Origin of the sequence: Pseudomonas sp. B21-053 (assembly GCF_026016365.1) — a bacterium.
Taxonomy (GTDB): Bacteria; Pseudomonadota; Gammaproteobacteria; order Pseudomonadales; family Pseudomonadaceae; genus Aquipseudomonas; species Aquipseudomonas nunensis.
The window spans coordinates 1,433,192-1,489,707 of record NZ_CP087205.1 but is presented as its reverse complement, the minus strand read 5'-3'; the positions used below and the strand labels follow the sequence as shown (position 1 = coordinate 1,489,707).

Below are 56,516 nucleotides of genomic sequence, written 5' to 3'. Positions count from 1 at the left end.
TTTTATTCCACGCCAGGAGCGCGTGGCCTCTTCTCATTATTATTGGGGGGTCGTCGTCCAGCGTGACCGAGGGTCAACAGCGCCGGATGACGCTGCCGCGACATTAATGATCCGAGGGAAACAGCGTCAATTCGATAAACGCGACTCTGTGCGTTTATCGAACAACTTAGGTGAGGACTGCTTAGGCAAACAGTTGCGCGCTGAGGTCGCGGCTGGCGCTGAGTAAGCCAGGGAGGAAGCGTTGTTCCAGTTCGTTGCGGCTGACCCGCCCGGCGTGGGTGCTGACATTCAGCGCCGCCACCACTTGGCCGGACGCGTCGTACACCGGCACGGCGATCGAGCGCAGGCCTTGTTCCAGTTCCTGATCGACGATGCACCAGCCTTGTTGCCGCACCTCTTGCAGGCATTCGAGCAACGCCTCGGGGGTGTGCAGGGTGCGGCTGGTCTTGGCTTGAAACTCCGCATGATCGAGGTATTCGCCCAGCGTCGTGTCATCCAGGGCCGCGAGCAGGATCCGGCCCATGGACGTGCAATAGGCCGGCAGGCGCCCGCCCACCGACAGGTCCACTGAAATCAGGCGCTGGGTCGTTGCCGAACGGGCGATGTATAGAATGTCATCGCCTTCCAGGGTCGCCATGTTGCACGCCTCATGCAGTTGCTCGCTCATACGGTCGAGATACGGCTGAGCGGACACCGCCAATGGCGTCGACGACACGTAGGCATGACCCAGGGTCAGGACTTTGGGCAGCAACGAATAGGTGCGGCCGTCGGTGGTGGCGTAGCCGAGTTTGATCAGGGTGTGCAGGCAACGTCGCACGGCAGCGCGGGGAATTTCCGTGCGGTGGCTGATCTGGGCGATGGTCAGGTGGCGTTTGCGTTCCTGAAACGCTTGCACCACCGCCAGGCCACGGGCCAGCGAGGTCATGAAGTCCGGGTCGCCGGTCATGGCCTGGATTCGCTTGGCCGGCGAGGCCACGATCGGCGGCGCCACTGAAGCGAAGGAGTTGCGCAGTTGATCGTTCATATCAGGTCCTTTCCCTACAGATCAGTGGCTATTACAAGCGGCTCTCGACCGGGACACAAGCCACCGGCAGCGAGATTGGGCGATTATCGAACCATCGACCGATAATCGCAATCGACGGCCGAGTCGCGCAAGGCTGTTGTTCTTACTCATGAGTGGTGCAGACTTAGAGATAACTGTAACGGTTAGAACTTGTCCGACTTGTTGGCGCCAGAAACAGATCGCTGAAAAGTGGTGCCCCGGAATACTCTAATTACCCGTAAAAGTTACGAGTAACAAAATCATCACACACCAGGAACCACTTTTAACTCTTCGGAGATAGTGTTCTTCGAATCGACCGCTATAATGCACCTCAGTGGCCAGCCGGTTTTTTTACTTGCCGATTACGCCACCCGGAGCGCGATGTCCCATCGCCGCCGCCCGCAGCAAGCGCCTGACGCTCATTTGATATGCACCGCCAATGCGCGCGCTGAAACTGGATACTGAAGCTACGTCAGCTGTTTTTCTCTGGTGCCGTGGCCGCCTGCAACATGGAAGTGTTGATTATTGTGTCGTTAAAAAGTCGATGCCCTTTCAGGTATTGTCCTTTCGACGAACGTGGTCAATAAATTCGATGCAGCGCGTTTCACCAGAATTTATCTCAACTCAAACAGGTAGCACTGTGACGAAAGACGAACTGCGCGCGGAACTTGAGCGCCAGGAACAACGTTACAAGGAAGTTTACGGCGGGGAAGTCACCACCTACGCCGCCCAGCCCGAACCGGAGCGCAAGCCTTGGCGTAAACGCGCCACCGTTCAGGATCAGGCATTCAGCCAAGAACTGCAGAAGATGGAAAAGGAACTCAAAGCCGAAGAGCCTTGACCGGTCCGGCCTGAATTCTTCAAGGGTCTGCGTCTGCATCCGCTAAAAGCGCGGTGTATCGACCATGCCTTTCGCGCCCGCTACAAGCGGGCAGCGGCCACCTCACCCACCGGATGAGGCAAATGGCGCATGTCCGACCCTCTTCTCAGATATTTCACACAAGCGTTTTCGCCTCTCGTGTCCTCGAGAGAAACCCTTGCGGTCGATCACTTTTCAAAGAAAATCAACGAGTTGCAAAACCCAGTAAAAACCTGGGGCTTAGGGCTTTGCTACAAACTAATTCGTTGAAGAATGTTACCGATGAGCAGCTAGTGCATCGATTTCCAGTCTTTTCTGGCATAATCGCGCCCCCTTACGACCGGGTCAGAAAACCTTCATGATCGATTTATTCAGCGGACTAGATGCTTGGGTGCTTGTGAGCCTCTTGCTCGCCCTGGCCTTTGTCCTCGCCTTCGAGTTCATCAACGGCTTTCATGACACTGCAAACGCGGTGGCCACTGTTATCTACACCAAAGCCATGCCGCCTCATCTGGCGGTGTTCTTTTCCGGTGTGTTCAACTTTCTCGGCGTTCTGCTGGGCGGTGTGGGTGTGGCGTATGCCATCGTCCATTTGCTGCCGGTAGAGCTGCTGATCAATGTGAACACCGGACACGGACTGGCCATGGTGTTCTCGTTGCTCGCCGCCGCCATCACCTGGAACCTGGGCACCTGGTACTTCGGTATCCCTGCCTCCAGCTCCCACACGCTGATCGGTTCGATCCTCGGTGTCGGCCTGGCCAACGCCCTGATCAACGATATTCCGTTGGCAGATGGCGTGAACTGGCAGAAGGCGATCGATATCGGTGCCTCCCTGGTGTTCTCGCCAATGGCCGGCTTCATCGTGGCCGCACTGGTGTTGATCGGCCTTAAATGGTGGCGTCCGCTGTCGAAGATGCACAAGACGCCGGACCAGCGCCGCAAGCTCGACGACAAGAAGCACCCGCCGTTCTGGAATCGCCTGGTGCTGGTGATTTCGGCCATGGCTGTGAGCTTCGTGCACGGTTCCAACGATGGCCAGAAAGGCATCGGCCTGATCATGCTGGTGTTGATCGGTATCGTGCCGGCGCAGTTCGTTCTCGACCTGAGCAGCACTACTTACCAGATCGAACGCACCCGCGATGCGACCCTGCACTTGAGCCAGTTCTACAAGCGCAACGCCGACACCCTGGGTGAATTCCTGGCCCTGGGCAAAAGCGTTGAAGGCGATCTGCCGGAGAAATTCCGTTGCAACCCGCAACAGACTGAACCGACCATCAGCGCCCTGCTCGACACCCTCAAAGGTGTAGCCGACTACCATTCGCTGCCGGCAGAAAGCCGCATCGAAGTGCGTCGCTACCTGCTCTGCCTGGACGACACCGCGAAGAAAGTCAGCAAATTGCCAACCCTGGCCGCCCGTGAAAAGGCTGACCTGGACAAGCTGCGCAAAGACCTGACCACCACCACTGAATACGCCCCGTTCTGGGTGATTCTGGCGGTCGCCCTGGCCCTGGGCCTGGGCACCATGGTTGGCTGGAAACGTGTAGTGCTGACCATCGGCGAGAAGATCGGCAAGCAAGGCATGACTTACGCACAAGGCATGTCGGCGCAGATCACCACCGCCTGCATGATCGGCCTGGCCAACATCTTCAGCCTGCCGGTGTCCACCACCCACGTCCTGTCTTCGGGCGTGGCTGGCACCATGGTCGCCAACAAAAGCGGCCTGCAAGGTGGCACGGTCAAAACCATCCTGCTGGCCTGGGTCCTGACCCTGCCCGCCACCGTCGCCCTGTCGGCCGGCCTGTTCTGGCTGGCGTCGAAGGCGCTGGGTAGCTGATCCATCGTTGCAACGAAAAAGGCGCGTTCCGTAAGGTTCGCGCCTTTTTCATGTCTGCTAATTTCTACCAAACACCATGAATCCCTGTGGGAGCGAGCCTGCTCGCGAAGGCGGAGTGTCAGTCACCATCGATGTAGCCTGAAACACCGCCTTCGCGAGCAGGCTCGCTCCCACAAGGGGATTTTTGTCGTCGCCGTTTTTTTCGTGGGCAAAAAAAAGGGCAACCGAAGTTGCCCAAAATGCCTTGCGTGCTCATTGCTCTGGAAAGACCTACGGTTTGCGCTTATGCGAATCCTTCCAGATGAAATATCCAAACCCTGCAAAAAACAGAACCATGAGGCCGACTGTCAGCACTCCGGCGATCACCACGTTGTCGAAAAACATGACTGGCCTCCTGCACTTGCCCTGTTGCGATGGGGCTAAGTTAACCAATCGGGCAGGAGAGAAAATTGACCGGGATCAATGTCGCCCGAGACAGGGCGTAAAGGAGGGGAAATAACTGACCTGCATCAAACGATGCAGGGGGTTTCAACGCTTTTTCGGTTTGTTCTTCGGCTTTTTCTTCGCTTTACCCAACGGCATGGCTTGTTCGAAGGCCTGGCGCACTTCATTCAGGCGCTTGTCGTTGAGGTCATGAACGCGCTTGGCACGTTCGGCATTCAGGTCGATCAGTTTGTCGTCTTGGCTCATGGCGTTCAGTGCATCGCAGGAAAAAGGACGTTCAGTCGGGATTGCGCCAATAATGCGGTCTGGCGCCCGCGCTGACCAGTCACCGCGCAACGGGGTCTTAACAAAATATGTGCTCACGCCGGCTTTTCACCGCACAATCGGCGCTTTGCTACAGACAGCCTTTAAGGACCGACCGTGGAATTGCATCAGGATCTGCCGCCCTTGATGGCCCTGCGCGCCTTCGAGGCCGTGGCCCGCCACTTGAGTTTTATCAAGGCTGCCGACGAGTTATCGGTAACCCAAAGTGCGATCAGCCATCAGGTCCAGAAACTTGAGCAATTCCTCAACCAGCGACTGTTTATCCGGCGTACCCGGGCCATTGATCTGACGCCGGCCGGCGAAACCTACTACCGCAAGATCCAACCCGCACTGGAATCCATTGCCTCGGCCACCCGCGAACTGCGAGGCAATGAACACCAGGAAAGCAGCCTGCGCATCGGCCTGCTCGCCTCGTTCGCGACCTTATGGCTGGCACCGCGACTGGCCGGGTTCAACACGCGCCACCCGCACATTCATGTGGAATTGCTGCCTTCGGTGCAACTGGCCGACGTCAATGGCGGCGAAGTGGACCTCGCCATCCGTTACGGCAAGGGCGGCTGGCCCAAGGTCCGGGCCCGGCGCTTTATGGGAGAAACACTCACGCCGGTGTGCAGCCCCGCGTTCAAGGCCCAAGGTGTCGACAAAGGTCCGCTGCTGATGGCCAAGTCCCTGCAGCCCTTCGAGTGGATCGACTGGAGCGCGCAAAGCGGCATCGACCTCGCCCCCTACCCCAGCGTGATGCTCCACGATTACAACATCGTGGTCGAAGCCGCCGTGGCCGGCCAGGGTATCGCGATGGGTCGCAAGCGCTTGATCGAGCGCCGACTCAAGGAAGGCGCGCTGGTGGCAGCTTTCGACACCCCGTCATTCAGCAGCGAGATCGGCTATTGGCTGGTCACCCCGGATCGCCCGCCGAGCCATGCCGCCGAATGTTTCGGCGAATGGCTGGACGACATCGCCGACACATGAGCCATTTGAATACGTCGGATTAAATCTATCCGTTTGTCGCGCCCACGCGGCGCCAACATGCTGAGCCCTTCATTCAGGAGGATTCAACATGACCGACTCACTCACCCAACGCGTCCAGAAACTCGGCCTGGCCCTGCCCTCCCCGAGCCAGCCGGTTGCCAACTACGTCAGCCATGTAGTCAGCCAGAACCAGTTGTTCATTTCCGGGCAGATCCCGTTGCTCGACGGCAAGCCAGCGTTCATCGGCCGCCTGGGTGAGTCGATCAGCGACGAAGAAGGCACTAACGCCGCTGAACTTGCCACCCTCGGTCTGCTGGCGCAATTAAGCGACGTATTGGGCGATGACCTGAACAAACTGGTGCGCACCATCCGCCTCGGCGTGTTCATCGCCAGCGCCGGTGATTTCAAGAACCAGAGCGCGGTAGCCAACGGCGCGTCCAACCTGCTGGTCAACGCCCTCGGCGAGAAAGGTAAACACGTACGCACAGCGGTCGGCGTGTCCAGCCTGCCCGCTGGTGTGGCGGTGGAAGTTGACGCGATATTCGAGCTGCGTCCATGAACCGTGCCGAAGTGGAGCGTTTGCGGGCTGCCACTCCAGGTTGCGCCAGCGTGATTCACTTCAACCACGCGGGCGCTTCGTTGCCCAGCCAGGCGACCCTCGACGCCATCCTTGAGCAATTGCAGCGCGAAGCCCTCGGCGGCCCGATGGAGGCCGCCGATCAAACCATCCAGGCCCGCGCCCGAACAGCGGCGGCCAAACTGCTGAATAGCGTGCCCGAGGCCATTGCTTTCGCCAGCAGCGGCTCGGCGGCCTGGGGCATGGCGTTCAATGCGCTAGGACCGTGGCAGGCCGGCGACAGGATTCTGATCGGTCGCCACGAATGGGGCGGCAATCTGGCCTGCATCGCCCATGCTCTCGGCGCGGGAGCGCAACTGGAGGTGATCCCCTGCGACGAAACGGGCGCAGTATCCGTGACCGCCCTCCAGCAAATGATCGACTCAAAGGTCAAACTGATCGCCCTGACCTGGCTCCCCGCCAACAGTGGCCTGATCAACCCCGCCGAGGCGATTGGTGCGGTGGCGCGGGAGCACGGCATCGCTTATTTCATCGACGCCGGCCAGGCGCTGGGGCAATTGCCCTGCGATGTACAGGCGTTGAACTGCGATGTGCTCAAGGGTGCCGGACGCAAATTCCTCCGTGGGCCACGGGGCACGGCGCTGCTGTATATAAGGCCGGGATTTATGCAGCGGCTTAAACCCACGCAACTCGATGTACTTTCCGCCCCTTGGGACGGCGATGGCTTTGCCCTGCGTAGCGATGCGCGGCGCTTTGAAACCAGCGAAGTGTCCGTAGCGTTACTGGCCGGGCTGGCCAATGCGCTGGAGGAATGCAACGGCTTGGGTTTGGCACAGATTCGCCAGCGGATTGATTCGCTCAGCCGAAATTTGCGCGAACGCCTGATGACGATCCCCGGCCTGACGCTGCACAACCTCGGCCCGGCGGACCATCAATCCGGGCTGATCGCGTTTACGCTCAAGGGCTGGGGCAGTGTCGAGCTGAAGCAGCGGCTGGCACAACGCGGGATCAATATCGGCGCCAATGGCGTGGCGTATACGCCGCTGGACATGCAGGCTCGCGGATTGGAGAACGTTGCGCGGATTGCGCTGAGTTATTTGAATACTGAGGAGGAGATCGAGGTGTTGCTCGGGAGTTTGCGGGAACTGGCAGGCGTGGGCGGCGATTGAAAAGATCGCAGCCTTCGGCAGCTCCTACACGGGCGGGGTCGTTCTTTAGATCTGGATATCGACCCAGAGGCCCTGACGCGGTTCGTCTTCGATCAGCGGCACGACCGGCACGGTGTTGTCGGCATTGAGTTCGTCACCGGGGACCGCCAGGCGGACTTCCGGGTCTGCGTCGGCTTCATGGCGACGGCGATCCTGTTCCTGGCGGCGGCGTTGTTCCTCGCGCAGTTGCAGGGCGGCCTCTTCAGGGTCGCGCTTTTGCAGGTCGATCGTGCTTTCGCTGGAGCTTTCCTGCACAGGCACGACCGGCGGAATGTCCGGGCGCTGGCGGATCGGGTCCTGCTGAGAGGTGATCGGCACGGCACTCAAGGGGAGCATCGGTTGCAGCATAATTATTAGTCTCCTGTCATCAGGCTGTCGGCTGCTGCTGCGGCGACTTGAGCCATCGGTCGCAAAGTTGTGAACCAGTTGGCACCGTAGGAGCTGCCGAAGGCTGCGATCTTTTAATCGGACAACGCAGAACCGTGGTGTTCCCCAAGATCAAAAGATCGCAGGCTTCGCCAGCTCCTACGTGCGTCTACGCGCGTTATCCTTTGGCCTCAGAGCCTCATTCCGTTAAGATAGCCCGCTTTTTCAAGGTGGGAGTCAGGCAGCATGGCGCAGCAGTATCAACCGGGGCAACGCTGGATTAGTGACAGCGAAGCCGAGCTGGGTTTGGGCACCGTTCTGGCACAGGACGGCCGCTTGTTGACCGTGCTCTATCCGGCCACTGGCGACACTCGTCAGTACGCGCTACGGAATGCGCCCCTCACACGTGTGCGGTTTTCCCCGGGTGACTCGATCACTCACTTCGAAGGCTGGAAACTGACCGTACAGGAAGTCGACGATGTCGATGGCCTGCTGGTCTACCATGGCCTCAACGCGCAAAACGAAGTGGTGACCCTGCCGGAAACCCAACTCTCGAACTTCATTCAATTCCGTCTGGCCAGCGACCGTCTGTTCGCCGGGCAGATCGACCCGCTGGCCTGGTTCTCCCTGCGTTATCACACCCTGGAACACACCAGCCGTCAGCTGCAATCTTCCCTTTGGGGCCTGGGCGGCGTACGTGCACAGCCAATCGCTCACCAATTGCACATCGCCCGTGAAGTCGCTGACCGTATCGCGCCGCGGGTTTTGCTGGCGGACGAAGTGGGCCTGGGTAAAACCATCGAAGCCGGTCTGGTGATCCATCGCCAACTGCTGTCGGGTCGCGCCAACCGTGTACTGATCCTGGTTCCAGAGAACCTGCAGCATCAGTGGCTGGTGGAGATGCGCCGCCGCTTCAACCTGCAAGTTGCGCTGTTCGACGAAGAACGCTTTATCGAAAGCGATGCCGCCAACCCGTTCGAAGACACCCAGCTCGCACTGGTTGCGCTGGAATGGCTGGTGGACGACGAGAAGGCCCAGGATGCGCTGTTCGCCGCCGGTTGGGACTTGATGGTGGTCGACGAAGCCCACCACCTGGTCTGGCACGAAGAAAAGGCCAGCGCGGAATACTCGCTGGTCGAACAACTGGCCGAAGTCATTCCCGGCGTGTTGCTGCTGACCGCGACCCCGGAACAACTGGGTCAGGACAGCCACTTCGCGCGTCTGCGCCTGCTCGACCCGAACCGCTTCCATGACCTGCACGCCTTCCGCGCCGAGAGCGAAAACTATCGCCCGGTGGCCGAAGCCGTTCAGGAGTTGCTGGATAAAGGTCGCCTGTCACCAGAAGCGCACAAGACCATCCACGGTTTCCTCGGTAACGAAGGCGAAGCGCTGCTGACCGCCGTCAACGATGGCGACGTCGAAGCCAGCGCCCGTCTGGTGCGTGAGCTGCTCGACCGCCACGGCACCGGCCGCGTGCTGTTCCGCAACACCCGCGCCGCCGTGCAGGGTTTCCCGGAGCGCAAACTGCACCCGTACCCGCTGCCGTGCCCGGACGAATACCTCGAACTGCCGCTGGGCGATCACGCCGAGCTGTACCCGGAAGTCAGCTTCCAGGCCCAGCCGGATACCAACGAAGAAGAACGCTGGTGGAAATTCGACCCGCGAGTCGAGTGGCTGATCGATCAGCTGAAAATGCTCAAGCGCACCAAAGTGCTGGTGATCTGCGCCCACGCCGAAACCGCCATGGACCTGGAAGACGCCCTGCGCGTGCGTTCCGGCATCCCGGCCACGGTGTTCCACGAGGGCATGAACATCCTCGAACGTGACCGCGCCGCCGCGTACTTCGCCGATGAAGAGTTTGGCGCGCAAGTGCTGATCTGCTCGGAAATCGGCAGTGAAGGTCGTAACTTCCAGTTCTCGCACCACTTGGTGCTGTTCGATCTGCCGTCGCATCCGGACCTGCTGGAGCAGCGTATCGGTCGTCTCGACCGGATCGGCCAGAAACACATCATCGAGCTGCACGTGCCGTACCTGGAAACCAGCCCGCAAGAGCGCCTGTTCCAGTGGTATCACGAAGCGCTGAACGCGTTCCTCAACACCTGCCCGACCGGCAACGCCTTGCAGCATCAGTTCGGCTCGCGCCTGCTGCCGCTGCTGGAAAACGCTGACGATGGCGAGTGGCAAGCACTGATCGACGAGGCGCGCAGCGAGCGTGAACGTCTGGAAGCCGAGCTGCACACCGGTCGCGACCGTTTGCTGGAACTCAACTCCGGTGGTTCGGGCGAAGGCGATCAGTTGGTCGAGGACATCCTTGAGCAAGACGATCAGTTCGCCCTGCCGATCTACATGGAAACCCTGTTCGATGCGTTCGGCATCGACAGCGAAGACCATTCGGAAAACGCCCTGATCCTCAAGCCGAGCGAAAAAATGCTCGACGCCAGCTTCCCGCTGGGCGACGACGAAGGCGTGACCATCACTTACGACCGCAACCAGGCGCTGTCTCGCGAAGACATGCAGTTCATCACCTGGGAGCACCCGATGGTGCAGGGCGGCATGGACCTGGTGCTGTCCGGTTCGATGGGCAACACCGCCGTGGCGCTGATCAAGAACAAGGCGCTGAAACCTGGCACCGTGCTGCTGGAACTGCTCTACGTCAGCGAAGTGGTCGCCCCGCGTTCGCTGCAACTGGGCCGTTACCTGCCGCCGGCCGCCCTGCGCTGCCTGCTCGATGCCAATGGCAATGACTTGTCGGGCCGGGTGTCGTTCGAGACCCTGAACGATCAACTCGAAAGCGTGCCGCGTGCCAGCGCCAACAAGTTCATCCAGGCCCAGCGCGATCAGCTGACGCCACGGATCAACGCCGGCGAAGAGAAGATCGCCCCGCGTCACGCCGAGCGTGTGGCTGAGGCGCAACGTCGCCTGGCGGCCGACACCGACGAAGAACTGGCGCGCCTGACCGCGTTGCAAGCGGTCAACCCGACCGTGCGCGACAGCGAACTGGTGGCCCTGCGTAATCAACGCGAGCAAGGCCTGGCCATGCTCGACAAGGCTGCGCTGCGACTGGAAGCGATTCGGGTGTTGGTGGCGGGCTAATTGCCCTCCTCGACTCCGTAGAAACAAAAAAGGCCCGCAGCGATGCGGGCCTTTTTTGTTTCTGTAGGTTTGCGGTGTCACGGATGACGCCAAGATCGCAGCCTTCGGCAGCTCCTACATTGGAATGCGTTCCCCCGTAGGAGCTGCCGAAGGCTGCGATCTTTTGATCTTATGCCGTCACCACCTCGATCTGCGGTTCAACAACAGCCACCAACCCTTCCTTCATCCGCTTCGCATCCCGCACAAAACACCGCGACGCCATAAACAGAAACACCATGGTGAGAAACAGCGCCACCGGGATCAAATACATCGCGTCATGCAAGCCGACTGCCTTGAACGCCTCGGTCATCTCAGCGGCGCCCGCCGCCAGCATCGCCGTGTGGGCAAAGTGATCGGACAAACCGCCCACTACCACCGGCCCCAAACCACCGCCCAGCAAATACAACCCGGCAAAGAACAGCGCCATCGCCGTGGCCCGCAGGCGCGGTTCGACCACGTCCTGAATCGCCGTGTACACGCAGGTATAGAAGTTGTACGCGAACAACCAACCGAGGCTGAACACCGCGACAAACATCCCGATGTCGATGCGCCCGGCATGCAGCGCCCAAGCGGTGCACACGGTGGAGATGATCAAACTGAATGCAGCAAACAACAGGCGTCCATTGGCCACTCGCTGGTGAATCTTGTCCGCCACCCAACCGCCCAGCGTCAGGCCGAACAGCCCGGTCACGCCGACGATCACACCCGTCGCCACCGCCGCTTCATGCAACGGCATCAGGAAATAGCGTTGCAGCATCGGCACCAGGAAGGAGTTGCAGGCGTAGGTCGCGAAGTTGAAACACAGCCCCGCCATCACCAGCCACAGGAAAGTCGGCACCGCCAGCACCCGGCGAATCGGCCGGTCCACGCGTTCCTGGGAGACTTGCACACTTTCCGCCGCGCCGCGTTTCGGTTCCTTGATGAAGAACATGAAGATCGCCAGGATCAGCCCCGGCACCGCTGCGATAAAAAACGGCGCCCGCCAGCTGTCGAACGCCTTGACCATCGCGCCGATGGTGAAGAACGCCAGCAACAAGCCCAATGGCAGGCCCAGCATGAAAATGCCCATCGCACGCGCGCGGCGGTGGGCCGGGAACAGGTCGCCGATCAGCGAGTTGGCGGCGGGTGCATAACTGGCTTCACCGATACCGATGCCCATCCGCACAATCAGGAAACTCCAGAAACTCCCCACCAACCCGTTAACGGCGGTGAGCCCGCTCCAGACCGCCAGGCCCCAGCCCATCAACTTGGCCCGGGAACCGGTATCGGCCATGCGCCCCAGCGGCAAACCGGCAATCGCATAAACGATGGTGAAAGCCGTGCCGATGATCCCCAGCTGAAAGTCGCTGAGGTGCCATTCCATGCGGATTGGCTCAATGATGATGGCCGGGATGGTGCGATCGAAGAAATTGAACAGGTTGGCCAGGAACAGCAGGAACAGAATGCGCCAGGCATTCGCCGCTTGGGTCGAGTTCTGCATGGGTCCGTCTCTTTTATTGTTATGAAGGCGTCGCGGCCCCCGGAATCTGCAATCTAGTCAGGCGCGCCAGAACTGTCTGTAATTATTCGTAATGCTGATACCTGCCCATGGCAACCTCTCCCTCCAAACACCACAAAATCCTGTGGGAGCGGGCTTGCTCGCGAAGGCGTCGTGTCAGTCGATATCAATGTTGCCTGACACACCGCCTTCGCGAGCAAGCCCGCTCCCACAGGGGAATTGTGGTGTTTTCCATCGTCCGACCAAGCGTTGAAAAATACCTCGGCGCCCCCCTTCCCAAGTCCAAAGCGAAGCCTAGAATAGCGACCTGTTCTGCCCCACCGTTGCCCCCATCCCTCTTTGACTATCGCCCATGTCCGAAGCCAGTCCGTGTCTGAATTGCGGTGCCTGCTGTTCTCATTTTCGCGTGTCTTTTTTCTGGGGTGAATGCACCTCGGCGGGGGGAACGGTGCCCGACGAGCTGGTCGCGCCGATCAGCCCCAGCCGGGTCGCCATGCTCGGCACAGACTGCAAACCCACGCGCTGCATCGGGTTGGTGGGCGAAGTTGGCAGTCAGGTGCAGTGCTCGATTTATGATCAACGCTCCAGCACCTGCCGGGAGTTCGACGCCTCTTGGGCCAATGGCGAGGCGAACGTGGATTGCGATGCGGCGCGCGCCGCATTCGGGCTGCCGGCGCTGCAACCTGAGTTCGAAATACCTTATGAGCAGAGCGCTTGAGGCTTAGCGCCAATCGCTATTAGCTCCATACCGAAATCATTGGCGTCACCGTGCCATCACGGCTTGCGCTCTGTACATGACCTCTATACTCCAAAGCATTCGCCGGTGCTCAGGGCACCGGCCAGGATGACTCAGAGACGGGGCGTGCTATGGAGTGGCTTGGTTTGCAGTTCCTTACCGAGCTGCCGGAAGGCGGACAGGTCGTACTCAACTGCACCCACAACCCTTTTTTGGTGCTGCTGGCCTATGTGGTGGCGTGTGCGGCTGGCTTTGCCACGCTGGACATGACCGAACGGGTCGGCCATGTGGAAAAGGCCGGTACTCAGCGACTTTGGCGCTGGGTCGGCGCCGGGTGCCTGGCGGGCGGTATCTGGGCCATGCATTTCATCAGCATGCTGGCGTTCCAGGCTCCGGTTGAAATTCACTACCAATTGCCCGTCACCCTGCTTTCGCTGGTATTCGCCCTGACGGCCTCTTTTCTGGCGATGCACACCCTCAGCCATCCTCATGTGACGTTCTGGCAATACCTGCGCGCCGCCATCTGGATCGGCCTGGGCATCGCGACCATGCACTATGTGGGCATGGCCGCCATGCATTCGATTGCGACGGCCTACTACGACCCCACCCTGTTCGGACTGTCTATTGCCATCGCGATTGGCGCCAGCCTCGCCGCCCTGTTGATTTCCAGCCACCTGCGCAATGGCACCGGGCTGTTTCATCAAATGCGCAAATTGACCGCCAGCCTGGTGCTCGGGGCAGGCATCGTCAGCATGCATTTCACCGGGATGGCGGCGCTCACCCTGGTGCTGCCGATTGGCAGCCTGCCGATCCTGCCCAGTGAAAATAACCACCTGCAATTGGGGCTGACGGTCGCAGTCATGACGCTGTTGATCATCGGCAGCTGCATCAGCGCGGCACTGGCCGACAAGAAACTGCAAAACAAGGAACACGACCTGCGTCGGGTCAACACCCTGCTCAGTCAACTGGACCAGGCGCGCATGTCGCTGCAACAGGTCGCGCACTACGACGCCCTGACCAACCTGATCAACCGTCGTGGCTTCAATCAGATCTTCGCCGAGAAACTGATCGAGAAAACCAAAGAGGGCGGCATGCTGGCGGTGATGTTCCTCGACATCGACCACTTCAAACGCATCAACGACAGCTTGGGCCACGATGCCGGCGACGAGTTGCTCAAGGTGCTGGCAGCCCATATCAAAGGCGCGGTGCGCAGCCACGACGATGTGGTCGCGCGTTTCGGTGGCGACGAGTTCTGCATTCTCATCGGCCTGCACGACCGCGAAGAAGCCCGGCACATGGCCCAGCGCATCATGTTCAAAATGAAAGAGCCCATCGAGCTGTCGGGTCGGCGCATGGTGATGACCACCAGCATCGGCATCAGCCTGTTCCCCGAGGACGGCAAGACCTGCGAAGAGCTGCTGAAAAACGCCGACCTGGCGCTGTATCAGTCCAAGGGCAGCGGTCGCAACAGCCTGCATTTCTTCAGTGCGAACCTGCGCACCCGGGCCACGATGGAACTGCAACTGGAAGAAGAATTGCGCCACGCCCTGCGCGAAGACACCGGACTGAAGCTGTACTACCAACCGATCTATGAGCTGAAAAGCGGCCAGGTCACCAAGCTTGAAGCGCTGGTTCGCTGGCAACACCCGATTCATGGTTTGCTCACGCCGGACCGTTTTATCGCCATCGCCGAGGCCAACGGGCTGATCGCCGAACTGGACAATTGGGTGCTGTGCAAAGCCTGTGAAGACCTGGGCGAGTTGTCGCGTAATGGCTGTGAGGCGCTGAAAATCGCAGTGAACTGTTCACCGCTGAACCTGGCTCGGGAAGAACTGGCCGATGAAATCGAAGAAGTCCTGCGCGTCACTGGCGTTGCGCCCGAACGCCTGGAGCTGGAAGTCACGGAAAATGCGCTGATGGGCAACATCGCCAACACGCTGGTGCTGCTACGGCAGATCCGCGCCCTCGGCGTGTCGCTGTCGATCGATGATTTCGGTACCGGTTATTCATCCCTGGCCTACCTCAAGCGCCTGCCGCTGAACACGCTGAAGATTGATCGCTCGTTTATCCAGGACATCCCCAAGGCCACCGCGGACATGGAGATCGTCCAGGCCATTATCGTCATGGCGCATACCCTGCATTTGCAGGTGGTCACCGAAGGCGTCGAAACCCTCGAGCAATACGAGTTTCTCGAACGCCACGGCTGCGATTTCGTCCAGGGCTACCTGCTCAGCCGCCCGGTGCCGCTGGAGGAGCTGCGCCCGGTGCTGAACGAAATCAATCAGCGCAAACACGCGCACACGGTCAGTCCGTTAAGTCTGGCTCGCGGTATAACCGGACTAACGTTGACGGATCCTTTTCCAAAAAGCCCTGGGCCCCATGCAGGCGCATCAATTGTGCGGCCAATCCGCTGATCGGCGTGGCCGAGCCTTGTTCGCGAGAGAATTTCACTGCGGTGTCGAGATCCTTGAGCAGCGTGCGCACGTGCCATTTAACCGGTTCGAAGCGGCTCTCGGCCATTTGCGGGGCAAGAATCTGCAATGGTTTGGAGTCGGCGAAACCGCCGGCCAGCGCTTCGGCGATCAGGCTGGCATCGACGCCTGAACGTTCGGCCAGCGCCACCACTTCAGCGATCACCAAGGCATTGCAGGCGACGATCATTTGATTGCAGGCCTTGGTCACTTGGCCAGCGCCAACGGCGCCCATATGAGTGACCCGCTGCCCCAGATTCAGCAGAATCGGACGCACACGCTCAAGGTCCGCCGCTTCGCCACCGACCATGATCGCCAGGCTGCCCGCCTCGGCGCCGACCACCCCGCCCGACACCGGCGCATCCAGCCAGGCCATGCCGGATTGGCTGGCGAGTGCCGTGGCCATTTCCCGCGTGGCGGTGGGCTCCAGGCTGGAAAAATCCACCAGCAACTGGCCACTTTTCCCACCCTCGGCAACACCTGCGGGGCCAAACACCAACTCGCGCACCACCGCCGTGTCTGCCAGACACAGCATCACCACGTCCGCGTGCTGACACAGTTCGGCGGGCGTCGCGACCTGCCGCGCTCCCGCTTCGACCAAGGGCGCGCACTTGGCCGGATTACGGTTCCACACTGTCAGCGGATAGCCCGCAGCCAACAGGCGCTGGCACATCGGCAGGCCCATCAAGCCAATTCCGGCGAATCCGAGGGAAGGTAAAGCGGCCATCATTTTGCCTCCTTTTGATTAAAGATCGCCGAATACTGGCCGATCCATCATAAATCAGGAAGGGACTCCCCTGAGCGACGAACGGGCAAGCCCAATCGCTCGGGACATTTACGCGCGCAAAAAGACGCGAGAACCCATTCCGTGAAGTTCGATGACAGCGTGTCGTTGAACCAACCCGTCCAGGCACATGGCGCACCATGACTTCTAAAAATAATCCAGCCACTGCGGTATCCGATTTGACGTTGAGCCCAGCGGCCAACAGCCCTTCAGCGTCGAAGCCATTGATCCCGTCGCGCCCGCTGGCGACCCAGCAGTACCTGTATTTCACCGAAACCAATACCGACCGCATCCTCGACAACCTCGATGGTCTGCGCGACATGGTGTTCCCGCGCCCACCGCATCTGGAAGGCGACAGCGAACAGCACAACGAGCAGGAATTCCCGTCGGTGTGCCTGATCGGCCTGGGCCGCTGCGGTTCGAACATCGCGCTGGATGTCGCCGAACTGGTGTACAACGCGCGCAAGTTCTACCTCAACGAATTCAACAACGAAGATCGCCTGTCGCCGGACAAACGCTACGCCGAAAAAGGCTACAGCCCGGCGCAGTGGATTCGTAATAACCTGCGCCTGGGGCCGAACAAGGCCACCAAACCGGTGTTCCTGGTCGAGCCGCTGGTCATGCTCGGCGACCTGGACAAAGACATCGCCGGTCGCATCCGTTTCTCGCGCAAGGGCGAAAAAAGCGGCTTCCTGCGCGACTACAGCAAAATGAAAATCATGGACTTGTCGGAAGTCCACGCCGGTGGCGCGGGTAACGCGCCGATCCTCGGCCAGTACCTGGCCAAGATCATCCTGAACAAGGACACCCAGCGTTTCTCCAGCCCGGACTGGAAGATGATTCACTCGTACCTGATCGACAGCTGCGGGATCAAGGCCAACCAGTCGCGCCTGTATTTCTCGATTTTCAGCGCTGGCGGCGGCACCGGTTCGGGCATGGCCTCGGAATTCGGCCTGGCCCAGCAGCACTCGTACATGAACAAGACGTTCGACACCAAGCCGATGGACGAGCACGACAGCAAAAGCGGCCACGCCTTTGTCTTCGAGCCGATCTTCACCAGCGGCATTTGCGTGCTGCCGAACATTTCCGACCACCGCAGCGAAATGTCCGAGGCGCTGCACATCAACGCCGGTCGCCTGCTGTGCAAATACCTGTCGGAGGAATGGGACTTTTCGTACAACTTCGACAATGAAGACAGCAGCGAAGCGAGCGTCATGGGCCGTATCCGCCCATGGAACGCGATGATGCTGATCTCCAACGACATCATGCGTTACGCCGAAGAAAGCGATGACGGCAACATTCAGAACATTGATGTCAATGCGATGGAAAAGCACGCCAACCAATACATCTCGCAGCAGATCTTCAACATTCTGACGGCGCAGGCGGTTACGACTGACTACGACCAGAACTATTTCCGACGCGCCGGCATCGACATCGGCGAGACCATTCGCCTGGATGCCAACGACCTGTTCATGAGTCTGGCCGGCCCGGTGGCGATTGCCTACGCCGAGTCCGTGGTGCCGGAAACCCCGGCGCCGAGCAGCGACAAGTTCAAGGTGTTCGATAAAGAGCCGCAGCGCCTGAACATCGATGACCTGTTCTTCCGCTCCATCGACTTGCCGCACTTCAACAAAGTCACCCAGGCGATCGAAGGCATCAGCCTGTTGCCGATCGAGTCCAAGCGCTATCGCGCCTCGCTGGAGCAGTACAAGAATTCCGGCTATGACGCGGCCGCGTTGCACGACCTGCACTTCTTCAAGAACTGTTCGTCGGTGGTGTCGATCGTGTCGCTGCCGAAAGACTACAAGCTGTCCTACATGGACCTGAACCGCTTGAAGACCCACCTCAACAGCCTGTTCCCCAACACCACGCTCAAGCGTTACGCGTTGGTGATCGGCGCCTCGGCCAACCTGTCGCTGACCACGCTGATCGCCAAGAGCCCGTGCCTGTCGGACGACTTCCTGACGCTGATCGTGGCGTTCATCAAGCGCTGCTTCGCGAAGAATCCGTACCGCTTCGACGAAACCCTGGACAACTCGATCCTCGACTTCATCATTCATGAAGACTTCGACGAAGACCTGATCGACGACTTGCTCAACGAATTCGAAAACCCGGCGAAGATCCTCGACACCAACTGGTACGCGATCAAGCCGATGTACGAGAAGAAGTACCGCGAGCTGATCAACGACAAAGACAAGTTTGTGTCGATCAACGACATTCGTTTGTCACGGGATTGCGTGAAGAAAGCGATCAAGTACCTGCGTGAGATTTATCGTCATCGGATTGGCAAGACCAAGGTTATTTCCCTTAATAACCATACGGGCAAGACTTTTTAAGCCTGGCGCATTACCGAGTCGCCCCCTTCGCGAGCAAGCCCGCTCCCACATTCGACCGCATTCCTTCAGGGAGAACGCGGTCACCTGTGGGAGCGAGCCTGCTCGCGAAAGGGGCCTGACATTCACCGCATCCATCACTTCTTACTCACACTCAGAAACAATTAAGCAGCCCGCAGGCTGCTCACAAAACTGTTCCCGTTACGTGCACGTCACCCTCTTCAAGACCCTTCTGTGGCCTTTCTCTACGGCAACATGCCATCACGCTACTCGGCTACACACTTTTAGCCGATCAAGCTGCGCACCATTTTAGTGCCACTCGTCAGCTCGTCGCCCTTTCCTGGATCAGAATCCACGGCGAAACCACCACCGCCCACAACTCGGGATCACGCTCGAAAAGATCCAGCGCCCGCGTTTCAGAGAGCTTGGCGAGGGTGTCGGCGGCCAGCCAGGCAGCCACTTTCTCGCCTTCGTCCGTGGCCACGGCTTCGGCGGCGGCGATCAAATCCAGGCTTGGGTCGACCCACAATAGGGCACCCTTGGCGAAGAACGGTTCCAGTTCCTTCCAGGTAATAGATGCGGTCTCACCAAGCAGCTTGGCATAGAGGGTGCTAGGTTCTTGAGTCATGGGTCCTGTCCGGAAAAGAAATCGGCGTGAATGATAACGTCGGTGGTCTGGCAGAAAAACCCGGATGCAATTGAGTCACCGAACGAAAAGCGCAGGAAAGCCAAGGAATGCTGCTGAATCAAGCGATTAGCCAGCTAACAACCCGCCGCAATTCTGTATTTTTCTTTCAAAAAAGCGACACCCTTTGGTTTTGCCCCTCGGCGCCAGCTTCCCAGGCTGACAATCGGCGCTCTACACTGTACCGGTACAGTTGCCGGGGGCATTTTCCGGAGGATATCCAAGATATCTGACCCGGTTCTGCTGCTACGGCGCCAGGACTATAAAAACTACAACAGTAAGAGTGGAGCACTATGACTAAGGCTACTAAGCAGATTTCCAAACTGTTTGCCGCTATGGTTCTGGCCGGGGTTGCCAGCCATTCGTTCGCAGCTGACACCATCAAGATCGGCATCGCCGGCCCTAAAACCGGTCCTGTAGCCCAATACGGCGACATGCAGTTCAGTGGCGCCAAAATGGCCATCGAACAAATCAACGCCAAGGGCGGCGTCGACGGCAAGAAACTCGAAGCCGTTGAATACGACGATGCCTGCGATCCGAAACAAGCGGTTGCTGTAGCGAACAAAGTCGTCAACGACGGCGTCAAGTTCGTGGTCGGTCACCTGTGCTCCAGCTCCACCCAACCCGCTTCGGACATCTACGAAGACGAAGGCGTGATCATGATCACCCCGGCTGCCACCAGCCCGGACATCACCGCCCGTGGTTACAAAATGATCTTCCGTACTATCGGTCTCGACAGCGCCCAGGGCCCTGCCGCCGGTAACTACATCGCCGATCACGTCAAACCGAAAATCGTTGCTGTGCTGCACGACAAACAGCAATACGGTGAAGGCATCGCCACCGCTGTCAAGAAAACCCTCGAAGGCAAAAACGTAAAAGTTGCCGTATTCGAAGGTATCAACGCTGGCGACAAAGACTTCTCCTCGATGATCTCCAAGCTCAAGCAAGCCAACGTCGACTTCGTCTACTACGGCGGCTACCACCCGGAGCTGGGTCTGATCCTGCGTCAAGCCCAGGAAAAAGGCCTGAAAGCCAAGTTCATGGGTCCGGAAGGCGTGGGTAACGACTCCATTTCGCAGATCGCCAAAGACGCTTCCGAAGGTCTGCTGGTAACCCTGCCGAAATCTTTCGACCAGGATCCGGCCAACATCGCCCTGGCTGATGCGTTCAAAGCCAAGAAAGAAGATCCGAGCGGTCCGTTCGTGTTCCCGGCCTACTCGGCTGTTGAAGTCATCGCCGGTGGTATCACTGCCGCCAAGAGCGAAGACACTGCCAAAGTGGCTGCTGCTATCCACGCTGGCACCTTCAAGACCCCGACTGGCGACCTGAGCTTCGACGCCAAGGGTGACTTGAAAGACTTCAAATTCGTGGTTTACGAGTGGCACTTCGGCAAACCTAAAACTGAAGTTTCGCCTCAGTAAGGCGTTGCCTGACTGACTGCCAATAAAGCCCACGGCGTGCCGTGGGCTTTGTTTTACGAACGTATTGGGCCGCGCTGGCGTGATCCGCCAGTCTCCCCACCTGAAAATCTCAAAACCGTCATCAGCGGTTCGCTGGCAAACCTCGAATTCGAAGTGGATGCAGATCCACGGGGCTCGAGCGGGAAAATGACTCCACCAGTGAAATGCGTATCAGGTTTTTAGGAGCGCAGTAATGCCTGACATCTATCACTTCTTCCAGCAGCTGGTTAACGGCCTGACCGTTGGCAGCACGTATGCCTTGATCGCCATCGGCTATACGATGGTTTACGGCATCATTGGAATGATCAACTTCGCCCACGGCGAGGTGTACATGATCGGTTCCTACGTGGCGTTCATCGCCATCGCGGGCCTGGCCATGATGGGACTCGACAGTGTCCCGCTCTTGATGACCGCCGGTTTTATCGCGAGCATCGTCGTCTGCAGTGCCTACGGCTACAGCATCGAACGGATTGCCTATCGCCCCTTGCGCGGCAGCAACCGTCTGATTCCGCTGATTTCGGCCATCGGCATGTCGATCTTCCTGCAGAACACCGTTCTGCTGGCGCAGGACTCCAAGGACAAATCCATCCCCAACCTGATCCCCGGCAATCTCTCCTTCGGGCCAGGTGGCGCACATGAAGTGCTGATTTCCTACATGCAAATCGTGGTGTTCGTGGTGACCCTGATCGCCATGCTCGGCCTGACGCTGTTCATCTCCCGTTCCCGCCTGGGTCGCGCCTGCCGCGCCTGTGCCGAAGACATCAAGATGGCCAACCTGTTGGGGATCAATACCAACAACATCATCGCCCTGACCTTCGTCATCGGTGCTGCGCTGGCGGCCATCGCGGCCGTGCTGCTGAGCATGCAATACGGCGTGATCAACCCGAACGCCGGTTTCCTCGTTGGCCTCAAGGCCTTCACCGCCGCAGTACTGGGCGGTATCGGCAGCATCCCCGGCGCCATGCTCGGCGGGTTGGTGCTTGGGGTGGCGGAAGCCTTTGGTGCCGACATTTTCGGCGACCAATACAAGGACGTCGTGGCTTTCGGCTTGTTGGTTCTGGTGCTGTTGTTCCGGCCGACCGGCATTCTGGGCCGTCCGGAGGTTGAGAAGGTATGACTAAGAATCTTAAGCAAGCGCTCTTCAGCGCGCTGCTGGTCTGGGCGGTTGCGTACCCGGTACTCGGCCTGAAACTGACCATCGTCGGCATCAACCTGGAAGTTCACGGCACCAGCAACATGACCCTGGCGATCATCGCGATCTGCTCGGTCCTCATGTTCCTGCGCGTCATGTTCAATGATCCGATCAGCAAGGCCTGGAAATCCTCGCCGAGCATGCCGTTGATTCCCGCGAAGGCAAGCAACTTCCTGACCCTGCCGACCACCCAACGCTGGATCATCATCGCGTTGATCATCGGCGCCTTGGTGTGGCCGTTCTTCGGCTCGCGCGGCGCGGTGGACATCGCCACCCTGATCCTGATCTACGTGATGCTGGGCCTGGGCCTGAACATCGTGGTCGGTCTGGCGGGCCTGCTCGACCTAGGTTATGTCGGTTTCTATGCCGTCGGCGCCTACAGCTATGCACTGTTGTCGCATTATCTGGGCTGGAGTTTCTGGGTCTGCCTGCCGATTGCCGGCCTGATGTCCGCCACGTTCGGCTTCCTGCTCGGCTTCCCGGTCCTGCGCTTGCGCGGTGACTACCTGGCGATCGTGACCCTGGGCTTCGGTGAAATCATCCGTCTGTTCCTGCGTAACCTGACCGACATCACCGGCGGCCCGAACGGCATCAGCAACATCGAAAAGCCGACGTTCTTCGGCCTGACCTTCGAGCGTAAAGCCGCAGAAGGGATGCAGACGTTCCACGAGTACTTCGGCCTGGAATACAACTCGATCAACAAGGTGATTTTCCTGTACCTGGTTGCCCTGTTGCTGGCCCTCGGTGCGCTGTTCGTCATCAACCGCTTGCTGCGCATGCCGATCGGTCGTGCGTGGGAAGCGCTGCGTGAAGACGAAATTGCCTGCCGTGCGCTGGGCCTCAATCCGACCGTGATCAAGCTGTCGGCCTTCACCCTGGGCGCGAGCTTCGCCGGTTTCGCCGGTAGCTTCTTCGCCGCCCGCCAAGGCCTGGTAACACCGGAGTCCTTCACCTTCATCGAGTCGGCGATCATTCTCGCCATCGTGGTATTGGGAGGCATGGGCTCGCAACTGGGCGTGATCCTCGCGGCCGTGGTGATGATTCTGTTGCCGGAAATGATGCGTGAGTTCAGTGAATACCGCATGTTGATGTTCGGCGCCTTGATGGTGCTGATGATGATCTGGCGTCCTCAGGGTCTGCTGCCCATGCAACGTCCTCACATGGAGCTGCGCAAATGAGCCGCGAGATCCTTAAAGTCGAAAATCTGAGCATGCGCTTCGGCGGCTTGCTGGCGGTCAACGGCGTGGCCCTGACCGTGCACGAAAAACAGGTTGTGGCGCTGATCGGCCCTAACGGCGCCGGCAAGACCACCGTGTTCAACTGCCTGACCGGTTTCTACAAGCCGAGCGGCGGCAGCATCCTGCTTGATGGCCAGGCGATTGAAGGCCTGCCCGGCCACGAGATCGCCCGCAAAGGCGTGGTGCGCACCTTCCAGAACGTGCGGCTGTTCAAGGACATGACCGCGGTCGAGAACCTCTTGATCGCCCAGCACCGTCACTTGAACACCAACTTCCTGGCCGGTCTGTTCAAGACCCCGTCGTTTCGCAAAAGCGAGCGCGAAGCCATGGAGTTCGCCGAGTACTGGCTGGACAAGGTCAACCTCACGGCCTTCGCCAACCGTCCGGCAGGCACCCTCGCCTACGGTCAGCAACGTCGCCTGGAAATCGCCCGCTGCATGATGACCCGCCCGCGGATCCTCATGCTCGACGAACCGGCCGCCGGCCTGAACCCGAAGGAAACCGAAGACCTCAAGGCGCTGATCAGCGTGCTCCGCGAAGAGCACAACGTGACCGTGCTGCTGATCGAACACGACATGAAACTGGTCATGAGCATTTCCGACCACATCGTCGTGATCAACCAGGGCACGCCCCTGGCAGACGGCACGCCGGAACAGATCCGCGACAATCCTGAAGTGATCAAAGCCTACCTGGGGGAAGCGTAAATGCTGCAATTCGAAAACGTTTCCACCTTCTACGGCAAGATCCAGGCCCTGCACAGCGTCAACGTGGAAATCCGCCAGGGCGAAATCGTCACCCTGATCGGTGCCAACGGCGCGGGCAAATCCACCCTGCTGATGACGCTGTGCGGTTCGCCGCAGGCCCACAGCGGCAGCATCAAGTACATGGGTGAAGAACTCGTGGGGCAGTCCTCGGCGCAGATCATGCGCAAGAGCATCGCCGTGGTGCCGGAAGGTCGTCGGGTGTTTGCCCGTCTGACCGTGGAAGAAAACCTCGCCATGGGCGGCTTCTTCACCGACAAGGGCGACTATCAGGAACAGATGGACAAGGTTCTCGGACTTTTCCCACGCCTGAAAGAGCGTTTTGCCCAACGCGGCGGCACCATGTCCGGCGGCGAACAGCAAATGCTCGCCATCGGCCGTGCGCTGATGAGCAAGCCCAAGCTGTTGCTGCTCGACGAGCCTTCACTGGGTTTGGCACCGATCATCATCCAGCAGATCTTCGACATCATCGAACAGCTGCGCAAGGACGGTGTGACGGTGTTCCTGGTCGAGCAGAACGCCAACCAGGCGCTGAAAATTGCTGACCGCGCGTACGTTCTGGAGAACGGCCGCGTAGTGATGCAAGGCACCGGTGAAGCGCTGCTGACCGATCCGAAAGTGCGCGAGGCGTATCTGGGTGGTTGAGGTTTTGCGATAAACAAAAAACGGCCTTCGGGCCGTTTTTTTGTGCCTGACGCCCACTGAAGATCCCCTGCAGGAGCTGCCGAAGGCTGCGATCTTTTGATCTTTATTTTCTTCATGATCGCTGAAGATCAAAGTCAAAAGATCGCAGCCTTCGGCAGCTCCTACAGGGGGATTTCGTATTTCAATGTGTGAGGGTGTCAGCGCTGGAGTCGGTCGAGGGCTTCGCCACTGCGCTTGAACCAGCCAATCAAATAATCCGCCAGCACTTGGGTGCGCTTCGGCAACCCGCCCTGATAGGGATGCACCAGGTACATCGGCATGCGACGGGTCTGATAATCGCGCAGGAGCCAGCGCAATCGGCCGTCAGCCAATTCCGCTTGCAGCAGGTATGACGGCAACCGCGCGATGCCGGCGCCAGCCAGTGCCGCTTTCTTCAGCAGGCTGTAATGGTTGCTGGCGAACGGTCCCGAGACGCGAACCCGCAGCAATTCGTGTTGCTGGTGATAAAGCCATTCTTCGCGGCCGCTGTAATGACTGTTGAGCAGACAGCGGTGTTCGGCCAACGACTGCGGCGTCAGCGGTTCACCGTATTGCTCAAGGTAAGCCGGGCTGGCGCAGGTCATTTCGTTCCAGGCCAGCAGCGGTCGGGCCACCAGGCGCTCGTCGTTGCCCACTTCGGAGCGAACCGCCAGGTCAAAACCGTCACGGGACAGATCTCGATAGTTGTTGCTCAGGTCCAGCTCGATCTGCACTTCGGGGTATTTACTGGAGAACTCCAGCAACAAACCATCGAAGAAGGTTTTCCCCAGCGACACAGGAACGGTCATACGCACCGGGCCGGCCATGTCGTCCTTCAATCGCGCCAATGCCTGACGCGCTCGCTCCACTTGGACTACAAGCGCCTGGGCCTGCGGCAACAATGCCGCGCCCGCTGCCGTGAGACTCAAGCGGCGAGTGGTGCGTTGCAGCAGGACCACGGAGAACCGCGTCTCCAGAAGACTGATGCGCTTGGAGAGTTGGCCCTTGCTGCACCCCAATTGCTGGGCCGCCAGGGTAAAACTCCCGGCTTCGATCAACACCGCGAACGCCGCCAGGTCATCCATTTCGCTCATGGATTGTTTCCATTTGAAAACCAAAGGTTGCCTATTAGTGCGCTTATCCACAGAAAAAACCACTCTAGACTGATGCCTCGTTCAACCGCTTCGAGGAACAGCACGATGAAGATTCTTTTGATAGGCGCAGGCGGCACCATCGGTTCGGCGGTCGACACAGAGTTGTCGCAACGCCACGAAGTCATCCGCATTGGCCGCAACAGCGGTGATTTACACGTGGATATCAGCGACAGCGCCTCGATCCGCGCCTTGTTCGAAAAAACCGGCAAGTTCGACGCACTGGTCTGCGCCGCTGGCAACGTGACCTTCGCCCCGCTGGACGAAATGACCGCCGACAGCTTCGCGCTGGGCCTGAAAGACAAGCTGATGGGCCAGGTCAACCTGCTACTGATCGGCCGCGAATTCGCGAATGACGGTGCCTCGTTCACCTTCACTACCGGCGTGCTCAGCCACGACCCGATTCGCAGCGGTGCCTCGGCAGCGTTGGTTAACGGCGCGCTGGACAGCTTCGTCCGTGCTGCCGCCATCGAATTGCCCCGTGGCCTGCGGGTGAACTCGATCAGCCCGACTGTGTTGCTGGAAGCCATGGGCAGCTACGCGCCTTATTTCCGGGGCTATAAGCCAGTTCCTGCGGCGGATGTGGCGTTGGCCTACGCCAAAAGTGTCGAAGGCCTGCAGACCGGTCAGACTTTCCACGTCGGTTAAGGCCAACACCTCCGTAGGAGCTGCCGAAGGCTGCGATCTTTTGATTTGGCTTTTAAGATCAAGATCAAAAGATCGCAGCCTTCGGCAGCTCCTACGGGTGGGCGACGAACCGTAAGAAAATTCACGGGGTTGTGATGAACGGTCAGGCTGCGTAACGTGGCGGCACTTGTCTGGAGAACCAAAGATGCGTGTTGCCCGTTCCCTTGTCCTCGTTGCCCTGCTTCCGTTGTTCGCCGCATGCCAGTTGTTCGATGGCCCGCGAGAAAGTGCTTCTCACGTGGGCCAGACCCGCATGCAGGGCCAGTTGACGGCGGCGGACGGCAAGCTGATGTTCCAGCCATGCAATGAACAGCGCAGCCTGGTGGTCAACGACACCGGCGGTACCAGCGTGCTGCAAGAGGCCGCGAGCCTGGCCGATGATCAGGGCAAGTTGTTCGCCGACGTGCGTGGCCGGATCAACGGGAGCAGCCTTGATCTGGAACAGTTGTACCGCGTCGAGCGCTCGGGCACGGCGTGCGACGATCCCAATTTCAAACTGCTGATCCTGCGAGCTGCCGGCCATGGGCCGGAGTGGAACGTCAAGGTCAGCGGCAAAGGCATGGCCATCGACCGTGCCGGCGAGCCACCGCTGGCGGTGCCCTACGTTGAAGAACAATTGGGCGATGGCCGCTTCAATCTCAGCAGCGAAGCCAATGGCAAGCACATCGAACTGTGGGTCGCGCCCAATCGCTGCGTCGACAGCAGCACCGGCAGCATCCAGCACATGAGCGCCGAACTGCGGATCGACGGTCAGGTGCAGCGCGGCTGCGGGTATTTCGGCGGCTCGCGTAACGACTGATCGTTTTTGCCTCACGGGACCGGCGTTTGGGGCTTATAATCGCCGCCTTCAAACGCCTTGGCGCAGTTGTGCGCCCCGCGAACCGGATCCTGTCATGTTACGAATCACCGAACTCAAGCTGCCGATCGACCATCCCGAAGAAGACCTGCGCCCTGCCATCGTGCAGCGCCTGGGCATCGCCAGTGATGACCTGCTCGATTTCACCTTGTTCAAGCGCAGCTACGATGCGCGCAAGAAGTCCTCCGAACTTTGCTTCATCTACACCATCGACCTCACCGCCAAGGATGAGGCCGTGTTGCTGCACAAGTTCGCCGATGACCGTAACGTCAACGTGGCGCCGGATGTCAGCTACAAAGTGGTCGGCCAGGCGCCGGCCGATCTGCAGCAACGCCCGATCGTGGTCGGTTTCGGCCCGTGCGGGATCTTCGCCGGGCTGCTGCTCGCGCAGATGGGCTTTAAGCCGATCATCCTCGAACGCGGCACCGAAGTGCGCCAGCGCACCAAGGACACCTGGGGCCTGTGGCGTAAAAGCGTGCTCAACCCTGAATCCAACGTGCAGTTCGGTGAAGGCGGCGCGGGGACGTTCTCCGACGGCAAGCTCTACAGCCAGATCAAGGACCCGAAATTCATCGGTCGCAAAGTCCTGCATGAGTTCGTGAAGGCCGGCGCGCCGGAAGAAATTCTCTACGTCAGCAAACCGCACATCGGTACGTTCCGTCTGACCGGCGTCGTGGAAAACATGCGTGAGCAGATTCGCGCACTGGGCGGCGAAGTGCGCTTCCAGCAGCGCGTCACCGACGTGTTGATCGAAGACGGCCAACTGGTCGGCGTCGAGCTCAATGGCGGCGAGCAGATCCATTCGAAACACGTGATTCTGGCCCTCGGCCACAGCGCCCGGGACACTTTCCGCATGCTCCACGGCCGTGGTGTGTTCATGGAAGCCAAGCCGTTCTCTGTGGGTTTCCGCATCGAACACCCGCAGTCGCTGATCGACCGCGCGCGCCTGGGCAAATACGCTGGCCACCCGAAACTCGGGGCTGCCGACTACAAACTGGTGCACCACGCTAAAAACGGTCGTTCGGTCTACAGCTTCTGCATGTGCCCGGGCGGCACCGTGGTCGCCGCGACGTCCGAGCCGGGCCGTGTGGTCACCAACGGCATGAGCCAGTACTCGCGTAACGAGCGCAACGCCAACTCCGGGATCGTCGTCGGCATCACCCCGGAAGTCGATTATCCGGGCGGCCCGCTGGCCGGCATCGAATTGCAGGAACGCCTGGAATCCCACGCCTTTGTGCTCGGCGGCAGCAACTACGAAGCCCCGGCGCAACTGGTCGGCGACTTTATCGCCGGCAAGCCATCCACCGAGTTGGGCAGCGTCGAGCCTTCGTACAAACCGGGGGTTGCCCTGGGTGATCTGGCGCTGGCTCTGCCGGCGTTCGCCATCGAAGCGATTCGCGAAGCCTTGCCGGCGTTCGAGAAGCAGATTCGCGGTTACTCGCTGCACGATGCGGTGTTGACCGGGATCGAGACCCGCACCTCCTCGCCGTTGCGGATTACCCGTAACGAGTCGATGCAGAGCTTGAACGTGAAAGGCTTGTTCCCAGCCGGTGAAGGCGCGGGTTATGCGGGCGGGATCTTGTCGGCGGGTGTCGATGGGATTCGGATTGCCGAAGCCGTGGCTCGCGATATCCTCGGCCTCGAGGCATAACACCAATCCCCTGTGGGAGCGAGCCTGCTCGCGAAAGCGGTAGATCAGTCAACATCTCTGTTGAATGGAAAACCGTCTTCGCGAGCAGGCTCGCTCCCACATTGGTTTCTGGGGTGTGCCTGCGATCAACGCCATCACACAAATCCCCTGTAGGAGCGAGGCTTGCCCGCGAAGAAATTGACGCGGTCTTCCTGAAAGACCGCGTTATCGTTCTTCGCGGGCAAGCCTCGCTCCTACAGGGGCGGGGCGGTTTTAGATATTGGCGCGCAGCACGGTCGCTGGCAGCGGTTCGCCGCGTTCGACGCTGGCCGCCACGGCATCGATCAGCCCACTCAATTCATAGCCCTGGCCCTTGAGCCAATCCTGGTCGTAATAGGTGGTGGCGTAACGTTCGCCGCCGTCGCACAGGATCGCCACGATCGACCCCGACTCCCCCGCCGCAACCATTTGCTGGGCCGCGATCAACGCGCCGATCAGGTTGGTGCCGCTCGACCCGCCCACGCGCCGACCCAAACGCTGCGCCAGGTAATGCATGGCCGCCAGCGACAAGGCGTCCGGCACCTTGACCATCGCATCGATCACCTTGGGCAGGAACGACGCTTCCACCCGCGGCCGCCCAATCCCTTCGATCCGCGAACCGCAGTCCAGACGCAACGTCGCATCGCCGGTCTGGTAGTAGTCGAAAAACACCGAGCGCTCGGCATCGGCGCACAGCACGCGGGTGCAATGCTGGCGATAACGCACGTAACGGCCGAGGGTCGCGGTGGTGCCACCGGTGCCGGGGCTGGAGATCAGCCAGCTCGGCTCCGGGTGCTTTTCAAAGCGCATCTGCTGGAAAATCGACTCGGCGATGTTGTTGTTCGCCCGCCAGTCAGTGGCGCGCTCGGCGAAAGTGAACTGGTCGATAAAGTGGCCGTCGTGCTCGCGAGCAAGGCGCTCGGACTCGGCGTAGATCTGGGTCGGATCGTCGACCAAATGACTCTTGCCACCATAAAAAGCGATCTGCGCGATCTTCTCTTTAGAGGTAGTCGCCGGCATCACCGCAATAAACGGCAAGCCCAGCAAACGGGCGAAGTACGCTTCGGAAATCGCCGTCGAACCGCTGGACGCCTCGATCACCGGCGCGCCGGGCTTGAGCCAGCCGTTACACAGTGCGTAGAGGAACAGCGAACGAGCCAATCGATGTTTCAGGCTGCCGGTGGGATGGCTGGACTCATCCTTGAAATACAACTCGATGCCCGGCAAACCCGGCAGCGGCAAGGGAATCAGATGGGTGTCGGCGCTGCGCTGGAAGTCGGCTTCGATGATCCGGATGGCTTCGCGGGCCCACTGTCGGTTGTCGCTCATGGTGGTGATCTCGTTGAATCAGGCAAGAGTCGGCCTTGTTTCAAGGCTCAGCCCACAAGCTTAGGAAAATTCCTGCATCACGCACAGATACAGCTGAGGTCCAATACGCCCGGCAACTGCTAGGCTCAGTCCTCGTTGGGTGTCGCTGGCGTTCGCGCCGCAATGCCATATAACAAAAAAGAATATAACTTTTGTTTTAACAACTAACGGTACGGGTTAGGGTGTGCCACCTTTTGAATTCATCGATGGAGAGCGACCTTGCCTCTGCGTAGCACTTTCACGCGTTTCTTTCAGTTGGAAGCTGCCAGCGGTCTGTTACTGATCGCCGCTGCAGCCCTGGCTTTAATCATCAACAACTCTTCGTTGTCGTGGCTGTATAACGGCCTGCTGGACACCCCCGTGGTGGCCCAGATCGGCGCGTTGAAAATCGCCAAGCCCCTGCTGCTGTGGATCAACGACGGCCTGATGGCGATGTTCTTCCTGCTGATCGGCCTGGAAGTGAAGCGCGAAGTCCTCGATGGCCAGTTGTCCAAACCTTCGCAAATCGTCCTGCCCGGTGCGGCGGCGATTGGCGGCATGGTGGTGCCGGCACTCGTCTACTGGTTTCTCAACCGTGATGACCCGACAGCGCTGGGTGGCTGGGCGATTCCAATGGCTACCGACATCGCCTTCGCCCTCGGCGTGCTGGCCTTGCTGGGCAAACGTGTGCCGGTGTCGCTGAAGCTGTTCCTGATGACCCTGGCAATCATTGATGACCTGGGCGCCATCATCGTTATCGCGATTTTCTATTCCGGCACACTGTCGACCTTGTCCCTGGCATTGGCGGGGGCCTGCATCGTCGCGCTGATCGCGATGAACCGGCTCGGCGTGGTCAAGCTCGGGCCGTACATGATCATCGGTTTGATCCTGTGGGTGTGCGTGCTCAAGAGCGGTGTCCACGCGACACTGGCCGGCGTGACGCTCGCGTTCTGCATTCCACTGCGCACCAAAAACGCCGAACCTTCGCCGCTGATGACCCTGGAGCACGCCCTGCATCCTTGGGTGGCCTACGGCATCCTGCCGCTGTTCGCCTTCGCCAACGCTGGCCTGTCCCTGAGCGGCGTGACCCTGGAAAGCTTCACCCACCACGTACCGATGGGCATCGCCATCGGCCTGCTGCTGGGCAAAACCGTCGGCGTCTTCGGCCTGACCTGGCTGGCCGTAAAGATCGGCATCGCCGCCCTGCCCCAAGGCGCCAATTGGGGCCAGGTGCTGGGCGTCGCGATCCTCTGCGGCATCGGTTTCACCATGAGCCTGTTTGTCGGTTCCCTGGCGTTCGTGCCGGGCGCCAGTGAATACGCAGGGATGGACCGAATGGGGATTTTGACCGGTTCAATTCTCGCAGCGTTGATCGGTTATGCGGTGACGGCGGCGGCGAGTCGCAAGAGCGCCGCGCTGCAATCCTGAGTCACAGAGAACACTCCTAGGGATATCAGAGACTCGTCCTACAGCCACGCTTAGCCACATTCGTTAACGTCGTGCAGCCTCCTTTCGAGGCTGTCGACGGACGAATTTCAAGGACGATCAGTGGCTGGCAACAAGGACATTCCCCGGGTTAAAAACCCGCCGTCAGGTGACGGACATCGCGTCACCTACCGCTTCATGACCGCCGCCGAACTGGCCGAGCGCGATGCCCGGCAGCAAGCCTACGACGACATGCTCGCGAGGCAAGCGGCCTTCGAACGCACTCTTCCAGTCACTTCTTCTAAAGACGAAATCCCTCGCGCGGGATGCGTCTTCGCCAAGTCCTGCAAGTTGCCGGACGCCATCATCGATTACGCCAATCCTTCCGGGATGGTGCCCACCGACAGCCTCAACGATTACGGGGAAGTCGCCTGGCTCGGTGCTCGCGAGGCAGACGATGCAGGGCTGCTGAATCTGCATACGATCAGCGCCAATACCCTGCCGCTGGGTATCGGACATATCGCATTACGCGCCCCGGCCATTTCTGCCTTGCCAGCCATAGGCGCAGCAGGCGCCACCGTATTGGCCGGTTTGGTCGCGCTGTTCTGGACGCCGAGCCTGGGCGATAGCGCGCTCTATACCGAAGATCAACTGCGCGCACTGAAACAGGCTCGCACGCGTGTTCGCCTCAGAGTTGAACAACAAGCGGACGGCAGTCTCAAGGGTTACGGCTTCTACACCGGCAAAAACCGCGATTGGGAAATGGTTGATGTCGCGCAGTTCGATTTGCGTGACAGTCAGCAGGTCGCGGACCTTGGGGATGGCATTGAACTGATCTGGACGCCCGCGGTGGATGGCTCCGACATTCTCGGCATTCCTGCTTTGGAAGCTGCACCGCAAGCACCGCATATCTGGGTTTATCCGCCGACGGAAGCGGCGGATAGCATCATCGTGAACCCGGTTTACCCGCCTGAGTACAAGGATTTCATTCTTGTGTTTCCGGTGGGGTCGGGGGTTAAGCCGGTATATGTGGTGATTTCGCGGCCTCTACCTGGCGATCACAACCACCACCTGCCACCCAAATCTTTGCCTGCTTTTCCTGACGCGGTTTTGGTTCGTAAGAAAGGCAATCGCAAGCGCTGGGAAAGCAAGAAGCGCATTTATGAGTGGGACTATCAACACGGTGCGGTCGAAGTGTACAACTGGGATGGGGATCACTTAGGCGAGTTCGATGCAAAAACCGGCAAGCAGACGGGCAAAATAAGACCAGAAAGACGTACAGAAACAAAATAAGGACTGAGGACAACAAATGACATTTATCGCTCTGACCGGATTTTTCCCCGAGCCAAATCCAGACAACTCATTGCAATACGAAAAAGACGTGCCGCAAGCATTAGAAGGAGCGGTACTCAATGTTATGGGGTGGGCAGCCATGAAGGATGTGCCAATCGGTGAGCATGAGCTTTCCACCATTCAAGCCCGAGAAATCATGGAGCTCGTCGGTACACCGTTCAGAGACGACCTGATGTATTGCATGGGATTGTGCAGTCAGGACTAGTTCTTAAGGCTGAAAATGGGACTAAAACTAAGGCTGGAGTGGTATGACAAGCAAACCGAACGTTACCAGGGCGAGGAGTGTTCCAAGGATTTAGGCGATGATGAATCGGTGCTCAACGCTCTCGACATTCCAGCCGAAAACAACATTAACAATGGTGGTTTCAATGTGGGCAGGCACTGGGTCGATATCATCCAGCCCTATTTCCAACACCCTATTAACCTGGCAGCCCATGACTACCAGATAGCGTTCGATTACCGCGAAACCTGGTGACCCTTTTTGAATCCTCCCTCTCAAAACGTCAGTAATCTCCTGGCAGCAAAAAAGACAGATTGATGATTTATCGAGTAGAAGCGTTCGACATTCAAACCGAATTTCTCGCATTTGAAGAAGACTTACCCTCTGGGTGCGATGAGCAACTGAAAGTCATTATGGGTTGGACATCAGACCAGCAGGGCTGGGAGGGATACGACCTGACACGCACTCAACTTTCTGCGTTGGAGGAAATACTGGGCAAGGAAATTTACGACCCGGCTTTTCTCTTCCAACTGAGCTGCAATGCCTAGCTTTCTTTCAGACACAAAAAACCCCGACCAGTCACCTGATCGGGGTTTCGTTTGCCACTCGCTCGCGCTTAGTGCGAAACGCGGCTGGTCCCGCCAACAGTGGAAATCCGCACCCGCTCGCCAACACGGAACACTTCATTCTCCTGAACCTGCTGCACATAGGCGCGCATGCTGCCGTCGTCTTCACGCACGGTAATCTCTACGCCTTGAGTACGCGTCAGACCTTCTTCAGTGGCCGAACCGATCAAGCCACCCGCAACAGCACCAATCACTGCGGCAACGATGCTGCCGCGACCGCCACCGATGGCGCTGCCGCCAACGCCGCCGACTGCTGCGCCAGCGATGCCGCCGATTGGGGTTTTGGTGCCTTCGATTTTCACCGGACGCAGGGATTCGATGGTGCCCATACGAATCGTCTGCACGCGACGCGCTTCGTCACGGGAGTAGGAGTCACCGGTCAGGCTGGACTGGCAGCCGGTGAGCAACATCGCCATCGTGGAAAAGGAAGCAACCAGCAGAACAGACTTACGCATAGCATCAACTCCAAAGGACAGGTATTCATTAAACTCCGCAGCTTGACGCGTGTCACGGCATCGCCCGGATAAAATTGGTTTCATTCAGGCCCGGTACAGGCGCCTCTGAACTCACAACACAGTAGCGTCAAATCCACAAAACTGCGTCGTTGACCCAAGGATTTCCATGGATTACTTCATCATTGTCGTCACGACGGTGGCCGGTTTGTACTTCCACTGGTGGCTGTACGTTCGGATCAAACGCTGGATGGACCGCGATCTGGCGCTAGCGTTGGCCGGGAAAGACGAGCATAAAAAAGCCTTTATGCTCCAGCAACTGGCGAATGCTCAAGCGCAGAAGATCAAGCGTCGGGACCTGCCGCAGTGGCTTGAGGCCGCTGCGGCGGGCTATCCCGGTCGGTAGACTGCTTAAGGTGCCAGACGTTCAAGAATCCAGTCGGCGCCTTGCAAGCGGTAGTTGAGGCGATCGTGCAGGCGGCTCGGACGGCCTTGCCAGAACTCGATGCGCTCGGGGAGCAAGCGGTAACCGCCCCAATGTTCCGGGCAGTGTGGCTGGGTGTCGCTGAAGCGCTGCTCGGTGATCTTGAGCAACTCTTCCAATTCGCCACGATCAGCAATCACCCGGCTCTGCGGCGAAGCCCAGGCACCGAGGCGGCTGCCCAGAGGCCGGACCTGGAAGTAGGCGTCGGACTCTTCAGGCGAAACCTTGACCACGCGCCCTTCGATCCGCACTTGGCGCTCCAGGGTCGGCCAGAAAAACGTCATGGCGGCGAACGGGTTCACCGCCAGATGCTGGCCCTTGGCGCTGTCGTAATTGGTGAAGAAGGTAAAACCCTGAGCATCCAGGCCCTTGAGTAGCAGAATGCGGCAATGGGGCCGACCGTCCAGATCGACGGTGGCCAAGGTCATTGCATTCGCCTCGACCGGCACCTGTTCGGTTTTCACCGCATCGGCGAACCACTGATGGAACAGCGCGAACGGCTCGGCCGGGGCTTGCGCCTCGGTCAGGCCATCACGGGTGTAGTCGCGACGCATATCAGCCAGGGCCTGGGTCATGGCACATTCCTTCTGGTTAACGATCAGTTCTTCGCAGCATCCGCCGCTACGACTTTCTTATCAGCAGCGGCTTTGGCCGGCGCAGCTTTTTTCGCAGGGGTCGCAGCTTTGGCGGGTGCTTTCTTGGCCGGAGCCTTGGCTGCGGCTTTCTTGGCTGGGGCTTTTTTCGCGGCAGGCACCGCGGCTTTCTTGGCAGCCGGTGCAGGCGCTACGGGTGCGACCACTGGTTTGGCAGCCTGGGCTGCGACCATGGTCACCGGCGCCGGGGCTGGCATGTTGTACTTGCTCAGCAACGCCACCATGGTGTTTTGCGGGGTCACCAGCAATTCCACGCGACGGTTGAGGGCACGGCCTTCATTGCTGTCGTTGGCGGCACGCGGTGCTTCACCGCCCATGCCACGCAACATCAGGCGATCGCGCTGCAAACCGCTGAGACGGAAGATCGCGGCCACGGCCTGAGCACGTTCCTGGCTGAGTTTGACGTTGGCTGGAACGGCGCCCGAGGTGTCACTGTGACCGAGGACCAGCACGGCAGTCTTTGGATCGAGTTCGAGGATTTTCGCAACGCGGCTGAACGGGCCCAAGGTGACCGGCAGCAGCATGGCCGGGCGATCCGGGTTGAACGAACTGTCTGCCGGCGCGATGACCACCAGCACGTTTTCGCGGCGCTCGAGTTGCAGGTTGCTGTCCTTGATCGCGTCACGCAGGCGCGGTTCGTAATCGTCGAGCCAGGCCTGGGTCACTTTCGGATCGGGCATCGGCACGGCTTTGGCGGTGCTCTGCTCTTTGCCGCCGAACGGCCACCACCACTTGCCACCCGCATCGGCCTCAGCCTTGGCAACGTCGGCTGGCTTGGCGTCGGGTTTGGCTTCAGGTTTGACGTCTGCCTTGGCGACAGGCTTGTCGGTGCTGTCATCGGAACCGAACGGCCAGTACCAATGGCTGCCGCTTTCAGCCTTGGCCACTGGCGCGGTGATCGCTGCTTTCACTGGTGCGGGCGCTGGGGCCGGAGCCGGATCTTTGGCGGCGACGGTGTCGGAAGAAGAACCGAACTGCCACCAGTGGCTACTGCCCTCGGCGTCATTTTGCGGAGTTTGCGCGCAACCGGTGATGGCGAAGCACAGTGCCAAAGCGAGAGTTTTATTGGATGACATTGGATATCCACAAAATGAAGTAATAAACACAGGCCCACATCGGGACCGCATAAACAGACGCTTTGAAACGAAAAAGGTTACGAGGTTCCTGCGCAGGAACGTTCAGCAAAGCTTTACAGACAAGTGGCAAGCACCCGTACGAGCTTCTGCGCGCGTGGATCCATCAAGACATACGGTCCCAGGGTATTTGTCACAAAACCAAAGGCCACATCGTGCTCTGGGTCAGCAAAGCCGATGGAACCGCCAGCGCCCGGATGGCCGAATGCCCGTGGGCCGAGGCCATACGTGGCGTTCGGAACGTCCGGTTGATCGAGCATGCAACCCAGGCCGAAACGGGTCCGGGTCAGCAAAGTCTTGTCCTCACCGAGGCTGTGTTCGCGGGTCAGCTCGTCGAGCATTTCGCTTTCCAGCAGGCTGCCGTCCAGCAGACCGGCGTAGAACCCGGCCAGGCTGCGGGCATTGCCGTGGCCATTGGCGGCGGGCTGTTGCATGCGCCGCCACTCCGGTTTGTTGGTGCTGGTCATGATCGACGGCGGATTGGTGAACGCCCGTGTGGTCATCGCCGTCGGTTCGCGCATCGTCACTTGCAGCAGGCGTTGGGCTGCGGCATCGCCGACGTTGCCCTTGCCCCGGGCGATGTGCGCCACGCGATGAAACTCTTCGTCTGCCAGGCCCACATGGAAGTCCAGGCCCAACGGCTTGGCGACCCGCGCGACGATGGACTCACCCGGCCCACGACCGTCGGCACGGCGCAGCAACTCGCCCACCAGCCAGCCGTAAGTGATCGCGGCATAGCCGTGGCCGTCGCCCGGCGTCCACCACGGCGTTTCGGCGGCCAGCGCGTCGACCATGGTTTGCCAGTCATACAGCGCTTCGGGGGCCAGCAACTCACGCAGGGCCGGCAGACCGGCCTGATGGCAGAGCAATTGGCGCAGGGTTACGGATTCTTTGCCGGCGGCAGCGAATTCGGGCCAGTAACGGGCCACCGGGGCATCGAGTTGCAGCTTGCCTTCGGCGACCAGTTGCAGCGCGGTGACGGCGGTGAAGGTCTTGGTGCAGGAGAACAGGTTGGCGATGGTGTCGCTGTGCCAGGCTTCAAGGCCATCCTTGTCGGCGGTACCGGCCCAGAGGTCGAGGACGGTTTCACCGCCGACCTGGATGCACAACGCTGCGCCGCGTTCCTGGGGATCGTCGAACAGCGCAGCGAAGGCTTCGCGCACTGCTTCGAACTTAAGCTCGTAATGACCCTGAATCTGCAAACGCAACTCCCCCGGATAAACGCTCTACAAAGTGGTCCGCATTGTTCCAGCCCTAGAGGGTTTTGGGAACAGGGGCGGGCTGGGCGGTGTAGCCGCCCATAGATTTGTTTTGAACAAAGTGGTGAATCCGCAGACGCCTTCGCGGGCAAGCCTCGCTCCTACAGGGATCGCGAAAACTCTGTAGGAGCGAGGCTTGCCCGCGAAGAACGATAACGCGGTCTTAAGCCTTAATGCCCATTCCCGGAATGCCCGCCCGCATGCCCGACGCCCTGCCCCGGGCCTTTGCCGGCGTCGGCTTTCCTGCCGCCCTCGGCCGCATGGCTGGCTTTATCCGCCTCGGCCTTGGCCTTCTCGGCCTCTTTACCCAGTTGATCGACGGCTGCCAGGTTACTTTTACGCACGCTGTCGACGAAGCCCTGGAACGGCACATCAGTAATGCCCACCAGGCCGAAGTGGCCGTTCTCGCCATCCAGCAAGCGACCGGTCACCGGTTGATCGAGGTACTGGAACCAGTGCACGCCGACAATCGACGGTTCGCTCATCGCGTGTTTGAGGAAGTTGGCGTAGGCCGGGCCACGGTCTTCTTCCTTGGCCAGTTGCGTCACGCCGCCCCAGAACGGGCCGCGATCCGCCGAGCCGAAATTGAACTCGGTGATCAGCACCGGTTTGTCCAGGCTACGCAGTTTTTCGAAGTCGTAACCGTCCTGGGGTTGCAGGGTGTACATGTTGAAACTCAACACATCGCAATACTGCGCGCAGGACTCGACGGCTTCCGGGGTGCTAATGGCGAAACGGCCGCCGAGCAGCAACTGGTTCGGCGCGTGCCACTTGAGCGAGTCGGAAATGGTCTTGAAGTAAGTGTCCGCAAAGACCTTCTGGAAGTATTTGTAATCGGCTTCGATTTCCGGGTGTTCGGCGCTTGGCAGCGGCGCCACGAAGCCCGGATCTTCCATCAATTCCCACGCAGGCAGGTCAATGCCCCACGCTTTCGACAGGCCCGCCTGGTTGCGGTACTTGTCGCGCAATTGCTTGAGGAACGCACGTTTGGCCGGCACGTCGGTGGTCATTTTCAAAGTGCCGTAGGCCAGGGCATAACGGGATTTCGGGTCATCGCCGGGACCGGCCCAAGCCAACTCGTTGTCGGCGAAGTAACCGATCAGCCATGGATCATCACGGTGATCCCGAGCCGCGATGGCCACGGCACGCTCGGTGGCCATGGCGAAACGCGGGTCGAACGGGTCAGGCATACCACCCCACCAGTCAATGCCGGTGCTGATGCTGGCGTAATCGCCGACGATCGACAGCGGCAAGGTGTACGGCACGCGATCCGCGTTGCCCAGCGCCGGATCGCTCCAGTTGCCGACGGTGTTGAAGCCCCAGGCTTGCAGGCGATTCAGGGTGTGGTCGGTCCAGCGTTGCTCATCAACCACCGCTTTGCAGGGCTCGGCCGCTTTGGCGACGGTGGCTTCGGCTGCGTTGGTCTTGGCGGCTTCGGCGATGCCGGACTCGGCCGTTGAAGGCGCGACAGGTTGCTCGGCGGCTTTTTCCGCAGTCTGTGCCACCGCATCAGCCTTGGCTGCTTCGGCCACACCGGCCTTGGTTTCGCTGCTCACCGCACACGGTTGACCATAGATGCGCTGCAAGTTGGCGCCATAAAAGTCGTACCAGCGCCCGACGTTGTAGGCCCGGCCCTGATCGGCGCCGTTACCACCACGGTTGTCGCCTTCGCCATATTGGTTGGCCAGCGGTTCGTCAGGCTTGGGCAGCGATTCGAACATCCACTCGCGACCGGCGATGTAGGTTTGATCGACGTCCGGGGCAACGGTGTTCACACCCAGGGAATAGAACGGATGACCTTCCGGGGTCACCAGATACCAGCGACCGTCACGCTTCTCGGTGCGGAAAAAACCGCTGGCCTTGAACGCCGGGCCTTTGTTCAAGCCACCGAACTTGTCCAGGGACGACTTCTCGCGCTCGGCCAGCCAGGTTTTCAGTTGCTGCTGTTCTTTCGCGGCAGCGGACTTCAGTTGCTCGTCGCTGCTGACTTTCTCCGGCCACTTGGCCCGGGTCGATTGGCCGTAAGCATCCACCAGAGCGCCATAAACCGCTTTGCTCACGTCCTCGCCGTCCTGTACGCCGAAGCGTTCCAGCAAGATGCTCTGGGCGACTTTCGGCTGGTCCATCGACAAGCTCACCGACACCACCTGGCTGCGATCCAGTTCACCGCTGCTGCTGGCGAGCAACACGCGCTGACCGTCGACCGTCATGGGCATCGGCGGGCCGGCCTTCATGCCCTGGCTCAGCGGCGAACTGGCCACTAACGGCACCAGCAGGGTTTGCGCCGGGCCGGCCGGCAGATCGACGCGGCTGACCAGGGTCTTGCCGTCGTTGCTCTGGATGGTCACGTACAGGGTTAAGGCCCAGTTCATCGCGCTCTGGACCCGCAAGCTCATGACACCCGACTGCGACCAGTCCCAGGCGCCGGTCTGCGGGGTCAGGCGCAAAGTAGGCTTGGCCACCGGGTTGAAGGTCACCCGGCGCAGCACTTCGCCTTCGGCCGTTTGCTCGGCGTTGGATTGCGGCAGGCTGGCGTCCTGGGTCGCCACCTGGACCACGTCGGCGGGGCGAACAAAGTTGAACAGCGTCTGCTGGCCGGCGGGTGCGGCGAGCAAGGGCGTTGCGAACAACAGGGCAAATACAGCAGGCAACGAACGACGAATCATGAGAACGAAATTCTCCCTAACGACCAACAATGGCCAATGGAAAAGCGATGACAGAGAGATAGACAACGCGGTGGGCAAAACTGCCCACGCGTGTATCAGGAAATTTCACGCCGGAAGGGAGGCAACGCATTGAGGATCGCTTTGCCGTAACGCTGGGTGACCAAGCGTCGATCGAGCAACGTGATGGTGCCGCGATCTTCTTCGGTGCGCAGCAAGCGACCGCAGGCCTGGACCAGTTTCAGCGAGGCGTCCGGCACGGAAATTTCCATGAACGGATTGCCGCCACGGGCTTCGATCCATTCGGCCAACGCGGCTTCGACCGGATCGTCGGGCACCGAGAATGGGATCTTGGCGATGACCACGTGTTCGCAATAGGCGCCGGGCAAATCCACGCCTTCGGCGAAACTCGCCAGGCCGAACAGCACGCTGGAATCCCCGCCATCGACCCGAGCCTTGTGCTTGTTCAGGGTTTCCTGTTTCGACAGGTTGCCTTGAATGAACACTTGCTTGCGCCAGTCGCGGTCCAGGCCGTCGAACACGTCCTGCATCTGTTTGCGCGAAGAGAACAGCACCAGAGTGCCTCGCGAGCCTTCCACCAGCGACGGCAAATCACGAATGATTGCGGCGGTGTGGGCCGGTGCATCACGCGGATCGGCCTTCAGGTCCGGCACTCGCAGCACGCCAGCGTCGGCGTGATGGAACGGGCTCGGGACCACGGCGGTCACGGCTTTCTTCGGCAGGCCGGCGCGCATACGGAAACGGTCGAACGTACCGAGGGCGGTCAGGGTCGCCGAGGTCACCAGTGCGCCGTAGGCCACGTTCCACAAATTGCGACGGAGCATTTCCGCCGCAAGGATCGGGCTGGCGTTGACCTCGATATCGAACAGCGAACCGCTTTCGGCCAGGGTCAGCCAACGGGCCATCGGCGGGTTGTCTTCCGGGTCTTCGGCGGTGAATGCGGTCCACAACTCCCAATTGCCCGAAGAACGGGACAACAGGCTGCCAAACAGTGGATACCACTCTTCGGCCTGGTTGCTGGCGATGCCGATGTTGACCTCGCCGTCCATGCCTTCCTTGAGCAGTTCGGTGAGGCGGGTGAACAAATCGGTGAGGCGGGCGAAGGCTTTCTTCAGCTCGACGCCCATCTCGCGCATGTGCTCGGGGATCACCCCACCGACGAAACGGTGACGCGGGCGCTCACGGCCTTCGACGTCTTCGCCGGGTTTGAAGTCGGCGACCTGCTCGCACGCAGTGAACATGAACTGCTGCTGGGTCTTGATCTCCCGCGCCAGCTCCGGCACTTGTTCGATCAACTTGCCCAGATCGCCCGGCAACGGGTGCTGGGCCAGCAATTTGGTGAGGTTCTTGGCGGTGGTTTCCAGCCAGTCTGCAGTGGAGCGCAGGCGCGTGTAGTGGGCGAAGTGACCAATTGCCTTGTCTGGCAGGTGGTGGCCTTCGTCGAACACGTAGATGGTGTCGCGCGGGTCCGGCAACACGGCGCCGCCGCCCAGGGCCAGGTCGGCCAGGACCATGTCGTGGTTGGTGACAATCACGTCAACCTTGCCCATGCCTTCGCGGGCCTTGTAGAAGGCGCACTGGCCGAAGTTCGGGCAATGACGGTTGGTGCACTGGCTGTGATCGGTGGTCAGGCGCGCCCAGTCGGCATCTTCGAGGGCGGTGGACCAACTGTCGCGGTCGCCGTCCCATTTATTGCCGGCGAGCTTCTCGATCATGCTGGTGAAGAGCTTTTGGCTGGCCTCATCCACTTCGATCTTGAAGCCTTCTTCTTCGAACAACTGCGCGGTGGCGGTTTGTGCGTGGCCTTCCTGAAGCAACATGTCGAGCTTGGACAGGCACATGTAGCGCCCACGGCCCTTGGCCAGGGCAAATGTGAAATTCAGCCCGCTGTTGCGCATCAGGTCGGGCAAATCCTTGTAGACGATCTGCTCTTGCAGGGCCACGGTGGCCGTGGCGATCACCAGGCGTTTGCCCGCAGCCTTGGCCGTCGGGATTGCCGCCAGGCTGTAGGCCACGGTTTTACCGGTACCGGTGCCGGCTTCCACCGCGACAATCGCAGGGTCGCCACTGCGCCGGCCTTCGTCGTCGGTGTCGATGTCACCGAGGACTTTGGCAATTTCGGCGATCATCAGGCGTTGGCCGTAGCGCGGCTTGAGGCTCTTGGCTTCAAGAAAACGCGTGTAGGCGCCCTGGATCGTGGTTTTGAGTTCGGTGCTGATCATGGATAGTCGGGCGCAAAAAACGCTGGATAAATTTTCAGTGGTTCGGATCGGCGGCTATCATACCGCGCTAATTAATCCCGCGCAGAACGGAGTACCCCAATGACCGCTTTTAGCCTCGTTTACACCCTGCATGTGCTGTCCGCCCTGGTATGGGTCGGCGGCATGTTTTTCGCCTGGATGGTCCTGCGCCCGGCGGCGATGAAGGCCCTGGAAGGACCCGGCCGTTTGAAGCTGTGGGTAGAAGTGTTTCAAGGTTTTTTTCGCTGGGTCTGGGTCGCGGTGGTGGTTTTGCCGATCAGCGGCGTGGGCATGATTCATCTGCAATACGCCGGGTTTGAAGCGGCACCGCGCTATGTGCAGGTGATGATGGGCTTGTACGTTGTGATGACTGCGCTGTTTATCCGGATCCAGGCGTTGTTGCTGCCGGAATTGCGCACAGCGGTGGACGCGCAGGACTGGCCGGCGGGTGCGGCGGCGCTGGGGAAGATTCGCAAGTTGGTGGGGATTAATCTGATTGTGGGGTTGTTGCTGGTGACGATCGCGGCGGCTCGGCCGATGTTCTAAAAGCTTCGCGGGCAAGCCTCGCTCCTACAGGACTCATGTCGTTCGCGAATATCACAGACGACTCAAAAATTGTAGGAGCGAGGCTTGCCCGCGAAGACTATCGATCAGACGACACACATTTCAGAAACGGCTTACAACCGCTGAACCATCACCGATCCCGCCGCACCCGCAGGCCCTGGCTGGCCATCAACGCCCGGGCGCCCACTCTTGCCGCCATCAGCCTTGTACACCAGGCAACCCTTGGCCTTGCCTCCCGCACCCGGTTTACCGCCAGGCCCGGCCAGACCACCGGCACCGCCGGCGACTTGGACCTTGATCTGTTCGGACGGGTAATCGCGCGGCACTTCCAGGCGGACCAGTGCACCGGCCGCTCCAGGCTGGCCGTCGCTGCCATTGCTGCCGTCGAAACCACGACCGGCCTGGCCCCAGGTGCAACCCGGCTCTTCGCCGTTGGCGCCATCCAGACCAACAAACCCCGGCGCACCCGCACCACCACGTGCGTCCACGGTCAGCTTCGGCGCGTTCAATGATTTGATCTGCAAATTCAGGTTACGACCCGAGCGCGCAGCCTTGAGATACGTCCCTGGCGCACCGCGCGCGGTGATCAGGCTGCCTTCGGACAAATCGGCGCGGCTGACTTTCAGCTCCAGCGCCTGTTCGCCGGGCACGATAGCGATCCGTGCATCACGCCCCAGGTGCAATTCGCCGATCGTCACTTCCGTCACGTTCGAGGGAATCAGCAAAGTGCCGTAGTCGGCGACTTCGAGTTTTTCCAGCTGCAAGGTGCTGGCCGTGTTGGGCAAGCGCATCAGGGAATTGGTTTCGACGCTCACGACCTGGGCGCAGGCCAATGGGCTGATGAGTGCAGCGAGCAGACAGAGTTTACGCATGGGAAGCCCCTGGTACGGCCGGGGCCGGAATGGTTTGCAGGTGGAAAACGCCAAAGAACAGAATCTTCAAGCGATCACGCCAAGGATGGGCGCGACCTTTGAGGCTGCGGTTACACAGCAGCACTTCAAGAAAATGGATAATCGCCAGCAGGGCGCCGGCCATACTGACCAGCAGGTGCAGCGGATTGATAAACGGAATCAGCAGATTGACCAGTACCACCAGCCAGAACAATAGGGTCAACAGCTTCCCCAGCCCCCAAAACACCTTCATACGCTCCCCCGTTGAGAATTATTCTTTGAGCGCACAGTAACGGCTTCCGCAAGGGATAAGCCAGAGGGCAAGAGAAAATTCTTCAACGTGGCCGCCGGATGGCCGACTTTCGGCACCCGGCGGCTCTAGATCAACGTTATGAGTCATGTGTCAGCGGTTGATGTGCAATTCCACACGTCGGTTTTTCGCGCGCCCCTCTTCTGTTTCGTTGTCGGCCACCGGTTGGCTTTCACCTTTGCCTTCGCTGGTGAGTTTGTTTGGCGCCAGGCCCTGGCTCAACAGATAAGCCGCCACGCTGCTGGCGCGACGTTCCGACAAAGCCTGATTGTAGGCATCCGAACCTTTGCTATCGGTATGGCCCACCACTTTGATGCTGACCACGTCCGCGTTCTGCAACTTGGCCATCAATGCATCCAGTTGGCTGCGGGCCGCAGGGGTCAGGTCGGACTTGTCGAACGCGAACAGCACGTTGCCGGCATCGCTCAGGGTGATGACTTCGGAGACCGGTGCAGGCTCGACGGGTTTCACGCTGGCCGGGTATTGCGGCAACGGGCAACCACGATGATCGACCGGGGTATTTTCCGGCGTATCGGGGCAACGATCGCGGCGGTCGAAGACGCCATCGCTGTCTTCGTCGCCATCCTGGGCGTAGCAGATCAAGCCACCGGTCAAGATACCGAGCGCCGCACCACCGGCCGCCCAACCGCCACTTTCGATAGCACCCAGGCCACCGCCGACCAGTCCGCCAATGACGCTGCAGATCGGCCAGGTACGTTGATTCAAGGGGGCAGTGCCATCGCTGTGAGTAGCGCAACCGGTCAACAGGCTGCCAAGCAGCAGAACCGGTAAGACGGTCCGTGTTAGAACGCTCATTTGTGAATGCTCCTGTGTTACCGGCCCATACCGGTTACACAGGAGTAAAGACCCGCATCCGCGACTGCACAAGCCGCGGAGCGGAAGGGACTTTTAACGCTCGATTTTGATTTCGGTGCGACGGTTCTGCGCGCGGCCATCCGCAGTTTTGTTATCGGCCACTGGCTGGCTCTCGCCTTTACCGGTTACCGACACGAAGCTGCTGCGCGGTACGCCATCGTGGATCAGGTATTCCACCACCGAATGCGCACGTTTATCCGACAGTTTCTGGTTGTAGGCATCGCTGCCCACGCTGTCGGTGTGGCCGGTCACGGTCAGGCGCGCGGTAGACGATTCCTGTTTCAGGCGAGTAGCGACTTTGTCGAGCACCTCTTTATCGGATGGAGTCAGTGTGGCTTTGTCGAACTGGAAGTGAACATCGCGGATGACGATGGTTTCTTCCTTGACCACCACGGCCTCTTCAACCACTGGTGCAGGGACTGGCGGAGGGCAACCGTCGGCATCGACCTGCACGCCTTTAGGCGTATGCGGGCACTTGTCACGGCTATCCGGCACGCCATCGCCATCTTCGTCGCCATCACCGTGTACCCAGCAATAAGCGGCTGCCGTGCCGCCGACCAGCAGCGCACCATACCCCGCCCATGCCGAACTTTCGGTGGCACCGAGACCGGCACCCACGACACCGCCGACCGCCGCACAGGTCGGCCAGTCGGTTTTCTGCAAACCTGCGCAACCAGTCAACACACTGGTTAGCAGAACCAAGGGTAATGCTGTCCGAACTATGCTCATCTAGTTTTCTCCTGAGGGATCGGCTTAAAACCGATTCAGGGAGTAAAGACCGGAGTTTTAATCTCCGCCAGCAATAGGCCATTGCCGTTTTGCCCAATGTTCACGGCAGATCGGCACTTTTGCCACTCGGTGGCTCTAGGCCCGGACGTTGGGGCAGGCTAGTCTTGGCAGTTCTGATTGAGGATCTTCGATGATTGCAGGTATTTCTTCACGCACGCCCCAGCAGGCATTGGCCGCTTTGCTTGACCGCTATGCCCCGGCGCGCCTGTTGCTGATTGGCGCCAGCCAGTTCCCGGCGCTGGAAGCGTTCAAGCTCGCGCACCCGGACAGTTGCGTCGCTCATGCGGAACCCGGGCCACTGCCGGCAGAGCTGGCGGCGCGGCGCTTTGACCTGGCGCTGGTGGTCGATTGCCTGGAGCACTTGCCCAAACGCGATGGTTTGAATCTGTTGGGCGGGATCCGCAACCTGAACGCCAGTCGCATCGCGGTGTTGGCGGATTTGCCGGCCAGCGGCTGGCAGGAAACCGATTTCTTCTCCCTGGCCTTGCAAGCCAGCGAACGTTTCCAGCGTGAGGAGCAGGTGTTGACGCTGTTCACCTATGATCTTCTTGACTATAAACAGGTGCCCGACTGGCTCAATTCAAGGTTCTGGGCCAATCCGGAAAACTTCGGGAAATACTGGTGGTAACGCAATGAGTACATCCATTTGCCCTTGCGGCAGCGGCACCCTGCTCGATGCCTGCTGCGGTCATTACCATGCCGGCCATCCGGCCCCTTGCGCCGAAGCCTTGATGCGCTCGCGCTACAGCGCCTACGTGCTGGGGCTGATCGACTATCTGGTGGCGACCACCCTGCCCGCCCAACAGTCGGGGCTCGATCGTCAGTCCATCAGCGACTGGAGCGCCCAGAGCACCTGGCTCGGTCTTGAAGTGGAAAGCTCCGAGGTGTTTGGCGGTCAACCGGAACATGCCTTCGTGACCTTCACGGCCCGCTGGCACGATGGCGGCGGCGAACACAGTCACCGCGAGCGTTCCTCGTTTGTGCAGAACAACGGCCACTGGTACTTCATCGACCCGACCGTACAGCTCAAGGCCGGGCGCAATGACGCCTGCCCGTGTGCGAGCGGGCAGAAATTCAAGAAGTGTTGCGCAGGATATTTCGGCGCTTGAGATGATGGTCACCCTGTAGCAGCTGCCGAAGGCTGCGTTCGACTGCGCAGCAGTCGTGAGATCAGGCGCCGCGGTGTGCCGGTTAGACCGAGTTGCCAGGATGGCGACTGCTTCGCAGCCGAACGCAGGCTTCGCCAGCTGCTACAAGGGAGAAACCTCACCATGATCCGTCAACGCCACGCCTTACATCTGCTCACCCTGCTCATCCTCCTGAGCCTGGGCGGTTGCGCCTCCTGGTTCAGCAGCGACGAACCCGATCCCCAGGTGCATCTGGTCAAGGTCGAAGTTGTGCGGGCCAAGCTGCTGGAACAGAAATTCATCCTGCACTTTCGCGTCGATAACCCCAACGACAGTGACTTGACCGTCCGCAGCCTGGAGTACCGCATTCATCTGGGCGACATGCTGCTGACAGAAGGCGAGCACGAGCACTGGTTCACGGTGAGTCCCAAGCACAGCGCGTATTTCAAAGTGCCGATCCGCACCAACCTGTGGCCCAAGGTTCGCGACCTGGTGAAAATGCTCAAAAGCCCCAAGCAACCCATTCCCTATCGTCTGGAAGGTGAACTGGAAACCGGTTTATTCATCGCGCACTACGTGCACCTTGCGCGTAATGGCGTGATAATCCCCGCCGATTTAATTCCGGAGTAACCCCGATGACCCAGCAACCCCATGTTCATGGCCCTGACTGCAATCACGATCACGACGATCATGCCCATGACCATCACGACCATGGCCATGTCCACGGCCCGAACTGCGGCCACGCTCACCAGGAACCGGTGCGCAACGCCCTGAAAGACGTCGGCCGCAACGACCCTTGCCCATGCGGCAACGGCAAGAAATTCAAGAAGTGCCACGGCGCTTGATGCTTCGGGCGGAGATTTGCTTCGCCAGTTGAATCGCCTTCGCGAGCAGGCTCGCTCCCACATTTTGATCGGCGCCGTACACAGGCTTCGTGTACACAGCAGATCCCCTGTGGGAGCGGGCTTGCTCGCGAAAGCGGCGGCACATTCAACATCACTGTCTCAGACATACCGCTTTCGCGAGCAAGCCCGCTCCCACAGGGATTTCATTCAGGCTTCAGTATCTGCGCGGTGCTGGTGACCGTCGCGTATTCGCCATGCAGGTTGCCCAGCGACATGGCATGCACTTCTTCAGCGGAATGCGCATTACCGAAAAAATCGGCCTTGTCGAAGGTAAAGCAAGCGTCCTCCGCCACCCAGGTATCAAACCCCAGGTTCCCGGCCGTGCGCGCCGTGGACTCAACCGAGTTGTTAGTCGCCACGCCAACGATAATCAACTGATCAATCCCCGCTTCGCGCAACCGCGCCTCCAGCCCTGTCGCACAAAACGCATCCGGCACCTGTTTCTGAATCAGTTGCTCGCCCGCCATTGGCTGGAACCGCTCCTGAAACTCCACCCCCGATTGCTCGGGCCAGAACACCGAATCCGCTGAGCGGGACAGGTGTTGCACGTGGATCACCGGCCGGGATGTGCGCCGCCAAAACACCAGTAAATCGAGAATGCGCTCCTCGGCCTGAGGATTATTTCGACGCCCAAGCCTGGGCTGCAGGATGCCTTTTTGCTGGTCGATGATGATCAGCGCTGCGTTGGTCTTGAGCTCCATGCTGACTTTTCTCATGTCGGGTCATTGAATTTCACGCACTTCAGCATCACCTCTTCCTACAGGCAAGCTCTCCAGTGCAAACAGGACGACCTAATGCGAGCGGTTGCTGTCCGTACCTTATGACGTCTATTTTTTGGAGTACTCCATGATCGACCTGTATTACTGGACCACCCCCAACGGCCACAAAATCTCGATTTTCCTCGAGGAGGCCGGCCTCAAGTACGACGTGCACCCGATCAACATCAGCCAGAACGACCAGTTCAAGCCTGAATTCCTGAAAATCTCCCCGAACAACAAAATCCCGGCCATCGTCGATCATGAGCCTGCGGATGGTGGTGAGCCGTTGTCGCTGTTCGAGTCCGGGGCCATTCTGCTGTACCTGGCAGAGAAAACCGGCCAGTTCCTGCCCAAAGACCTGCGTGGGCGCCAGCAAGCCTTGCAATGGCTGTTCTGGCAGATGGGCGGTCTGGGGCCGATGGCCGGGCAGAATCATCACTTCAGTCAGTTCGCGCCTGAGAAAATCCCCTACGCGATCAAACGCTACATCGACGAAACCGCCCGCCTCTACGGTGTGCTCGACAAACAACTGGCGAGCAATGAGTTTGTCGCCGGGGATGAGTACAGCATTGCCGACATGGCGATCTACCCGTGGATCGTTTCCCACAAGTGGCAGAGCCAGAACCTCGAAGACTTCCCGAATGTGCTGCGCTGGTTCACCCACATCCAGAACCGACCGGCGACAGTGAAGGCGTATGCGATTGCGGCGAAGGTGAATCCGCCTAAATCCTGACCGTTGATCGTTCCCACGCAGAGCGTGGGAACGATCACTGTGAAGAAATAACCCCGCCGCCGCTTGCGCGGCCACCTCCTGCTCACTAACGTAGCGCCTTTATTGCGTTACTACCCCCGCAGGAGCTTTGCCATGGCCTCGCCAGCCCTCACACATTTTCTTCCCCGGTTCGGCGTTGCCGCAGCAGTGGCCGGTGTTTTGAGCCTGACCGGTTGTCAGACCTGGAACACCCAGGACACCCTCCCGCCGACCTCCGGCGTGCAGCCGCTCAAGGGCCTGGCGCAGAACGTTTCGGTTCGGCGCAATGCCATGGGCATGCCGTTGATCGAAAGCAACAGCTTCCACGACGCGCTGTTCGCCCTCGGGTATGTCCACGCCAGCGACCGCCTCACGCAAATGGTGACCATGCGCCTGCTGGCCGAGGGCCGCCTGTCAGAAATGTCCGGTGCGGACCTGCTCGACGCCGACCGCTATATGCGCGCGGTCAACCTGAAGAAAAGCGCCGGTGAGCTATACAAAGCTTCTTCGCCACGGCTCAAGCGCTTCTTTGAAGTGTATGCCCGAGGCGTCAACGCCTACCTGTTCCGTTATCGCGACAAGCTGCCGGCCGATCTCGCCGCCAGCGGCTACAAGCCTGAATATTGGAAGCCGGAAGATTCGGCGCTGATTTTCTGCCTGTTGAATTTCAGCCAGTCGGCCAACCTGCCGGAAGAAATCTCTTCGCTAGTGCTGGCGCAAACCGTCAACACCGACAAGCTCCCATGGCTGACGCCGTCCGCGCCCGACGAAAAGCTGCCAACGGGCGAAGCCGACAAGCTCCAGGGCATCAAGCTCAACGGCGCGATCCCGGGCCTGGCGGAAATCACCAAGGCCACCGGGCAACTGTCCGATCTGAATCTGCTCGGCGCCACCTCGTCGAACAACTGGGCCATTGGCCCGCAACGCAGCCGCAGCGGCAAAAGCCTGCTGGCCAGCGACAGTCACGGGCCGATGGGCGTGCCGTCGTTGTTCAGCTACGTGCAGATCCGCGCGCCGAAATATCAGGCGGCAGGCGTCAGCATTGCCGGCCTGCCCATGGTGCTCGGCGGTTTCAACGGCAAAGTGGCGTGGAGCATGACCTCGGTCATGGGCGACAACCAGGACCTGTTCCTGGAAAAAATCAAACGCCAAGGCAACGGCCTGACCTACGAAGCCAATGGCAAATGGCAGCCGGTGGTGGTGCGTAACGAAACCTACTTCGTCAAAGGCCAGCGACCGCTTCGCGAAGCGGTGTATGAAACCCGCCACGGGCCGCTGCTCAACAGCGCCCAGGGTCTGACCATGGCCAACGGTTTCGGCCTCGCCTTGCAGACTCCAAGCTTCACCGACGACAAGACCCTGGACGCGTTCTTCGACCTGTCCCGCGCGCAAACCGTCGAGAAAGCCTCGGACGCGAGCCGTGAAATCCGCGCCATCGCCCTGAACCTGGTATTTGCCGACGCCAGCAACATCGGCTGGCAAGTCACCGGTCGCTACCCGAACCGTCGCGAAGGCGAAGGCCTGTTGCCGTCGCCGGGCTGGGACGGTCGCTACGATTGGGACGGTTACGCCGACCCGATGCTGCACCCGTATGACCAGGATCCGGCCCAAGGCTGGCTCGGCACCGCCAACCAGCGGGTCATTCCCCATGGCTACGGCATGCAGTTGTCGAATTCCTGGTCCGCCCCGGAACGTGGCGAGCGCATGGCCGAACTGGCCGGCGCAGGCAAGCACGACAGCCGCAGCCTGATCGCCATGCAGTACGACCAGACCACCACCTTCGCCGCCAAACTGAAGAAAATGTTTGAAGCGCCGGGCATGGCCCAGCCGCTGAAACAGGCGATCGAAGCGTTGCCGGAAGCTGATCGCGGCAAGGCTCGCGAGGCGTTGACGCGGTTGATGGCGTTCGACGGCAAGCTCGGCCCGACGTCTGCCGATGCTGCAATCTATGAGCTGTTCCTGCAGGAAAGCACCAAGCAAATCTTCCTCGACGAACTGGGCCCGGAAAGCAGCCCTGCTTGGAAGGCGTTTATCGCCAACGGCAAGTTGTCCTACGCGGCCCAGGCCGATCACCTGCTCGGTCGCGAAGACAGCCCGTTCTGGGATGACGCGCGCACCCCGCAGAAAGAAGACAAACCGGCGATCCTCGCCCGTAGCCTGGCAGCGGCCATCAGTGCCGGCGACAGTCAGTTGGGCGGCGATCACAAAGCCTGGCAATGGGGCAAACTGCACCACTATGAGTGGAAGAATGCCAGCGGCCAGACCGCGCGCGGTCCGCTGGCGGCCGGCGGCGATCACACCACGTTGAACACGGCAGCGTTCGCCTGGGGCCAGGACTTCAACACCACGCTGGTGCCGTCCATGCGCTTTATCGTCGACTTCGGCCAGTCCGAACCGCTGATGGGCCAGAACGGTACCGGCCAGTCCGGCAACCCGGCGAGCCCGAACTACCTCGACAGCATCGACCCGTGGCTCAAGGGCCAGTACATGAGCCTGCCGATGCAACCGCAGAACTTCGACAAAGCGTATGGCAAGGCGCGGTTGACCCTGACACCGGGTAAATAACGCTAAACACCGTCCCAATGTGGGAGCGAGCCTGCTCGCGAAGGCGGCATGTCAGTCAACATCATCGTTGCCTGGCACATCGCTTTCGCGAGCAGGCTCGCTCCCACAGTTTTGAATTTTCATTTGCCCTGAAAACCTAATAGAACTTCTCACCTCGCAAAAACCTCCTAGCTAACAAGCCCCCCCATATTGGCAACAACATGGACCTTGTTATCGCGCGTCCCGAAGGTTTGTACTGCCCCGCCGGTGATTTCTATATCGACCCTTGGCGTCCGGTGGAGCGCGCGGTGATTACCCACGCCCACGGCGACCACGCCCGCACCGGCAATCAACATTACCTGGCGGCCGCTCCCGGCGAAGGGATCTTGCGCTCGCGCCTGGGCCAGGACATCAACCTGCAAACCCTGCCCTACGGCCAACGCCTGCTGCACCACGGCGTCACCCTGAGTTTTCATCCCGCTGGCCATGTACTCGGCTCGGCGCAAGTGCGCCTGGAATACGGCGGTGAAGTCTGGGTCGCCTCGGGCGATTACAAGATTGAGCCCGATGGCACCTGCGCGCCGTTCGAACCGGTGCGTTGCCACACTTTCATCACCGAATCGACCTTCGGCCTGCCGATTTATCGCTGGCAGCCCCAGTCGCAGATCTTTGCCGAAATCAATCAGTGGTGGCAGGCCAACATCGCCGCCGAGAAGGCCAGCGTGCTGTTTTGCTACTCCTTCGGTAAGGCCCAGCGCATTCTCCACGGCATCGATGCCAGCCTCGGCCCCATTCTGGTGCACGGCGCGGTGGAACCGCTCAATCAGGTTTATCGCGACAGCGGTATTTACCTGCCACCCACGATTTATGCCGGCGACGTGAAAAAGAGCGATCCGATCATGCGCCAGGCCTTAGTCATCGCCCCACCGTCGGCCGGTGGCAGCACCTGGATGCGCCGGTTCGGCGACTACAGCGACAGTTTCGCCAGCGGCTGGATGCGTTTGCGCGGCACTCGGCGGCGGCGCGGCGTGGATCGGGGTTTCGTGCTGTCGGACCATGCCGACTGGCCGGGCCTGCTCTGGGCCATCGAACAGACCGGCGCCGAACGGGTGATGGTCACCCACGGTTCGGTCGCGGTGCTGGTGCGGCATCTGTGCGAACAAGGGCTGGATGCGCAGGGGTTCAGCACGGAATACGGCGATGACGAGGAAGACCACGGTGTCGTCGCGGAAACCGCCGAGGTGCAAGCATGAAAGCCTTCGCCGAGTTGTACGCCGAGCTCGACGCCACCACTTCGAGCAACGCCAAACTCGCAGCGATGCAGGCTTACTTCGCCCAGGCTGCGCCGGAAGATGCCGCGTGGGCGGTGTATTTTCTCTCAGGTGGCCGGCCTCGGCAGTTGGTGCCGGTGCGCGCGCTGCGGGAACTTGCGGTGGAGATTTCCGGGCTCTCGACGTGGCTGTTCGAAGAGAGTTATCAAGCGGTCGGTGATCTGGCGGAAACCATCTCGCTGGTGCTGCCCGAAGCCACCCACAGTTCTACCGACGGCTTGGCGGTGTGGATCGAAGACAAACTGCTGCCGCTGCGCGGTGAAACCCCGGAGTTCCTGGCCCGGCGCCTTCCAGCCCTGTGGGCGCAACTCGACCGCTCCAGCCTGATGCTGTGCATCAAATTGATCACCGGCAGTTTTCGTGTCGGCGTGTCCAAGTTGCTGGTCACCCGGGCGCTGGCGGCGATGGCCGGGCTCGACAGCAAACGCGTGGCCCAGCGCCTGGTGGGTTACACCGACCTGTCCAACCGACCGACCGCAGCGCATTACCTCAAACTGATCGCGCCACCCTCCGATGACGAACATGCGCAACGGGGCGGCCAGCCGTATCCGTTCTTCCTCGCCCACGCCTTGTCACAACCGGTGGAACAATTCGAAACACTGCTCGGCCCGGCCAGCCAATGGCAGGTGGAATGGAAGTGGGACGGCATCCGTGCCCAAGTGGTCAAGCGTGAAGGCCGATTGTGGATCTGGTCCCGTGGCGAAGAACTGGTCAGCGAACGTTTCCCTGAACTGGAGTTGCTGACCCATGGTTTGCCGGACGGCACGGTGATCGACGGGGAAATCGTGGTCTGGAAATCCACCCACCCAACCACCGAAGACGCCTTCGATCCGCAATCGACAGCGCCACCGGCGGTGCAACCCTTCGCACTGTTGCAACAACGGATTGGCCGTAAAACCCTGGGCAAGAAAATCCTCGAAGAGGTGCCAGTAGTGTTACTCGCCTACGACCTGCTGGAATGGCAAGGCGAAGACTGGCGCAACCACACCCAGGCCGAACGGCGCACTCAACTGGATAAGGTCATCGCCACCTGCAACAGCCCGGTGCTCCTCGCCTCGCCGGTGCTGACCGGTGAAGACTGGCTCGACCTCGCCCGGCAACGGGAAGCGTCGCGACAGCTTGGCGTCGAGGGCATGATGCTCAAGGCGCGGGATGCGATGTATGGCGTCGGCCGGACCAAGGACATGGGCGTGTGGTGGAAATGGAAGGTCGAGCCGTTCAGCGTCGATGCGGTGCTGATCTATGCGCAACGGGGCCATGGTCGCCGGGCGAGCCTGTTCAGCGACTACACCTTCGCCGTCTGGGACGGCCCGCCCGACGCCAGTGAACGGTCGCTGGTACCGTTCGCCAAGGCGTATTCGGGGCTGACCGATGAGGAAATGCGCAAGGTCGACAGCATCGTGCGCAAAACCACCGTGGAGAAGTTCGGGCCAGTGAGCAGCGTGAAACCGAGCCTGGTGTTTGAGCTGGGCTTTGAAGGGATTGCCCTGTCCAAGCGCCACAAAAGTGGAATCGCGGTGCGTTTTCCGAGAATGTTGCGCTGGCGGCAGGATAAGTCGGTGGAAGACGCCGATAGCCTCGCAACCCTGCAAGACCTTCTGACCTGACTCCCACAGGTTTTTGTGTCGATCTGATCTATATTGGTGCAGTAAATTTCCGACGCCCGTTTCCGTGCACAAATCCGCCCCGGCTACTTCTGAATCACTTTTAAAACACTTGTTCGGGACTCTGGTTCGGAAATTGCTACTTTCATTAGGTCTTACGCTTTCCAGTAACAATAATTCTGCGCCACAAGCGCTCATATTGGTTCTTAGGGATTGAATAATGAAAAAAGCATTGCTGACCCTTTCTGCACTGGCGTTGTGCATGGCTGCCGGCTCCGCGCTGGCCAAGGAGTACAAAGAACTGCGTTTTGGCGTTGACCCTTCCTACGCACCCTTCGAGTCCAAAGCGGCCGACGGCAGCCTGGTGGGCTTCGACATCGATCTGGGCAATGCGATCTGCGCCGAGCTGAAGGTCAAGTGCAAATGGGTCGAAAGCGATTTCGACGGCATGATTCCGGGCCTCAAGGCCAACAAATTCGACGGTGTGATCTCTTCGATGACCGTCACCGAAGCGCGCGAAAAAGTCATCGACTTCTCCAGCGAGCTGTTCTCCGGCCCGACCGCCTACGTGTTCAAGAAAGGTTCCGGGGTCACCGCAGACGTCGCTTCGCTCAAGGGCAAGACCGTCGGCTACGAACAAGGCACCATCCAGGAAGCCTATGCAAAAGCCGTTCTGGACAAGGCTGGCGTTAAAACCCAGGCCTACGCCAACCAGGACCAGGTCTATGCCGACTTGACTTCCGGGCGTCTCGACGCAGGTATTCAGGACATGCTGCAAGCCGAACTGGGCTTCCTGAAGTCGCCACAAGGTGCCGATTACGATGTCAGCAAGCCAGTCGACAACGCTTTGCTCCCGGCCAAAACGGCTGTCGGTATTAAGAAAGGTAACACCGAGCTGAAAGCGCTTTTGGATAAAGGTATCAAAGCGTTACACGACGATGGCAAATACGCCGAGATTCAAAAGAAACACTTTGGCGATCTGAATCTGTACAGCGGCAAATAATGCCCGGCGCCCATCTCGCGATGGGCGCTTTTTTCATCCGATCAGGTTGCTGATTTATGTTCGAAAACCTATTACAAAACCTGGGGCTCTCAGCCTTCAGCTTGAAGGGCTTCGGTCCTTTGCTGATGGAAGGCACCTGGATGACCATCAAATTATCGGCGTTGTCGCTGCTGGTGGCCGTATTGCTCGGCCTGCTCGGCGCCACCGCCAAACTGTCAAAAGTCAAACTGGTGCGGGTTCCGGCCCAGA

Annotated in this window: 54 protein-coding genes (1 of these 54 cut by a window edge); 34 read left to right on the top strand and 20 right to left on the bottom strand. The window is 59.9% G+C overall.

Translation table 11 applies throughout. The annotated features are described in order from the left end of the window. Positions 1-181 precede the first annotated feature (181 nt). Positions 182-1,024, bottom strand: coding sequence for a pca regulon transcriptional regulator PcaR (pcaR, locus tag LOY68_RS06795; protein ID WP_054046895.1), 843 nt, complete (start codon positions 1,022-1,024; stop codon positions 182-184). Positions 1,025-1,682: 658 nt separating this feature from the next. On the opposite strand from pcaR, the gene LOY68_RS06790 reads away from it, so the two are divergent. Both LOY68_RS06790 and LOY68_RS06785 read left to right on the top strand, forming a co-directional pair. Continuing rightward, the gene (locus tag LOY68_RS06790) at positions 1,683-1,883 is read left to right on the top strand and encodes a hypothetical protein (protein ID WP_007903846.1); all 201 of its coding nucleotides are present in this window, start codon (positions 1,683-1,685) and stop codon (positions 1,881-1,883) included. A 376-nt stretch (positions 1,884-2,259) separates the two neighbouring features. Beyond that, on the top strand, positions 2,260-3,735 hold the full coding sequence (locus tag LOY68_RS06785; protein WP_123507415.1) for an inorganic phosphate transporter: 1,476 nt from the start codon (positions 2,260-2,262) through the stop codon (positions 3,733-3,735). Positions 3,736-4,005: 270 nt separating this feature from the next. On the opposite strand, the gene ccoM is transcribed toward LOY68_RS06785, so the two are convergent. Together ccoM and LOY68_RS06780 are read right to left on the bottom strand one after the other, a co-directional pair. Continuing rightward, complete coding sequence (gene ccoM, locus LOY68_RS32090; protein WP_054046898.1) at positions 4,006-4,119, bottom strand: cytochrome c oxidase subunit CcoM; 114 nt, start codon at positions 4,117-4,119, stop codon at positions 4,006-4,008. A gap of 144 nt (positions 4,120-4,263) precedes the next feature. Next, positions 4,264-4,542, bottom strand: coding sequence for a hypothetical protein (locus LOY68_RS06780; RefSeq protein WP_265045852.1), 279 nt, complete (start codon positions 4,540-4,542; stop codon positions 4,264-4,266). Positions 4,543-4,599: 57 nt separating this feature from the next. On the opposite strand from LOY68_RS06780, the gene LOY68_RS06775 reads away from it, so the two are divergent. From LOY68_RS06775 to LOY68_RS06765, 3 genes are all read left to right on the top strand, one after another. Beyond that, a complete protein-coding gene (locus LOY68_RS06775; protein ID WP_265043749.1) occupies positions 4,600-5,472 on the top strand; it encodes a LysR substrate-binding domain-containing protein in 873 nt (290 codons plus the stop codon). An 88-nt stretch (positions 5,473-5,560) separates the two neighbouring features. Next, on the top strand, positions 5,561-6,031 hold the full coding sequence (locus LOY68_RS06770; protein WP_265043747.1) for a RidA family protein: 471 nt from the start codon (positions 5,561-5,563) through the stop codon (positions 6,029-6,031). After that, positions 6,028-7,218: an aminotransferase class V-fold PLP-dependent enzyme gene (locus LOY68_RS06765; protein WP_265043746.1), complete on the top strand. Its 1,191-nt coding sequence runs from the start codon at positions 6,028-6,030 to the stop codon at positions 7,216-7,218. Before LOY68_RS06770 ends, LOY68_RS06765 begins: the two co-directional genes overlap by 4 nt. A gap of 45 nt (positions 7,219-7,263) precedes the next feature. Here LOY68_RS06765 and LOY68_RS06760 read toward each other — a convergent pair whose 3' ends face one another. Further along, positions 7,264-7,605, bottom strand: a complete 342-nt coding sequence (locus LOY68_RS06760) for an aspartate-semialdehyde dehydrogenase (RefSeq protein WP_265043744.1) — start codon at positions 7,603-7,605, stop codon at positions 7,264-7,266. Positions 7,606-7,869: 264 nt separating this feature from the next. On the opposite strand from LOY68_RS06760, the gene rapA reads away from it, so the two are divergent. Further along, complete coding sequence (gene rapA, locus LOY68_RS06755; protein ID WP_265043743.1) at positions 7,870-10,716, top strand: RNA polymerase-associated protein RapA; 2,847 nt, start codon at positions 7,870-7,872, stop codon at positions 10,714-10,716. 169 nt (positions 10,717-10,885) lie between these two features. On the opposite strand, the gene LOY68_RS06750 is transcribed toward rapA, so the two are convergent. Continuing rightward, complete coding sequence (locus tag LOY68_RS06750; protein WP_163908853.1) at positions 10,886-12,235, bottom strand: spinster family MFS transporter; 1,350 nt, start codon at positions 12,233-12,235, stop codon at positions 10,886-10,888. A 370-nt stretch (positions 12,236-12,605) separates the two neighbouring features. Between LOY68_RS06750 and LOY68_RS06745 the strand changes: the two genes are divergently transcribed. Together LOY68_RS06745 and LOY68_RS06740 are read left to right on the top strand one after the other, a co-directional pair. Then, complete coding sequence (locus tag LOY68_RS06745; RefSeq protein WP_054046910.1) at positions 12,606-12,971, top strand: YkgJ family cysteine cluster protein; 366 nt, start codon at positions 12,606-12,608, stop codon at positions 12,969-12,971. 149 nt (positions 12,972-13,120) lie between these two features. Then, a complete protein-coding gene (locus LOY68_RS06740; protein ID WP_265043741.1) occupies positions 13,121-15,403 on the top strand; it encodes a putative bifunctional diguanylate cyclase/phosphodiesterase in 2,283 nt (760 codons plus the stop codon). On the opposite strand, the gene LOY68_RS06735 is transcribed toward LOY68_RS06740, so the two are convergent. Next, entirely contained in the window at positions 15,294-16,190 is an 897-nt protein-coding gene (locus LOY68_RS06735) for an NAD(P)-dependent oxidoreductase (RefSeq protein ID WP_265043740.1), read from the bottom strand. The two genes, LOY68_RS06740 and LOY68_RS06735, sit on opposite strands and share 110 nt — an antisense overlap. Before the next feature lie 194 nt (positions 16,191-16,384). On the opposite strand from LOY68_RS06735, the gene LOY68_RS06730 reads away from it, so the two are divergent. Beyond that, the gene (locus tag LOY68_RS06730; RefSeq protein WP_163908850.1) at positions 16,385-18,580 is read left to right on the top strand and encodes a hypothetical protein; all 2,196 of its coding nucleotides are present in this window, start codon (positions 16,385-16,387) and stop codon (positions 18,578-18,580) included. Positions 18,581-18,899: 319 nt separating this feature from the next. Here LOY68_RS06730 and LOY68_RS06725 read toward each other — a convergent pair whose 3' ends face one another. Then, the gene (locus LOY68_RS06725; protein WP_133837346.1) at positions 18,900-19,205 is read right to left on the bottom strand and encodes a DUF2288 domain-containing protein; all 306 of its coding nucleotides are present in this window, start codon (positions 19,203-19,205) and stop codon (positions 18,900-18,902) included. 350 nt (positions 19,206-19,555) lie between these two features. Between LOY68_RS06725 and LOY68_RS06720 the strand changes: the two genes are divergently transcribed. The 5 genes from LOY68_RS06720 to LOY68_RS06700 all read left to right on the top strand — a co-directional run bounded on the left by LOY68_RS06720 (position 19,556) and on the right by LOY68_RS06700 (position 24,558). Then, the gene (locus LOY68_RS06720; protein WP_054046923.1) at positions 19,556-20,683 is read left to right on the top strand and encodes a branched-chain amino acid ABC transporter substrate-binding protein; all 1,128 of its coding nucleotides are present in this window, start codon (positions 19,556-19,558) and stop codon (positions 20,681-20,683) included. A gap of 232 nt (positions 20,684-20,915) precedes the next feature. Next, positions 20,916-21,839: a high-affinity branched-chain amino acid ABC transporter permease LivH gene (livH, locus tag LOY68_RS06715; RefSeq protein ID WP_054046925.1), complete on the top strand. Its 924-nt coding sequence runs from the start codon at positions 20,916-20,918 to the stop codon at positions 21,837-21,839. Beyond that, positions 21,836-23,092 carry a high-affinity branched-chain amino acid ABC transporter permease LivM gene (locus LOY68_RS06710; protein ID WP_163908848.1) on the top strand — a complete coding sequence of 419 codons (1,257 nt, stop codon included), beginning with the start codon at positions 21,836-21,838 and terminating at the stop codon, positions 23,090-23,092. Before livH ends, LOY68_RS06710 begins: the two co-directional genes overlap by 4 nt. Next, positions 23,089-23,856 carry a high-affinity branched-chain amino acid ABC transporter ATP-binding protein LivG gene (gene livG, locus LOY68_RS06705; RefSeq protein WP_054046929.1) on the top strand — a complete coding sequence of 256 codons (768 nt, stop codon included), beginning with the start codon at positions 23,089-23,091 and terminating at the stop codon, positions 23,854-23,856. The genes LOY68_RS06710 and livG overlap by 4 nt, the downstream gene beginning before the upstream one ends. Beyond that, a complete protein-coding gene (locus LOY68_RS06700; protein WP_054046931.1) occupies positions 23,857-24,558 on the top strand; it encodes an ABC transporter ATP-binding protein in 702 nt (233 codons plus the stop codon). 197 nt (positions 24,559-24,755) lie between these two features. Here LOY68_RS06700 and LOY68_RS06695 read toward each other — a convergent pair whose 3' ends face one another. After that, on the bottom strand, positions 24,756-25,670 hold the full coding sequence (locus tag LOY68_RS06695; RefSeq protein WP_265043735.1) for a LysR family transcriptional regulator: 915 nt from the start codon (positions 25,668-25,670) through the stop codon (positions 24,756-24,758). Positions 25,671-25,775: 105 nt separating this feature from the next. On the opposite strand from LOY68_RS06695, the gene LOY68_RS06690 reads away from it, so the two are divergent. The 3 genes from LOY68_RS06690 to LOY68_RS06680 all read left to right on the top strand — a co-directional run bounded on the left by LOY68_RS06690 (position 25,776) and on the right by LOY68_RS06680 (position 28,921). After that, positions 25,776-26,375, top strand: coding sequence for a short chain dehydrogenase (locus LOY68_RS06690; RefSeq protein WP_265043734.1), 600 nt, complete (start codon positions 25,776-25,778; stop codon positions 26,373-26,375). A 184-nt stretch (positions 26,376-26,559) separates the two neighbouring features. Next, a complete protein-coding gene (locus tag LOY68_RS06685; protein ID WP_054615941.1) occupies positions 26,560-27,213 on the top strand; it encodes a COG3650 family protein in 654 nt (217 codons plus the stop codon). Positions 27,214-27,307: 94 nt separating this feature from the next. Further along, the gene (locus tag LOY68_RS06680) at positions 27,308-28,921 is read left to right on the top strand and encodes an NAD(P)/FAD-dependent oxidoreductase (RefSeq protein WP_265043731.1); all 1,614 of its coding nucleotides are present in this window, start codon (positions 27,308-27,310) and stop codon (positions 28,919-28,921) included. Positions 28,922-29,173: 252 nt separating this feature from the next. Here LOY68_RS06680 and LOY68_RS06675 read toward each other — a convergent pair whose 3' ends face one another. Then, complete coding sequence (locus tag LOY68_RS06675; protein WP_163908845.1) at positions 29,174-30,268, bottom strand: PLP-dependent cysteine synthase family protein; 1,095 nt, start codon at positions 30,266-30,268, stop codon at positions 29,174-29,176. 258 nt (positions 30,269-30,526) lie between these two features. Between LOY68_RS06675 and nhaA the strand changes: the two genes are divergently transcribed. The 5 genes from nhaA (at position 30,527) to LOY68_RS06650 (ending at position 33,832) form a co-directional block, all read left to right on the top strand. After that, on the top strand, positions 30,527-31,714 hold the full coding sequence (gene nhaA, locus LOY68_RS06670; protein ID WP_163908844.1) for a Na+/H+ antiporter NhaA: 1,188 nt from the start codon (positions 30,527-30,529) through the stop codon (positions 31,712-31,714). A gap of 120 nt (positions 31,715-31,834) precedes the next feature. Then, positions 31,835-33,004 carry an S-type pyocin domain-containing protein gene (locus LOY68_RS06665; protein ID WP_265043729.1) on the top strand — a complete coding sequence of 390 codons (1,170 nt, stop codon included), beginning with the start codon at positions 31,835-31,837 and terminating at the stop codon, positions 33,002-33,004. A 16-nt stretch (positions 33,005-33,020) separates the two neighbouring features. Next, positions 33,021-33,269 carry a pyocin S6 family toxin immunity protein gene (locus LOY68_RS06660; protein ID WP_265043728.1) on the top strand — a complete coding sequence of 83 codons (249 nt, stop codon included), beginning with the start codon at positions 33,021-33,023 and terminating at the stop codon, positions 33,267-33,269. A 15-nt stretch (positions 33,270-33,284) separates the two neighbouring features. Next, a complete protein-coding gene (locus tag LOY68_RS06655) occupies positions 33,285-33,539 on the top strand; it encodes a cloacin immunity family protein (protein WP_265043726.1) in 255 nt (84 codons plus the stop codon). A gap of 62 nt (positions 33,540-33,601) precedes the next feature. Next, the gene (locus tag LOY68_RS06650) at positions 33,602-33,832 is read left to right on the top strand and encodes a hypothetical protein (RefSeq protein ID WP_265043725.1); all 231 of its coding nucleotides are present in this window, start codon (positions 33,602-33,604) and stop codon (positions 33,830-33,832) included. Positions 33,833-33,900: 68 nt separating this feature from the next. On the opposite strand, the gene LOY68_RS06645 is transcribed toward LOY68_RS06650, so the two are convergent. Next, complete coding sequence (locus tag LOY68_RS06645; protein ID WP_213937447.1) at positions 33,901-34,365, bottom strand: glycine zipper 2TM domain-containing protein; 465 nt, start codon at positions 34,363-34,365, stop codon at positions 33,901-33,903. A 166-nt stretch (positions 34,366-34,531) separates the two neighbouring features. Between LOY68_RS06645 and LOY68_RS06640 the strand changes: the two genes are divergently transcribed. Next, entirely contained in the window at positions 34,532-34,768 is a 237-nt protein-coding gene (locus tag LOY68_RS06640) for a hypothetical protein (protein ID WP_163908840.1), read from the top strand. A 5-nt stretch (positions 34,769-34,773) separates the two neighbouring features. Here LOY68_RS06640 and pdxH read toward each other — a convergent pair whose 3' ends face one another. From pdxH to dinG, 5 genes are all read right to left on the bottom strand, one after another. Then, the gene (gene pdxH / locus LOY68_RS06635; protein WP_054046956.1) at positions 34,774-35,421 is read right to left on the bottom strand and encodes a pyridoxamine 5'-phosphate oxidase; all 648 of its coding nucleotides are present in this window, start codon (positions 35,419-35,421) and stop codon (positions 34,774-34,776) included. 23 nt (positions 35,422-35,444) lie between these two features. Continuing rightward, positions 35,445-36,575, bottom strand: a complete 1,131-nt coding sequence (locus tag LOY68_RS06630; RefSeq protein WP_265043722.1) for an OmpA family protein — start codon at positions 36,573-36,575, stop codon at positions 35,445-35,447. 113 nt (positions 36,576-36,688) lie between these two features. After that, positions 36,689-37,834 (bottom strand): serine hydrolase domain-containing protein, encoded by a 1,146-nt coding sequence (locus LOY68_RS06625; RefSeq protein ID WP_265043721.1) that lies wholly within the window; start codon positions 37,832-37,834, stop codon positions 36,689-36,691. 227 nt (positions 37,835-38,061) lie between these two features. After that, positions 38,062-40,557, bottom strand: a complete 2,496-nt coding sequence (locus LOY68_RS06620) for a beta-galactosidase (protein WP_265043719.1) — start codon at positions 40,555-40,557, stop codon at positions 38,062-38,064. A gap of 95 nt (positions 40,558-40,652) precedes the next feature. Further along, positions 40,653-42,797: an ATP-dependent DNA helicase DinG gene (gene dinG / locus LOY68_RS06615; protein WP_054615949.1), complete on the bottom strand. Its 2,145-nt coding sequence runs from the start codon at positions 42,795-42,797 to the stop codon at positions 40,653-40,655. Positions 42,798-42,896: 99 nt separating this feature from the next. Between dinG and LOY68_RS06610 the strand changes: the two genes are divergently transcribed. After that, positions 42,897-43,361: a CopD family protein gene (locus LOY68_RS06610; RefSeq protein ID WP_265043718.1), complete on the top strand. Its 465-nt coding sequence runs from the start codon at positions 42,897-42,899 to the stop codon at positions 43,359-43,361. 131 nt (positions 43,362-43,492) lie between these two features. On the opposite strand, the gene LOY68_RS06605 is transcribed toward LOY68_RS06610, so the two are convergent. The 4 genes from LOY68_RS06605 to LOY68_RS06590 form a co-directional block, all read right to left on the bottom strand. Further along, the gene (locus tag LOY68_RS06605) at positions 43,493-44,251 is read right to left on the bottom strand and encodes a collagen-like protein (RefSeq protein ID WP_265043717.1); all 759 of its coding nucleotides are present in this window, start codon (positions 44,249-44,251) and stop codon (positions 43,493-43,495) included. Next, on the bottom strand, positions 44,244-44,522 hold the full coding sequence (locus tag LOY68_RS06600; RefSeq protein ID WP_054046970.1) for a DUF1145 domain-containing protein: 279 nt from the start codon (positions 44,520-44,522) through the stop codon (positions 44,244-44,246). The genes LOY68_RS06605 and LOY68_RS06600 overlap by 8 nt, the downstream gene beginning before the upstream one ends. Positions 44,523-44,672: 150 nt before the next feature. Continuing rightward, a complete protein-coding gene (locus LOY68_RS06595) occupies positions 44,673-45,395 on the bottom strand; it encodes an OmpA family protein (RefSeq protein WP_054046972.1) in 723 nt (240 codons plus the stop codon). Positions 45,396-45,488: 93 nt separating this feature from the next. Next, on the bottom strand, positions 45,489-46,184 hold the full coding sequence (locus LOY68_RS06590; protein ID WP_163908835.1) for an OmpA family protein: 696 nt from the start codon (positions 46,182-46,184) through the stop codon (positions 45,489-45,491). A 190-nt stretch (positions 46,185-46,374) separates the two neighbouring features. On the opposite strand from LOY68_RS06590, the gene LOY68_RS06585 reads away from it, so the two are divergent. The 4 genes from LOY68_RS06585 to LOY68_RS06570 all read left to right on the top strand — a co-directional run bounded on the left by LOY68_RS06585 (position 46,375) and on the right by LOY68_RS06570 (position 48,216). Then, positions 46,375-46,872 carry a DUF6231 family protein gene (locus LOY68_RS06585; protein WP_163908834.1) on the top strand — a complete coding sequence of 166 codons (498 nt, stop codon included), beginning with the start codon at positions 46,375-46,377 and terminating at the stop codon, positions 46,870-46,872. 4 nt (positions 46,873-46,876) lie between these two features. After that, a complete protein-coding gene (locus LOY68_RS06580; RefSeq protein WP_163908833.1) occupies positions 46,877-47,353 on the top strand; it encodes a YchJ family protein in 477 nt (158 codons plus the stop codon). Between the two features lie 162 nt (positions 47,354-47,515). Further along, the gene (locus tag LOY68_RS06575) at positions 47,516-48,001 is read left to right on the top strand and encodes an LEA type 2 family protein (protein ID WP_265043712.1); all 486 of its coding nucleotides are present in this window, start codon (positions 47,516-47,518) and stop codon (positions 47,999-48,001) included. A 5-nt stretch (positions 48,002-48,006) separates the two neighbouring features. Then, positions 48,007-48,216 carry an SEC-C metal-binding domain-containing protein gene (locus LOY68_RS06570; RefSeq protein ID WP_265043711.1) on the top strand — a complete coding sequence of 70 codons (210 nt, stop codon included), beginning with the start codon at positions 48,007-48,009 and terminating at the stop codon, positions 48,214-48,216. Positions 48,217-48,419: 203 nt separating this feature from the next. On the opposite strand, the gene LOY68_RS06565 is transcribed toward LOY68_RS06570, so the two are convergent. After that, a complete protein-coding gene (locus LOY68_RS06565; RefSeq protein ID WP_265045751.1) occupies positions 48,420-48,977 on the bottom strand; it encodes a cysteine hydrolase family protein in 558 nt (185 codons plus the stop codon). A gap of 145 nt (positions 48,978-49,122) precedes the next feature. Here LOY68_RS06565 and LOY68_RS06560 point away from each other — a divergent pair, with 145 nt between their 5' ends. From LOY68_RS06560 to LOY68_RS06535, 6 genes are all read left to right on the top strand, one after another. Continuing rightward, a complete protein-coding gene (locus tag LOY68_RS06560) occupies positions 49,123-49,767 on the top strand; it encodes a glutathione binding-like protein (RefSeq protein WP_265043709.1) in 645 nt (214 codons plus the stop codon). 132 nt (positions 49,768-49,899) lie between these two features. After that, a complete protein-coding gene (locus LOY68_RS06555; protein WP_265043707.1) occupies positions 49,900-52,350 on the top strand; it encodes a penicillin acylase family protein in 2,451 nt (816 codons plus the stop codon). A 200-nt stretch (positions 52,351-52,550) separates the two neighbouring features. After that, on the top strand, positions 52,551-53,582 hold the full coding sequence (locus tag LOY68_RS06550) for a ligase-associated DNA damage response exonuclease (RefSeq protein ID WP_163908829.1): 1,032 nt from the start codon (positions 52,551-52,553) through the stop codon (positions 53,580-53,582). After that, the gene (locus LOY68_RS06545) at positions 53,579-55,267 is read left to right on the top strand and encodes an ATP-dependent DNA ligase (protein ID WP_265043705.1); all 1,689 of its coding nucleotides are present in this window, start codon (positions 53,579-53,581) and stop codon (positions 55,265-55,267) included. Before LOY68_RS06550 ends, LOY68_RS06545 begins: the two co-directional genes overlap by 4 nt. A gap of 217 nt (positions 55,268-55,484) precedes the next feature. Next, positions 55,485-56,267 (top strand): transporter substrate-binding domain-containing protein, encoded by a 783-nt coding sequence (locus LOY68_RS06540; RefSeq protein WP_163908827.1) that lies wholly within the window; start codon positions 55,485-55,487, stop codon positions 56,265-56,267. A gap of 56 nt (positions 56,268-56,323) precedes the next feature. Continuing rightward, on the top strand, positions 56,324-56,516 hold the beginning of the coding sequence (locus LOY68_RS06535; protein WP_054046997.1) for an ABC transporter permease. The gene runs 536 nt beyond the window's last position; the window shows 193 of its 729 coding nt (coding positions 1-193); its start codon is at positions 56,324-56,326; the stop codon falls past the right edge of the window.

Coding starts and splice junctions, on each gene's coding strand:
- livH (WP_054046925.1), top strand. CDS start 20,916: ATGCCTGACATCTATCACTTCTTCCAGCAGCTGGTTAACGGCCTGACC.
- LOY68_RS06750 (WP_163908853.1), bottom strand. CDS start 12,235: ATGCAGAACTCGACCCAAGCGGCGAATGCCTGGCGCATTCTGTTCCTG.
- LOY68_RS06660 (WP_265043728.1), top strand. CDS start 33,021: ATGACATTTATCGCTCTGACCGGATTTTTCCCCGAGCCAAATCCAGAC.
- LOY68_RS06695 (WP_265043735.1), bottom strand. CDS start 25,670: ATGAGCGAAATGGATGACCTGGCGGCGTTCGCGGTGTTGATCGAAGCC.
- LOY68_RS06650 (WP_265043725.1), top strand. CDS start 33,602: ATGATTTATCGAGTAGAAGCGTTCGACATTCAAACCGAATTTCTCGCA.
- LOY68_RS06710 (WP_163908848.1), top strand. CDS start 21,836: ATGACTAAGAATCTTAAGCAAGCGCTCTTCAGCGCGCTGCTGGTCTGG.
- LOY68_RS06740 (WP_265043741.1), top strand. CDS start 13,121: ATGGAGTGGCTTGGTTTGCAGTTCCTTACCGAGCTGCCGGAAGGCGGA.
- LOY68_RS06745 (WP_054046910.1), top strand. CDS start 12,606: ATGTCCGAAGCCAGTCCGTGTCTGAATTGCGGTGCCTGCTGTTCTCAT.
- LOY68_RS06575 (WP_265043712.1), top strand. CDS start 47,516: ATGATCCGTCAACGCCACGCCTTACATCTGCTCACCCTGCTCATCCTC.
- LOY68_RS06620 (WP_265043719.1), bottom strand. CDS start 40,557: ATGATTCGTCGTTCGTTGCCTGCTGTATTTGCCCTGTTGTTCGCAACG.
- LOY68_RS06730 (WP_163908850.1), top strand. CDS start 16,385: ATGACTTCTAAAAATAATCCAGCCACTGCGGTATCCGATTTGACGTTG.
- LOY68_RS06600 (WP_054046970.1), bottom strand. CDS start 44,522: ATGAAGGTGTTTTGGGGGCTGGGGAAGCTGTTGACCCTATTGTTCTGG.
- LOY68_RS06560 (WP_265043709.1), top strand. CDS start 49,123: ATGATCGACCTGTATTACTGGACCACCCCCAACGGCCACAAAATCTCG.
- LOY68_RS06555 (WP_265043707.1), top strand. CDS start 49,900: ATGGCCTCGCCAGCCCTCACACATTTTCTTCCCCGGTTCGGCGTTGCC.
- LOY68_RS06610 (WP_265043718.1), top strand. CDS start 42,897: ATGACCGCTTTTAGCCTCGTTTACACCCTGCATGTGCTGTCCGCCCTG.
- LOY68_RS06785 (WP_123507415.1), top strand. CDS start 2,260: ATGATCGATTTATTCAGCGGACTAGATGCTTGGGTGCTTGTGAGCCTC.
- LOY68_RS06550 (WP_163908829.1), top strand. CDS start 52,551: ATGGACCTTGTTATCGCGCGTCCCGAAGGTTTGTACTGCCCCGCCGGT.
- LOY68_RS06655 (WP_265043726.1), top strand. CDS start 33,285: ATGGGACTAAAACTAAGGCTGGAGTGGTATGACAAGCAAACCGAACGT.
- LOY68_RS06640 (WP_163908840.1), top strand. CDS start 34,532: ATGGATTACTTCATCATTGTCGTCACGACGGTGGCCGGTTTGTACTTC.
- LOY68_RS06540 (WP_163908827.1), top strand. CDS start 55,485: ATGAAAAAAGCATTGCTGACCCTTTCTGCACTGGCGTTGTGCATGGCT.
- LOY68_RS06690 (WP_265043734.1), top strand. CDS start 25,776: ATGAAGATTCTTTTGATAGGCGCAGGCGGCACCATCGGTTCGGCGGTC.
- LOY68_RS06685 (WP_054615941.1), top strand. CDS start 26,560: ATGCGTGTTGCCCGTTCCCTTGTCCTCGTTGCCCTGCTTCCGTTGTTC.
- LOY68_RS06720 (WP_054046923.1), top strand. CDS start 19,556: ATGACTAAGGCTACTAAGCAGATTTCCAAACTGTTTGCCGCTATGGTT.
- LOY68_RS06630 (WP_265043722.1), bottom strand. CDS start 36,575: ATGTCATCCAATAAAACTCTCGCTTTGGCACTGTGCTTCGCCATCACC.
- livG (WP_054046929.1), top strand. CDS start 23,089: ATGAGCCGCGAGATCCTTAAAGTCGAAAATCTGAGCATGCGCTTCGGC.
- LOY68_RS06545 (WP_265043705.1), top strand. CDS start 53,579: ATGAAAGCCTTCGCCGAGTTGTACGCCGAGCTCGACGCCACCACTTCG.
- dinG (WP_054615949.1), bottom strand. CDS start 42,797: ATGATCAGCACCGAACTCAAAACCACGATCCAGGGCGCCTACACGCGT.
- LOY68_RS06645 (WP_213937447.1), bottom strand. CDS start 34,365: ATGCGTAAGTCTGTTCTGCTGGTTGCTTCCTTTTCCACGATGGCGATG.
- LOY68_RS06565 (WP_265045751.1), bottom strand. CDS start 48,977: ATGGAGCTCAAGACCAACGCAGCGCTGATCATCATCGACCAGCAAAAA.
- LOY68_RS06735 (WP_265043740.1), bottom strand. CDS start 16,190: ATGATGGCCGCTTTACCTTCCCTCGGATTCGCCGGAATTGGCTTGATG.
- LOY68_RS06760 (WP_265043744.1), bottom strand. CDS start 7,605: ATGCTGCAACCGATGCTCCCCTTGAGTGCCGTGCCGATCACCTCTCAG.
- LOY68_RS06585 (WP_163908834.1), top strand. CDS start 46,375: ATGATTGCAGGTATTTCTTCACGCACGCCCCAGCAGGCATTGGCCGCT.
- LOY68_RS06580 (WP_163908833.1), top strand. CDS start 46,877: ATGAGTACATCCATTTGCCCTTGCGGCAGCGGCACCCTGCTCGATGCC.
- pcaR (WP_054046895.1), bottom strand. CDS start 1,024: ATGAACGATCAACTGCGCAACTCCTTCGCTTCAGTGGCGCCGCCGATC.
- ccoM (WP_054046898.1), bottom strand. CDS start 4,119: ATGTTTTTCGACAACGTGGTGATCGCCGGAGTGCTGACAGTCGGCCTC.
- LOY68_RS06765 (WP_265043746.1), top strand. CDS start 6,028: ATGAACCGTGCCGAAGTGGAGCGTTTGCGGGCTGCCACTCCAGGTTGC.
- LOY68_RS06595 (WP_054046972.1), bottom strand. CDS start 45,395: ATGAGCGTTCTAACACGGACCGTCTTACCGGTTCTGCTGCTTGGCAGC.
- LOY68_RS06590 (WP_163908835.1), bottom strand. CDS start 46,184: ATGAGCATAGTTCGGACAGCATTACCCTTGGTTCTGCTAACCAGTGTG.
- LOY68_RS06725 (WP_133837346.1), bottom strand. CDS start 19,205: ATGACTCAAGAACCTAGCACCCTCTATGCCAAGCTGCTTGGTGAGACC.
- LOY68_RS06605 (WP_265043717.1), bottom strand. CDS start 44,251: ATGCGTAAACTCTGTCTGCTCGCTGCACTCATCAGCCCATTGGCCTGC.
- LOY68_RS06770 (WP_265043747.1), top strand. CDS start 5,561: ATGACCGACTCACTCACCCAACGCGTCCAGAAACTCGGCCTGGCCCTG.
- LOY68_RS06700 (WP_054046931.1), top strand. CDS start 23,857: ATGCTGCAATTCGAAAACGTTTCCACCTTCTACGGCAAGATCCAGGCC.
- rapA (WP_265043743.1), top strand. CDS start 7,870: ATGGCGCAGCAGTATCAACCGGGGCAACGCTGGATTAGTGACAGCGAA.
- LOY68_RS06675 (WP_163908845.1), bottom strand. CDS start 30,268: ATGAGCGACAACCGACAGTGGGCCCGCGAAGCCATCCGGATCATCGAA.
- LOY68_RS06680 (WP_265043731.1), top strand. CDS start 27,308: ATGTTACGAATCACCGAACTCAAGCTGCCGATCGACCATCCCGAAGAA.
- LOY68_RS06570 (WP_265043711.1), top strand. CDS start 48,007: ATGACCCAGCAACCCCATGTTCATGGCCCTGACTGCAATCACGATCAC.
- pdxH (WP_054046956.1), bottom strand. CDS start 35,421: ATGACCCAGGCCCTGGCTGATATGCGTCGCGACTACACCCGTGATGGC.